The organism is Photorhabdus sp. RM71S (genome assembly GCF_042879355.1).
Taxonomy (GTDB): Bacteria; Pseudomonadota; Gammaproteobacteria; order Enterobacterales; family Enterobacteriaceae; genus Photorhabdus; species Photorhabdus kayaii.
The window spans coordinates 1-57,671 of record NZ_JBHFKV010000023.1 but is presented as its reverse complement, the minus strand read 5'-3'; the positions used below and the strand labels follow the sequence as shown (position 1 = coordinate 57,671).

The 57,671-nt window shown below is 40.3% G+C and carries 53 protein-coding genes and 6 pseudogenes (1 of these 59 running past the window's edge); 17 read left to right on the top strand and 42 right to left on the bottom strand.

Going from position 1 to position 57,671, the window contains the following annotated elements; translation table 11 throughout:
* The 21 genes from ACGF5R_RS13520 to cpxR form a co-directional block, all read right to left on the bottom strand.
* Positions 1 to 751, bottom strand: partial view of a glycosyltransferase family 2 protein gene (locus ACGF5R_RS13520; RefSeq protein ID WP_387691255.1) — the 5' portion only. 224 nt of this gene lie to the left of the window's left edge; the window shows 751 of its 975 coding nt (coding positions 1–751); it begins with the start codon at positions 749 to 751; the stop codon falls past the left edge of the window.
* Between the two features lie 3 nt (positions 752 to 754).
* The gene (locus tag ACGF5R_RS13515) at positions 755 to 1,678 is read right to left on the bottom strand and encodes an EpsG family protein (RefSeq protein WP_387691277.1); all 924 of its coding nucleotides are present in this window, start codon (positions 1,676 to 1,678) and stop codon (positions 755 to 757) included.
* A gap of 284 nt (positions 1,679 to 1,962) precedes the next feature.
* Positions 1,963 to 3,075 carry a polysaccharide pyruvyl transferase family protein gene (locus ACGF5R_RS13510; RefSeq protein ID WP_387691253.1) on the bottom strand — a complete coding sequence of 371 codons (1,113 nt, stop codon included), beginning with the start codon at positions 3,073 to 3,075 and terminating at the stop codon, positions 1,963 to 1,965.
* A complete protein-coding gene (locus ACGF5R_RS13505; protein WP_387691251.1) occupies positions 3,072 to 4,079 on the bottom strand; it encodes a nitroreductase family protein in 1,008 nt (335 codons plus the stop codon). Before ACGF5R_RS13505 ends, ACGF5R_RS13510 begins: the two co-directional genes overlap by 4 nt.
* A gap of 18 nt (positions 4,080 to 4,097) precedes the next feature.
* Positions 4,098 to 5,372, bottom strand: coding sequence for an oligosaccharide flippase family protein (locus tag ACGF5R_RS13500; protein ID WP_387691249.1), 1,275 nt, complete (start codon positions 5,370 to 5,372; stop codon positions 4,098 to 4,100).
* 703 nt (positions 5,373 to 6,075) lie between these two features.
* Positions 6,076 to 7,029, bottom strand: coding sequence for a DMT family transporter (locus tag ACGF5R_RS13495; protein ID WP_387691247.1), 954 nt, complete (start codon positions 7,027 to 7,029; stop codon positions 6,076 to 6,078).
* Between the two features lie 415 nt (positions 7,030 to 7,444).
* Entirely contained in the window at positions 7,445 to 9,322 is a 1,878-nt protein-coding gene (locus ACGF5R_RS13490) for a polysaccharide biosynthesis protein (RefSeq protein ID WP_387691246.1), read from the bottom strand.
* Between the two features lie 6 nt (positions 9,323 to 9,328).
* Positions 9,329 to 9,940, bottom strand: coding sequence for a sugar transferase (locus ACGF5R_RS13485; RefSeq protein WP_387691244.1), 612 nt, complete (start codon positions 9,938 to 9,940; stop codon positions 9,329 to 9,331).
* Complete coding sequence (locus ACGF5R_RS13480; RefSeq protein ID WP_387691242.1) at positions 9,941 to 11,098, bottom strand: DegT/DnrJ/EryC1/StrS family aminotransferase; 1,158 nt, start codon at positions 11,096 to 11,098, stop codon at positions 9,941 to 9,943. It abuts the gene before it with no gap.
* Positions 11,091 to 12,329: a glycosyltransferase family 4 protein gene (locus ACGF5R_RS13475; RefSeq protein WP_387691240.1), complete on the bottom strand. Its 1,239-nt coding sequence runs from the start codon at positions 12,327 to 12,329 to the stop codon at positions 11,091 to 11,093. Before ACGF5R_RS13475 ends, ACGF5R_RS13480 begins: the two co-directional genes overlap by 8 nt.
* Entirely contained in the window at positions 12,326 to 13,396 is a 1,071-nt protein-coding gene (gene wecB, locus ACGF5R_RS13470; RefSeq protein WP_387691238.1) for a non-hydrolyzing UDP-N-acetylglucosamine 2-epimerase, read from the bottom strand. The genes ACGF5R_RS13475 and wecB overlap by 4 nt, the downstream gene beginning before the upstream one ends.
* A 5-nt stretch (positions 13,397 to 13,401) precedes the next feature.
* Entirely contained in the window at positions 13,402 to 14,490 is a 1,089-nt protein-coding gene (locus tag ACGF5R_RS13465) for a glycosyltransferase (protein WP_387691236.1), read from the bottom strand.
* Between the two features lie 11 nt (positions 14,491 to 14,501).
* Entirely contained in the window at positions 14,502 to 15,374 is an 873-nt protein-coding gene (locus ACGF5R_RS13460; protein ID WP_387691234.1) for a hypothetical protein, read from the bottom strand.
* A 346-nt stretch (positions 15,375 to 15,720) separates the two neighbouring features.
* Positions 15,721 to 16,830, bottom strand: coding sequence for a D-glucuronyl C5-epimerase family protein (locus tag ACGF5R_RS13455; RefSeq protein WP_387691232.1), 1,110 nt, complete (start codon positions 16,828 to 16,830; stop codon positions 15,721 to 15,723).
* A 1-nt stretch (position 16,831) separates the two neighbouring features.
* Complete coding sequence (locus ACGF5R_RS13450; RefSeq protein ID WP_387691230.1) at positions 16,832 to 18,055, bottom strand: lipopolysaccharide biosynthesis protein; 1,224 nt, start codon at positions 18,053 to 18,055, stop codon at positions 16,832 to 16,834.
* A gap of 5 nt (positions 18,056 to 18,060) precedes the next feature.
* Positions 18,061 to 19,131, bottom strand: a complete 1,071-nt coding sequence (locus tag ACGF5R_RS13445; protein WP_387691228.1) for a DegT/DnrJ/EryC1/StrS family aminotransferase — start codon at positions 19,129 to 19,131, stop codon at positions 18,061 to 18,063.
* Positions 19,132 to 19,145: 14 nt separating this feature from the next.
* Positions 19,146 to 19,733, bottom strand: coding sequence for an acyltransferase (locus tag ACGF5R_RS13440; RefSeq protein WP_112877776.1), 588 nt, complete (start codon positions 19,731 to 19,733; stop codon positions 19,146 to 19,148).
* An 18-nt stretch (positions 19,734 to 19,751) separates the two neighbouring features.
* Positions 19,752 to 20,801 carry a Gfo/Idh/MocA family protein gene (locus ACGF5R_RS13435; RefSeq protein ID WP_112877775.1) on the bottom strand — a complete coding sequence of 350 codons (1,050 nt, stop codon included), beginning with the start codon at positions 20,799 to 20,801 and terminating at the stop codon, positions 19,752 to 19,754.
* Between the two features lie 14 nt (positions 20,802 to 20,815).
* Positions 20,816 to 22,126: a nucleotide sugar dehydrogenase gene (locus ACGF5R_RS13430; protein ID WP_387691226.1), complete on the bottom strand. Its 1,311-nt coding sequence runs from the start codon at positions 22,124 to 22,126 to the stop codon at positions 20,816 to 20,818.
* Between the two features lie 392 nt (positions 22,127 to 22,518).
* Entirely contained in the window at positions 22,519 to 23,889 is a 1,371-nt protein-coding gene (gene cpxA / locus ACGF5R_RS13425; RefSeq protein ID WP_387691224.1) for an envelope stress sensor histidine kinase CpxA, read from the bottom strand.
* Positions 23,886 to 24,581, bottom strand: coding sequence for an envelope stress response regulator transcription factor CpxR (cpxR, locus tag ACGF5R_RS13420; protein WP_112877772.1), 696 nt, complete (start codon positions 24,579 to 24,581; stop codon positions 23,886 to 23,888). The genes cpxA and cpxR overlap by 4 nt, the downstream gene beginning before the upstream one ends.
* 157 nt (positions 24,582 to 24,738) lie before the next feature.
* Between cpxR and cpxP the strand changes: the two genes are divergently transcribed.
* Positions 24,739 to 25,233 carry a cell-envelope stress modulator CpxP gene (gene cpxP / locus ACGF5R_RS13415; RefSeq protein ID WP_112877771.1) on the top strand — a complete coding sequence of 165 codons (495 nt, stop codon included), beginning with the start codon at positions 24,739 to 24,741 and terminating at the stop codon, positions 25,231 to 25,233.
* A 218-nt stretch (positions 25,234 to 25,451) separates the two neighbouring features.
* On the opposite strand, the pseudogene ACGF5R_RS13410 reads toward cpxP, so the two are convergent.
* The 5 genes and pseudogenes from ACGF5R_RS13410 to ACGF5R_RS13390 all read right to left on the bottom strand — a co-directional run.
* A pseudogene (locus tag ACGF5R_RS13410) lies at positions 25,452 to 26,064 on the bottom strand (tyrosine-type recombinase/integrase).
* A 299-nt stretch (positions 26,065 to 26,363) separates the two neighbouring features.
* Positions 26,364 to 26,567 (bottom strand): annotated as a pseudogene (locus ACGF5R_RS13405) (ISKra4 family transposase); the annotation flags it as partial.
* Between the two features lie 92 nt (positions 26,568 to 26,659).
* Positions 26,660 to 26,944, bottom strand: a complete 285-nt coding sequence (locus ACGF5R_RS13400; RefSeq protein WP_387691222.1) for a type II toxin-antitoxin system RelE/ParE family toxin — start codon at positions 26,942 to 26,944, stop codon at positions 26,660 to 26,662.
* Positions 26,937 to 27,179: a type II toxin-antitoxin system ParD family antitoxin gene (locus tag ACGF5R_RS13395; protein ID WP_112877769.1), complete on the bottom strand. Its 243-nt coding sequence runs from the start codon at positions 27,177 to 27,179 to the stop codon at positions 26,937 to 26,939. The genes ACGF5R_RS13400 and ACGF5R_RS13395 overlap by 8 nt, the downstream gene beginning before the upstream one ends.
* 754 nt (positions 27,180 to 27,933) lie before the next feature.
* Positions 27,934 to 28,228: pseudogene (locus ACGF5R_RS13390) on the bottom strand (transposase); the annotation flags it as partial.
* Between the two features lie 155 nt (positions 28,229 to 28,383).
* Here ACGF5R_RS13390 and ACGF5R_RS13385 point away from each other — a divergent pair.
* On the top strand, positions 28,384 to 28,662 hold the full coding sequence (locus tag ACGF5R_RS13385; protein ID WP_112878970.1) for a damage-inducible protein J: 279 nt from the start codon (positions 28,384 to 28,386) through the stop codon (positions 28,660 to 28,662).
* Position 28,663: 1 nt separating this feature from the next.
* On the top strand, positions 28,664 to 28,969 hold the full coding sequence (locus ACGF5R_RS13380; RefSeq protein ID WP_387691220.1) for a type II toxin-antitoxin system RelE/ParE family toxin: 306 nt from the start codon (positions 28,664 to 28,666) through the stop codon (positions 28,967 to 28,969).
* Positions 28,970 to 29,632: 663 nt separating this feature from the next.
* On the opposite strand, the gene ACGF5R_RS13375 is transcribed toward ACGF5R_RS13380, so the two are convergent.
* Both ACGF5R_RS13375 and ACGF5R_RS13370 read right to left on the bottom strand, forming a co-directional pair.
* Entirely contained in the window at positions 29,633 to 29,938 is a 306-nt protein-coding gene (locus ACGF5R_RS13375; protein WP_238399218.1) for a helix-turn-helix transcriptional regulator, read from the bottom strand.
* Positions 29,935 to 30,285, bottom strand: coding sequence for a type II toxin-antitoxin system RelE/ParE family toxin (locus ACGF5R_RS13370; RefSeq protein WP_112878969.1), 351 nt, complete (start codon positions 30,283 to 30,285; stop codon positions 29,935 to 29,937). Before ACGF5R_RS13370 ends, ACGF5R_RS13375 begins: the two co-directional genes overlap by 4 nt.
* A gap of 384 nt (positions 30,286 to 30,669) precedes the next feature.
* On the opposite strand from ACGF5R_RS13370, the gene ACGF5R_RS13365 reads away from it, so the two are divergent.
* The 6 genes from ACGF5R_RS13365 to ACGF5R_RS13340 all read left to right on the top strand — a co-directional run bounded on the left by ACGF5R_RS13365 (position 30,670) and on the right by ACGF5R_RS13340 (position 35,828).
* Complete coding sequence (locus ACGF5R_RS13365; protein ID WP_112878968.1) at positions 30,670 to 31,344, top strand: CDP-alcohol phosphatidyltransferase family protein; 675 nt, start codon at positions 30,670 to 30,672, stop codon at positions 31,342 to 31,344.
* Positions 31,337 to 31,978, top strand: coding sequence for a 1-acyl-sn-glycerol-3-phosphate acyltransferase (locus ACGF5R_RS13360; RefSeq protein WP_112878967.1), 642 nt, complete (start codon positions 31,337 to 31,339; stop codon positions 31,976 to 31,978). Before ACGF5R_RS13365 ends, ACGF5R_RS13360 begins: the two co-directional genes overlap by 8 nt.
* The gene (locus ACGF5R_RS13355) at positions 31,975 to 32,919 is read left to right on the top strand and encodes a phosphatidate cytidylyltransferase (RefSeq protein WP_191214902.1); all 945 of its coding nucleotides are present in this window, start codon (positions 31,975 to 31,977) and stop codon (positions 32,917 to 32,919) included. The genes ACGF5R_RS13360 and ACGF5R_RS13355 overlap by 4 nt, the downstream gene beginning before the upstream one ends.
* A 75-nt stretch (positions 32,920 to 32,994) precedes the next feature.
* Positions 32,995 to 33,246 carry a plasmid stabilization protein gene (locus ACGF5R_RS13350; protein ID WP_112878965.1) on the top strand — a complete coding sequence of 84 codons (252 nt, stop codon included), beginning with the start codon at positions 32,995 to 32,997 and terminating at the stop codon, positions 33,244 to 33,246.
* 442 nt (positions 33,247 to 33,688) lie between these two features.
* Positions 33,689 to 34,660 carry a 6-phosphofructokinase gene (pfkA, locus tag ACGF5R_RS13345; protein WP_112878964.1) on the top strand — a complete coding sequence of 324 codons (972 nt, stop codon included), beginning with the start codon at positions 33,689 to 33,691 and terminating at the stop codon, positions 34,658 to 34,660.
* Positions 34,661 to 34,832: 172 nt separating this feature from the next.
* Positions 34,833 to 35,828 (top strand): sulfate ABC transporter substrate-binding protein, encoded by a 996-nt coding sequence (locus ACGF5R_RS13340; protein WP_112878963.1) that lies wholly within the window; start codon positions 34,833 to 34,835, stop codon positions 35,826 to 35,828.
* 52 nt (positions 35,829 to 35,880) lie between these two features.
* Here the strand turns inward: ACGF5R_RS13340 and tpiA are convergent, their stop codons facing one another.
* Positions 35,881 to 36,648 (bottom strand): triose-phosphate isomerase, encoded by a 768-nt coding sequence (gene tpiA / locus ACGF5R_RS13335; protein ID WP_112878962.1) that lies wholly within the window; start codon positions 36,646 to 36,648, stop codon positions 35,881 to 35,883.
* Between the two features lie 134 nt (positions 36,649 to 36,782).
* The gene (locus tag ACGF5R_RS13330) at positions 36,783 to 37,385 is read right to left on the bottom strand and encodes a YiiQ family protein (RefSeq protein ID WP_370446074.1); all 603 of its coding nucleotides are present in this window, start codon (positions 37,383 to 37,385) and stop codon (positions 36,783 to 36,785) included.
* Positions 37,386 to 37,452: 67 nt separating this feature from the next.
* Here ACGF5R_RS13330 and ACGF5R_RS13325 point away from each other — a divergent pair, with 67 nt between their 5' ends.
* Positions 37,453 to 37,887, top strand: coding sequence for a DUF805 domain-containing protein (locus ACGF5R_RS13325; RefSeq protein ID WP_112878960.1), 435 nt, complete (start codon positions 37,453 to 37,455; stop codon positions 37,885 to 37,887).
* Positions 37,888 to 37,889: 2 nt separating this feature from the next.
* Here the strand turns inward: ACGF5R_RS13325 and fpr are convergent, their stop codons facing one another.
* Positions 37,890 to 38,636 (bottom strand): ferredoxin--NADP(+) reductase, encoded by a 747-nt coding sequence (fpr, locus tag ACGF5R_RS13320; protein WP_112878959.1) that lies wholly within the window; start codon positions 38,634 to 38,636, stop codon positions 37,890 to 37,892.
* Positions 38,637 to 38,846: 210 nt separating this feature from the next.
* Between fpr and emrD the strand changes: the two are divergent.
* Positions 38,847 to 39,107: pseudogene (gene emrD, locus ACGF5R_RS13315) on the top strand (multidrug efflux MFS transporter EmrD); the annotation flags it as partial.
* A gap of 57 nt (positions 39,108 to 39,164) precedes the next feature.
* Here emrD and glpK read toward each other — a convergent pair.
* Complete coding sequence (glpK, locus tag ACGF5R_RS13310; protein WP_112878958.1) at positions 39,165 to 40,688, bottom strand: glycerol kinase GlpK; 1,524 nt, start codon at positions 40,686 to 40,688, stop codon at positions 39,165 to 39,167.
* A gap of 30 nt (positions 40,689 to 40,718) precedes the next feature.
* Entirely contained in the window at positions 40,719 to 41,549 is an 831-nt protein-coding gene (locus tag ACGF5R_RS13305; protein WP_112878957.1) for an MIP/aquaporin family protein, read from the bottom strand.
* 304 nt (positions 41,550 to 41,853) lie between these two features.
* Here ACGF5R_RS13305 and zapB point away from each other — a divergent pair, with 304 nt between their 5' ends.
* Positions 41,854 to 42,096: a septal ring assembly protein ZapB gene (zapB, locus tag ACGF5R_RS13300; RefSeq protein WP_011148831.1), complete on the top strand. Its 243-nt coding sequence runs from the start codon at positions 41,854 to 41,856 to the stop codon at positions 42,094 to 42,096.
* A 68-nt stretch (positions 42,097 to 42,164) separates the two neighbouring features.
* Here the strand turns inward: zapB and rraA are convergent, their stop codons facing one another.
* The 7 genes from rraA to priA form a co-directional block, all read right to left on the bottom strand.
* On the bottom strand, positions 42,165 to 42,674 hold the full coding sequence (rraA, locus tag ACGF5R_RS13295) for a ribonuclease E activity regulator RraA (RefSeq protein ID WP_112878956.1): 510 nt from the start codon (positions 42,672 to 42,674) through the stop codon (positions 42,165 to 42,167).
* A 149-nt stretch (positions 42,675 to 42,823) separates the two neighbouring features.
* A complete protein-coding gene (locus tag ACGF5R_RS13290) occupies positions 42,824 to 43,741 on the bottom strand; it encodes a 1,4-dihydroxy-2-naphthoate polyprenyltransferase (RefSeq protein WP_112878955.1) in 918 nt (305 codons plus the stop codon).
* A 94-nt stretch (positions 43,742 to 43,835) separates the two neighbouring features.
* Positions 43,836 to 45,167, bottom strand: coding sequence for an HslU--HslV peptidase ATPase subunit (gene hslU, locus ACGF5R_RS13285; protein ID WP_112878954.1), 1,332 nt, complete (start codon positions 45,165 to 45,167; stop codon positions 43,836 to 43,838).
* A gap of 11 nt (positions 45,168 to 45,178) precedes the next feature.
* Positions 45,179 to 45,709: an ATP-dependent protease subunit HslV gene (gene hslV, locus ACGF5R_RS13280; RefSeq protein ID WP_112878953.1), complete on the bottom strand. Its 531-nt coding sequence runs from the start codon at positions 45,707 to 45,709 to the stop codon at positions 45,179 to 45,181.
* A gap of 248 nt (positions 45,710 to 45,957) precedes the next feature.
* On the bottom strand, positions 45,958 to 46,785 hold the full coding sequence (gene ftsN, locus ACGF5R_RS13275) for a cell division protein FtsN (protein WP_262980280.1): 828 nt from the start codon (positions 46,783 to 46,785) through the stop codon (positions 45,958 to 45,960).
* Positions 46,786 to 46,854: 69 nt separating this feature from the next.
* A complete protein-coding gene (cytR, locus tag ACGF5R_RS13270; RefSeq protein ID WP_387691217.1) occupies positions 46,855 to 47,883 on the bottom strand; it encodes a DNA-binding transcriptional regulator CytR in 1,029 nt (342 codons plus the stop codon).
* Between the two features lie 326 nt (positions 47,884 to 48,209).
* Positions 48,210 to 50,408: a primosomal protein N' gene (priA, locus tag ACGF5R_RS13265; RefSeq protein WP_112878950.1), complete on the bottom strand. Its 2,199-nt coding sequence runs from the start codon at positions 50,406 to 50,408 to the stop codon at positions 48,210 to 48,212.
* 220 nt (positions 50,409 to 50,628) lie between these two features.
* On the opposite strand from priA, the gene rpmE reads away from it, so the two are divergent.
* A complete protein-coding gene (gene rpmE / locus ACGF5R_RS13260; protein WP_112878949.1) occupies positions 50,629 to 50,844 on the top strand; it encodes a 50S ribosomal protein L31 in 216 nt (71 codons plus the stop codon).
* A 129-nt stretch (positions 50,845 to 50,973) separates the two neighbouring features.
* On the opposite strand, the gene metJ is transcribed toward rpmE, so the two are convergent.
* The gene (gene metJ, locus ACGF5R_RS13255) at positions 50,974 to 51,291 is read right to left on the bottom strand and encodes a met regulon transcriptional regulator MetJ (RefSeq protein ID WP_036780112.1); all 318 of its coding nucleotides are present in this window, start codon (positions 51,289 to 51,291) and stop codon (positions 50,974 to 50,976) included.
* 287 nt (positions 51,292 to 51,578) lie between these two features.
* Here metJ and metB point away from each other — a divergent pair, with 287 nt between their 5' ends.
* The gene (gene metB / locus ACGF5R_RS13250; protein ID WP_262980279.1) at positions 51,579 to 52,739 is read left to right on the top strand and encodes a cystathionine gamma-synthase; all 1,161 of its coding nucleotides are present in this window, start codon (positions 51,579 to 51,581) and stop codon (positions 52,737 to 52,739) included.
* A gap of 2 nt (positions 52,740 to 52,741) precedes the next feature.
* Positions 52,742 to 55,177, top strand: coding sequence for a bifunctional aspartate kinase/homoserine dehydrogenase II (locus tag ACGF5R_RS13245; protein WP_387691215.1), 2,436 nt, complete (start codon positions 52,742 to 52,744; stop codon positions 55,175 to 55,177).
* A 48-nt stretch (positions 55,178 to 55,225) separates the two neighbouring features.
* Here the strand turns inward: ACGF5R_RS13245 and ACGF5R_RS13240 are convergent.
* Positions 55,226 to 55,672: pseudogene (locus ACGF5R_RS13240) on the bottom strand (RNA-guided endonuclease InsQ/TnpB family protein); the annotation flags it as partial.
* Between the two features lie 285 nt (positions 55,673 to 55,957).
* Between ACGF5R_RS13240 and metF the strand changes: the two are divergent.
* Both metF and ACGF5R_RS13230 read left to right on the top strand, forming a co-directional pair.
* The gene (gene metF / locus ACGF5R_RS13235) at positions 55,958 to 56,842 is read left to right on the top strand and encodes a methylenetetrahydrofolate reductase (protein WP_112878974.1); all 885 of its coding nucleotides are present in this window, start codon (positions 55,958 to 55,960) and stop codon (positions 56,840 to 56,842) included.
* A gap of 101 nt (positions 56,843 to 56,943) precedes the next feature.
* Positions 56,944 to 57,308 (top strand): annotated as a pseudogene (locus tag ACGF5R_RS13230) (phage tail tape measure protein); the annotation flags it as partial.
* Positions 57,309 to 57,671: the final 363 nt, after the last annotated feature.

Here is a 57,671-nt window from a genome sequence, read left to right as displayed (position 1 = left end):
ATTCAAGATTATTGAGATAATAGATTATCATATTATGGTTATTACATCTGTTATTTATATTTTCATCGTCATTTCTTCTAGTAGTTGATGTCGGATTATTCCTATAAAAATAAAAAATATCCTTTGTACCTATACTTTTATTTGCCAGTAAACTAATTATGAAGATTTGCAATATATCTTCACAAGATTTTAGTTTGTCTTTTTTGAATTGCATAATTTTAAATGCATCCTTAAGTAAAGATTTTTCAAATAAATGACCGCATACTGGATACATTTTTATTCTGCGATTACTTTTATTACCTATAAAAATATCGTATGCTATTGCTTCATTCGACTTTATTTCTGTAGAGCCTGTAATAAATGTATGTTTCTTTTTATATGGTATTGTTTGCATGCCAAAGTTAATAATATCAGCATGATTTTTAATAGCTAACTCATATGTAAGTTTACAGGTATTTATATCAATAAAATCATCTGAATCAAGATATAATATATAATTTCCACTAGCATGTAATGTCCCATTTTTACGTGAATAAAAAGGTCCTTTATTGCATGTGTTTTTCAATATTACAATTCTATCATCTTTTTTTTTATATTGTTCTGCTATATTAATTGTGTTATCTATACTGCAATCATCAATTATTATTATTTCAATTTCTTTTAATGTTTGATTAATACAAGACTCTAAACAATCTTGTATATATTTTTCCGTATTGTAAGCAGGTATTATTATAGAGATTTTGGGAGACATATATTAACGATAAAAGAAATAAAATGGATTGAGGTCAAAAATTGGATATTTTGCCCAGTATGGATCCGTAGCTAAGCTAAAAAATACAGAAGATTTTGTAAGTATGAAATGTAATAGTCCAAGAAAGAAAATAAAATATGAAATAATGAAAAAACGAGGTTTAAATACGATATACAGGAAATAGCCTATTAAACAACAAAGTACAATATTTAACCTTGTAGATAATAGATAAAAATTTAGCAGGGATATATAACTGATAAATATAAAAACAATTATGTTCTTCCATTCTGATTCAATTGTTTTCCAGTTGAAAACTATACCTAGAAATATGATTGAAATATACATTAATTCACGATAAACAATCGAGTTAGTATGTATATGAGTATAAAACCTAGCTTTTTCCGATAATCCTCCGATTATATGATTTTCAGTTATTATATTTATGATATTATGAAAATTCATGGATAGAATAAAGAAAAAAATAAAAGTTATTAATATAAGAATTCTATTGTATTGCTTTTTCATCAAAAAGGAATATATTAATCCAATAGGTAGCGATGTAATATGAAATATTGTGGCAATAGATAAGTAAATATAAAATTTGCAGGTTTTCCTATTGGAAAGTGAAAATAGTAAAAATATAATAGATAAGCTTTGCCGTTGGGCTGTTCCAAAAACATTTATATTAGAAAAGACTAAAATAAAGGCTAAGATTATATTTTTGTCTTTATTAGAAAAAGTACGTAATCCATTATATTCAAGCCATATCAAAAATAAAATAGAACAAATAATAAAGTTAGTATTTGAAATTTCAAGTATAGAGAGGTTAGGTGTTATTATATGGATTAGTTTATATAATAATGGCCAACCAATCTCTACGCCTTCACCGTAATAAAATATATAATCTTCAATGGGAGATATACCCATTGCCATATAGTTTTTATAGTAAGACGATAGGTCTGTACTTATTTCATGGGAGAATGATCTTGATAAGTCAATATAGCGAAAGCTAATTATAGATATAGTGACTATTATTATTCTCACTAACGGAATAATATAAGTAGAGTAGAAAAATAATATCAGTATAGATGATATGAAACTAAGAAATGGGGAAAAAGGGAATAATAAAAATGGGAATAATACAGGTAATAAGACATTATTCTCCATTCTTAATATATGGTTAAATACTTTTATATTAGAATCCTGCATTATTAAATTCCTGTATCATCATTTATAGAATTTAAAAATTTTTCAGAATTTTTCCTATTTTCAGAGACTATTTTATTAACTAGGGAGTAGTTAATTTTTTCTCTTTTATTCATATTAAAATTGTTTGATATTTCTCCTGATATAATTAATCTATCTTTTAATTTTAATAAGCTAAGTAGTGATACAAAACGTTCCATACCTCTTTCGTTATTGCCAATTACTAGGAATTGTTTATTAAATATGATAGAAAAAACCATGCCATGGAAAGAATCAGTAATAATGAAGTCAGCATTATAGAAAGCAGTTAACCATTCGGGAATGGTTATAATCTCATGTTTATTGAAACCTAATAGGTGTTGTGTTGATATATTTTCCCCTAAAGATTTTTTTATATTTTTTATTATTACTTTCTTATTTTCACTTTCATCTAGAACATAAGTGAGTAGTTTTTTTACATTGTTCTTTTCTTGTCTTTTTGCGATAAATTGTTGGTAGAATTTTGGATTAATTAGTAAAGTTGGATCTAACACATGAGTAGCACTAGTATAATTGAAAATATCGTTACAAATTTTAACACCTGAACTTTCACGTACAGAAATGGCAGTAAAATCAGCCAATAAATGGGATATTTCAGATATTTTTTCCGGTGTTTCCCAGTGATTTTTGCCGAAAGAAGCAGCGTAAGCAATTTTTTTACAAGATATTGAATCTACAAAATTTAAAAAATAGGCTGCATAAAATGGATCATTAATATATGCCATCCTCCATACTTGATCACTTCCTACGATCACAACATCGAATTGATAATTTTTTGCTATTTTGATTAAACTATTATGTGTGTAGATAATCTTAGTTTTGTTAGGAATATAGTGATCAATAAAAATTTTGTGTGTTTTGTATTGTTTCGCTCTATTTCTAAATCCTCTATAATTTTGATTTGGAATTAATTCTAAAGCTTTTATTATAATTTTTTTCCATAGAGGATTATATAAATGTTTTTGTATTATGGTGACTTCATAGCCTTTTTCTGTTAGGTAATTATATAAAGCAATACATTGTAATATTCCACCATAATTATTAATTAAAGGCTGAGTTAATATTCCAATTTTCTTCATTTTTTATTATTGCTCTCTAACTTTTTAATAAAAGATTTATAGTTTTTACGTTTTGATGAACATACAATATTATCTTTATCAGGATAACCTATAGCGAGATATGAAATGATTGTGTGCTCAGGGGAAATATTTAGTCTTTTACGTAATAAACGATCGTTTTTTGGTAATTGGCTCCAGTTCAGGACACAAGATGCAATTCCTATTGAATGAAATGTATATATTAAAGACATTGCAAACATACCTCCATCTATCCATGGTTGATATCTCTCATGTGGGCCATAAAAAGCTTTTAAATCTGTAGTAATTATCATCAAATTAGGAATTTTATGTCCAAAGTGGCTATTACCATTTTGTAATTCTAAGGCTAAATCTCTAACTTTAGGGTCGTTAGTATGATAGACGTGCCAATGCTGCCTATTACAAACAGATGGTGTTTTAGTTGCGAGTTTTATGGCATATTCAATTTTTTCATCAGATACAGTTTTTGTTCTGAATTCTCTTAGTGTGTAACGGGAAAAGAAAAAATCTTCTGGATTTTCTAAACGTCCTTTATGGAAATCGGCTAATGATAAATGCTTGATTCCATGCTCGTCATCAGATGTAAAATCTAATTGTTCTAGGAATGCTTTGATTTCTTTGGAACGAGCAATATTGATATTTTCAGGAAGAGATATGAATTTTTCTAGAATTTGTTTGGATGCTTTATCATGATAATCAATATCTCTCGTTTTTTGTGCTATTTTTAAGTTAGTTACTAGAATTTCAGCATTACGCCAGCCATGTCCAAGTTCGCGTTGTTTATAACTCATACTTTTCTCTAAGCCATGATAAATTAACATACTGAAATAATTTCTTTGGCTGGTTTCATACATATTTTGTTTCCAACCACCATACTTCAAGAATCTATGAAAATCGTAAATAGATCCTGTTATCAGATTATGCCTATCTTTAAAAAATCTGTATGAAGGCCTCAATAGTGATTTTATTTTGTTTTTAACAGACATTAAATATTTCCTTTATTTTTAGTCATAGGAAAATATATTTTTTATTTTAATAAAATATATAATTAATAAGAAACTATTACAGATTATATTGGTAATTATAGCCCCTGTAATTCCTAAGTGTGGAATTAATATGAGATTTAAAATAAGGCTCAATAGTGCAGATAGTCCCATATATTTAACTTTATGTATCATATTGTTTTGAGTTAGTAATATAGAACCCGCACTGCTAGCTATGTATACAATAGGTATATTTATAGAAAGAAATTGTGTGATTTTTACCGCACTGTAATATTCTATGCCAAAAAATAGTGGGATAAGGTGAGGAGTAAGAAACCAGATAGTTAGCATAACTATTATTCCTAGTCCTCCCATAATATAATTGCCTTTTATAAATGATTGATAAAAAAGGTGCTTATCATGATAAGCCCATCGATGTAACTTTGGTAATAAGAATTTCTGGTATATAACATTTGGTAGTATCATTGCTGCAGAAATAAAAACAAATGCAATATTATAATATCCTGCAGCATCGGGACTGATTAAATATTTTACTAATACAATACTTAATTGAAAATAAATCAAATAGAATAAACCAGAAAATCCGTATGGAGCAGCACCTTTCATAATCGTTTTAACGGATATGTTAAATTCTCTTTCTTTTTTTGTTTTTTTGTGTCCTTGAAGATTAAAATTTCCTTTTTTGAATTGATTTACCTTTATGCCACCAATAGTTCCAATGATTAATGCAACACTTACATAAACAGTGGCTATTATTGGTAAGTTAAAAGGAATATTCATAATATAATTAATAATAAATAGGAAAATGAATCTTAATAATGGCTGGAGTAATTGCCAGATGGCTAGTTGATTATATTTTTCCTCAAGCTGCAGTATTGCACTAGTGAGTTCTATTGCTAATTGTCCAAATATGATAAAGGACATAATCATAGCAGTTAATTTGAGTGATATTGATCTTTCTATTAGGGCTCCCCAGAAAATTAAGAAAACTAATATACTTAGTGTGCTTATATTTATGAATTTTAATGATAAAGGAACCCATGACATACCTTGCCAACCATGTTGACCAAAAATCTTTAGCCAATATTGAGAAATTCCAAAACCACAAAGAGGAGCTATAGTAGTTATTAGGAAAAATATAGCGGAATAATTGCCTAAAGCTGTTGGTGTTAAATTACGAGCTAAAATAACCTGACATAGAAATCCTAATATTGCTCCTAATAGTGAGCCAAATGAGAGTATAAATAGATTGAATAGACTTTTGCTATATTTCATAAATAATAAAGTATTTTAATCATTTGATTATATGAATGCCCTAGCGTCAATTTGTTCAGCCTAACTCCTTTAAAATGTTTTTGTAAAAAAATCCAAAGCTACCGCACTAGGTTTTTGGCTCCCAGAGTGCCTGTAATATTCGGAAATCTTATCTATTGCACTGATTTTCCAATACTTTTGTCTGTCTTAACAAAAAGTAATGGGGGATAAGATTTTGTAACTAGTTGTGGGGAGATTAGACTGTAAACTTATCTGGGTCAAGCTTAACAGCCAACTTGTTTAACTAATTGGTAGAATATAGTTAGCTGGAATCTGTATTACTGCTCATGGAATGGCGGTTAGATTTTACCAACAACGTACTATGACGCCTTGCTTTTCAACAGGTTTCCTTCTATTCCATTCGCTTCGGGATGTGGCAGTATTTCTGTGATGTCCGTTCGGTAGTAAAGCTTAATTGTGACATCATGCTTATTTAGCATTGTGGTTGGTGAGATTTACACTATTACCATCCTTCAACCCAAAATCTTTGAAGGTATAGGTAAATCCAGCGGTGATTGTTGTTTAAAAGTGAGGGAAGGAGAGAGTGGTTGGTGTAGGTTCGAGAATACTTGGCAATATATTATTGATGACCAACAGAGCTTTAGTAGTTCTCTTTAACTATAGCATTAAAACGAACCTAAACTTACTTCGAATAGAATCACATTCATTTAAGCGTTAAGATCAGTTTCTTGATGTTAAGTGGATTTACAGCAGTCAGGAATGAACCAGCGGAGACGCCTACACATAGGAGCAATAGCTTGATAGAGATGGGTTCATCTACCAGCAAATAAGCAAAGATGACCGCCCAGATAGCGTAAGTGATGTTTAAACTCATAGCACGGATGGGTTGAAGCATGCTGATTGCTTTGTAATAGAAGAGGTACGATAGTGTAGCGACCAGAGAAGTGAAGAATAATAAGGAGTATAATTCTATATTTGAGAAGATATGTGCAGCACCAGGAAAAGAGTGAATGAATAATACGATGATGATTAAGTAACCCACCGAGGATGATAATTGTCTTATAAAATAAGCGATATCAGCAGGTATATCTTTATTCATGCCATAAGAGCTGATAACAACTTCAGAACTCCAGCCTAGTGCGCATATGAAAGCGAAGAGAAAGCCTATCCAGCCAGATATTGTCTGAGTGGATGCTGAGTAACCTAGTATCATAGTAGATACAACGGCTAATATTAATCCCAATATTCCGATAAGGTGAATACGATCTTTAAGTAGAAAAAAAGAAATGAGTGCGCCAATAGCAGGATAAGTGGCTGAAATGGTTGCTGTGTAGCTAATACCAATGTATTGAATAGCTAAGATATAACAAGACATGCCCATTGGGCCGCCAAATATAGCCGCTAGTATGATTATTCCATTTTTCTTGTTTTTGGGGATAAGACGTATCGATTGGTATTTTCCTTTAACTATAAGATATATAAACATATATCCGCATGAAATCATATCATTCAGGAAAGCGAGTACAATGGGAATGAAAAAGTAAGAGGAAAGAGCAGTGTTTTTTAATAATAATGCGAAAAGTACGCCGCTTAGCCCCCAGAAAACACCAGAGGATAATCCATAGGCATTAGCTGTTACTTTACGGCTTGTGAACATAGCTATTTGGGTACTTTTTCATAAATTTATAGGCTCATATTAAGAGGCTAGCTTCATAATTTCCAGATGTTTAATCATTCTCCTTTGTTGAAGGAAGAAATGAAGGAAGTATAATGCATATGATATATACCCGTCATCTTTCAAGTTGCCTCTTTGTTGGCTGCACTCGCTCACCCCGGTCACATCGTTATCTATGCTCCCGGGGATTCACTCCCTTGCCGTCGCGATGCATCTTGAAATCCATTGGGTATATCTAATAATGAGGTTTTTGTTAGCTTGTTATTTTAATTTTCGAATTATATGATTTTTAATTGCTCATGTGTTAAAAATTTCATGGGCTTATTATTTGTCCAGCAGGCTAATGTCGGCGATATGATTTTCAGCCAGTTTCATGACATGAATGTATTTATAGATATTATTTTAAAAGGTCGTAAATATAATCTTTAGGATGAAAGTCAATAGGAGCATTGATAAGGATCTTCCTAATATTTTCGAAATCATAATTTTCACAAGATGTTTTTAAGTCATTTAATAGTGGATTTAATTTATCCCAGGTCAGAAAAATTTCATTGGCGGTCATGATTCTCGGGTGGTTGGTGCCAGAGACATTATCACCAATTAATAACTCTTCATAAAGTTTTTCACCGGGTCTTAATCCGGTAATTTTGATTTCGATATCGCCATGAGGATTAGTTTCATCTTTCACTGTCAGTCCGGAAAGGTGGATCATTTTCCGGGCGAGATCATAAATTTTTACTGATTCTCCCATGTCCAGAACAAAAACATCGCCATTATTGCCTAGTGCTCCTGCCTGGATAACTAATTGGGCGGCTTCTGGGATCGTCATGAAGTAACGGGTAATTTCTTTGTGGGTGAGGGTGATTGGCCCACCACTTTTTATCTGTTTTTCGAACAGGGGAACAACGGAACCGGATGAGCCAAGGACGTTGCCAAAGCGAACCATTGAGAATTTTGTATGGCTGTTCTCTTTAGCGAATGCTTGTAATATCAGTTCTGCAAATCTTTTTGTTGCGCCCATTGTGTTTGTCGGGCGGACGGCTTTGTCGGTAGAGATTAATACAAATTTGTCAACTTTTTGGTTAATTGCTGCTTTAGCAAGTGAGAGGGTACCAAAAATGTTGTTATTAATGCCCTCTATGGTATTCATTTCTACCAGAGGAACATGTTTATATGCCGCAGCATGGTATATGGTATTAATGTTAAATTTATTGATTATCCTATTTATTTTGTCTGAATTTTTTATATCACCTAAAATTGCAGTAATGGTTATATTTAGATCTCTGTCTGAATTTATCTTTTGTAACTCTTTTTCTATTGAGTAAAGGCAATACTCGGTTAATTCAAATAAGACTAGTTGAGAGGGGGACTGAGTAATGATTTGTCTGCATAACTCTGATCCGATGGAACCACCGGCACCGGTAATAAGAACGTTTTTGTTTTTGATGTTTTTACTGAGTAAACTTTGTAATGGGTTTACTTGTTCTCTTCCTAGTAGGTCGTTAATGGAAACGCGTTTCAGTGAGTTTATTTGAGCTTTTCCTTCAACCAGATCATTGAAACTTGGAATGGTGAGGATTTCACAATGTTCTTTTTGAAGTCTTTCAAGTATTTTTTTTCTATTAGATATTGATGCACTGGGTATGGCTAATAGTATTTTCTTTATATGATATTTTTCTACTAAGATTGTTATTTTTTCTGGAGCGAAGACATAAACCCCATGAATTGATAAATTATGTAATTTAGTATTGTCATCAATAAAAGCAATCGGGTTGAATTCTCTATGTTCTCTTAATATGGGTAAGAGTTGCCGACCAGATTCTCCTGCTCCATATATAATAACAGGCGCGCCTTTATATTTTAGTAAGTTACGTAGCGTTCTATAGACAAATCTTGTGCCGCAGAGTGAGATAACTAAAAATGAAAAATAGATAATTGGTACCGTTCTGGGTAAAAATGCTTGCTGGTATAAGGAAATTGCAGTCAATAGTAGAGTAGATAGAAATGAACCAATAATGGCCCATTTCAATATACTCATATTAACATATTTTAATATCGATCGATAAAAGCCAATTCTTAAGAAAATAAATAACGTGAGAGGTATGGCGAATATAATGGTTAACCAATGTTGTAAGCTATAGATGGGCACTTCTCTATCAAGGCGTAGCCACATACTTAGCCAGTATGAAATAATGATGATAAATATGTCTACAATCAGAAGAATGATAGTCTTGATTAATCTGTCTTGGTTAAAAAACATTTTTTTGTTTATCATTGTTAATTACCTAAAAACTACTTTGTAAATGGTTTTAAAGATAATCTTCAGGTCATAGAAAAATGACTTTTTATCTATATATTCTAAGTAGTATTTGGCTTTTATCGGCATAATAATGTCGATATAGGCTTGATGAGGATCTTTATATTGACTCAATATCTGATTTTCATCGATCATTTCTATGGAAGCCAAATCTGTTATGCCGGGTTTTAGCGATAATATTTTGTTTCTGACATCATCTGGATATTTGTCCATAAATTGTGGTACTTCGGGTCTTGGGCCGACTAAGCTCATTTTGCCGCGAACAACATCAATGAGTTGCGCTAATTCATCAATTTTATATTTGCGTATGAATTTTCCAGAGTTGGTAATACGGTGATCATTACCTATAGTAAGTTGTCCTTTTTGCTCTGATCCAGTGGTCATGCTCCTAAATTTGTGAATATAAAAATCTTGATTATATTGGCCTACTCGTTTTTGTCGGAAAAAAATAGGCCCTTTCGAATCCATTTTTATCCAGATGGCAATAGTTATTAAGATAGGAAATAATAGAATGAGTCCAATAAGAGAAGAAATAAAATCAAATAGCCTTTTTATAGCTAAATAATATGTCATCATTTATGCCAAGATCTCTTTAATTGTGTTGATAACGTAGATTTGGTCTTCTTTTGTCATCTTGGTATATAAAGGAATGGATACAATTCTTTTAAAATTTTCTTCTGCGACTGGGAAGTTATTTTCATCAAGAGAGTAGGTATTTTTCCATATGGGTTGTTTATGCAGTGGGATAAAGTGGACAGAGCAGCCGATATTTTTTTCTGCCATTTTTATGATAAAGTCATCTCTTGATATTTTGGCTTCATTATTTAACCTGATGGTGTATAGATGCCAGGCGTGTTGGCTATTAGGTTCTTTAGGTTTGGTGGGTAAGATAATGGGCAGATCTTTTAGTTCGTCATCATAGAATTTAGCCATCTCCTCTCTTTTCTTGTGAAAAGTGTCTATTTTTTGTAATTGATGGATGCCGATAGATGCACAAATATCTGGCATATTATATTTATAGCCCGGCTCAATGACTTCATAATACCAGGCAGGTATTTTAGATTGATATCTATCAAAGGCGTCTTTGCTAATGCCGTGGAGGCGCATTATTTTTGCTCTTTTTATGATATCTGGATGTCTGGAGACTAGCATGCCACCTTCCGCTGTCGTCATGGTTTTATTGGCGTAAAAGCTGAATACAGTGACATCGGTATTTAGGGTGCCAATTTTCTTTCCTTTATATAAAGTCGGAAATGAATGAGCTGCATCTTCAATGACTCGCAGATTAAATTTTTTAGCGATAGTAATGATGGCATCCATATCACAGGATAAACCGGCAAAGTGCACAGGTATAATCGCTTTAGTTTTGGTAGTTATTGCTTTTTCTATTGCTGTTGGATCAATATTCAGGCTGTCAGGTAAGGAATCAACAAAAATGGGATGAGCCCCCAGATAACGGACAACTTCTGCGGTTGCCGTAAAGGTATAGGTAGGAACAATGACTTCATCACCCGGCTGAATACCAATGGCTTCCAACGCTAAATGCAATCCCGCCGTGGCTGAGTTTACCGCAATGGCTTCAACATCAGACTCTAAATATTGGGCAAAATCTTGTTCAAATCTTCTGGTTTTAGGTCCGGTGGTTATCCAGCCCGTTTTAAGTGAGTCAATGACTTCATCAATTTCAGATTGTCCAATTTCAGGTAATGCAAAAGGAAGGAATTTATTATTCATGATTGATGATTGCCTTTATGAAATTGTCTGCTAATACGGAATAAGCGTGATTTTCTAAAGCGTAAATTTTGCCTCGTTGCCCCATTTGGTTTAATTCGTCAGTTGATAACTCACTAAGCCTTAATAAGGCTTGAGCAATATCTTCTGGCTCGCCTGATTTAACTGTAATACCGCAATTCACGTCAGAAACGGGATCATTACCGGCGTCAATTGCACATAAAATAGGTTTGCCCGCCATCATGTAATCAATAAGTTTATTCGGGCTGATGCCAAATCTGAATAATGATTGCTTTTGTAACCCTATATAGGCAATGTCAATTTTATTGAGTAGTGTTGGGATTTGAGTTTTGGGGATAGGATCAAAGAATATAATGTTATTTATGCCCAGTAATTTAGATTCCTCAATTAAATTATCCTTTTCAAGTCCCGTGCCGACTAATAAGAATGTCATCGGTTTATCATGAAGAAGTGAAGCGGTTTTGAGCAGTTTTTCTAGCGCATTTGGGCGTCCGTGGGCGCCGCTATAGCATACAATTTTATGCCCTTTATTTTTCTCTGTTACAATAAGTTTTTCTAGTGAACTGTTTAACGGAGTAGGTTGATTTATCCAATCCTCTACAACCACGCCATTAGGGATAATATGTAATTTATTGAGATCTAATCCATGTGCTTTCGTATGTTCTTGTACATTTGGGAGCATGGAAATAACTATATCCGCATATTTATAAGCCGCGTTTTCAGCAAGTTGGCATAATTGAATAAATGGATGTTTAGGTGACATTCCACCTAATTCTATGGGCGAAAGAGGCCATAAATCATGCAGTTCAAAGACCAGTTTTGCATTAGCTTTTTTGGCGAGACGTTTTGCAATCCATATATCCATAGGATATGTACTTGAAGCAATGACAATATCAGGTCGATATTTTTTGATTAAATTATGGCTATCAAGCCAAATTTGTCGTAAAAAAGAGAAAATATTTTTGACTCTGGATAATCCGTTTCCGTTGTAGTTTGGGGTTGGATACCAGACATATTCTAATCCATTAATATTTTCGGTGGTTTTTTTATTATCTATTAGTTTGGGTTGTTTTGTCCGAACATGAGAATAAGAGGCTGCGAGTAGGGTAATATTATGTCCCGATTTAACCCATTCTTGCCCTAAATGATATGGACGAAACTCCATACCCAGGTCCGGCGAACCGGCATAGTGGTTTATATAGACGATATTCATAGTAATTTTTCTAATTCGTCAGCAATGCGTGTTGCAGCGATACCACCACCATACATGGATTGAATTGAGTCCATATCGATTCCAATCATGTCATGAACGGCTTGGGTTATTTTTTTATTTTCAGCCTCCGAGAGTTTGTTTACGCCTGCTGCAATTAATTCTACCCATTCAGTTTGATCCCTCACGGTGACACAAGGTTTCTTGAAGAAGAAAGCCTCTTTTTGGAGTCCACCGCTATCGGTAATAATCAGGGAGGTGTTTTTAAGTAGCCAGATCATCTCTAAATATCCCACTGGCTCAATTAAATGAACATCTAACTGTAAGCCGTATTGTGCTAACACTTTTTTAGTCCTTGGATGAATCGGCATAACAACAGTATCAATTCTTCTATGTATGTCGTTTAAGGCGTTCACTATTTCAGTTAGACGTTCCTGATTATCGGTATTTTCAGCACGATGGAGCGTGGTTAATATAAAGTTCTGTATCGTATCCAGCCCATCAGGTTTTTTCGCCATTTGGCTAAAATATAAAGCGGCATCTTCCATCACATCACCGACTTTTTTGATATTAACGGGCTTTGAGCCGAAGCCTTCTTTTTGTAGGTTATTGACGGCGGTGTCTGTTGGACAGAAGAGAATTGAGCTGACATTATCGGTTAATATTCTATTGATCTCTTCGGGCATCTGCATATTGAAACTACGTAAACCGGCTTCAACATGGATAATGGGAATATCTAATTTAGATGCGGCTAATGCGCCCGCTAAAGTCGAGTTTGTATCACCATATACCATAACGGCATTAGGTTTTTCTGTGATAAGGACTTTTTCAATTTCAATGAGCATCCTCCCGGTCATTTCACCGTGCGAGCCGCCATGAATATTGAGTGTGTAATCCGGTTTGGGAATGGCTAATTCATTAAAAAATATATCAGACATATTAGTATCAAAATGTTGACCGGTATGAATGATAATCTCTTTAAATTTATTATGATTTTTTAAAGCGCGAGACACTGGGCTGGCTTTAATGAATTGTGGTCTGGCGCCTAATACGGTAATAATTTTTTTCATATCGATTAACGTCCAATTTGTTGGTAAAAGTTGTTAAGTTTATTTTGTTCAATATCCCAATTGTATTTTTCATTGACTGCGATAAGCCCATTACTACCCATTTCTTCTGCTATATCAGGGTTATTTGATAAGTAGTCTATCGCATTCGCTATTTCTTTAGGGTTTAATGGATCGACACAAATACCACAATGGTTTTTTACAACAATCTCTTTCCATAATGGGAAATTTGAAGCGATAACAGGGATGCCCGCACTCATATATTCGAATATTTTATTGGGTTGGGCATCAATATGATTGGGGAGTGGATGATATAGAACGATACCCGCAATAGATTTAGATAATAGTTCTTTGGTTTCTATGCGATTTAAAAATCCCAGTGCATCTATTTTGTGCCAATTTTTCATGCTTTTTATTTTATTCTCTAGATTGTTATCCGAAAAATTGCCCGCGAGTTTCATTTTTGTATTCGTCGTGAGGTGAGAGAGGGATTCAACCATCTCGGCTATACCTCTAATGTCGGAAATGCCGCCGACATAGCAGACTTGTTTTTCTTTTTCGTGCCAGTTGGCATGTTTATTATGCAACTCGCCTAATATGGGATAGTTATTAATGTCTATGGTGTTGTTATTGAGTTTTAAGAATTTATCTCTTATTGACGGTGTAGCCGTAATAATGCCGTCAAATTTAGGCGTCGAATACTTCTCGTAGAGAGCGAATAATTTTGAGATAATAATCTTAGTAAATTTATTTAAATAGGGCTTGCCAAAAATTTGTTTAGGGACATCCTCATGGGAATCAAAAATAACTATTTTACCTTTCTTTTTCAGTTTTAGTCCGATAGGGATGAGCTCTGGATCATGGAAATGATATAAGTCAGAATCTAATTCTAATGCTTTTTTATAAACTTTATTGGTTGTTTTAAAGATTCTATTTAATCGACCAGGTAATATACCGACATCAATGATAGCAATGTTATTCTTGATTTCATTACCTTTACCATCTGCGACAATAAGGGAGACCTCATGTTCTTTTTGTAAGGCAGAACATTCTTTTAGGAAAATACGGGTGTCGAAACGTGGATGTACCGAGGTCATGTGTGTGATTTTCATAAGGGTATTTTGTTAGTTTTCGTTGGGAATAAAAATAATAATATGCTTAATGCCAGCAGCCCATAGGTCAGTAGCAGTGCTGTAATCGCTGAGTTTGATATTGTGTATACGAAGGGTAAATAGAGTGTTGTTGAAAATTCAAATGGAACTTTTTTTGAACTCAGGTTCATTGCAAAGAGCAATATATTAAATATAAAAAAGTTTATGATTAAACCCAGTGTGCCGTATCTGGCTATACCGTCGCCAATAAAGCCAGTATTCGCTGAACCTGAGGTGCCATAATAGATTTGAGAAACTATTTGAGGCGCTTCTGTCGTAAATTCACTGTTGTTGTTGTAGATATAATCATAAAAGTAATAGGTATTTAATGTCGGTGTGAAGAATACTCTGCGTAGCCAATGTATCAGTGGATCATAAAAATCGAAAATAAAATATAATATCCCGGCAGCAAGGAATAAATAGAGAATGATATTTATCACCGAGTTACTTATCGATCTTGTTCCTTTTATATAGAAGAATAGAATGATAACGGCGAGATTCATGAATGCTATGCTTTTTAATCCTGAGGAGCTGTAGATTAAATAGGAAATCATAATGCTTATTGTAATGAGGACATATTTAATCGGACCTCTGATATAGAGTGAAGCTAATAATAGCAATGGTGAGATAACATATCCCCCATTGGTGATGATGTACATAGTGAGTAGCGGCGTGTTGTCTTTAAAGTGCTGTCTCACGGAATAAACTTTAAATATATTAGGAGGTATTAAATTTAATCCAGGATTACTCATGACGAATAAGAGTACAATAATACCACATCCTATTATCAGTATTTTATATAAATCCCACGGGATTTTTAGTTTCGGCATGGTTATTCTATCTATTATCCGAAAGAATAATATAGATGAGAAAAATAATATGTTTATTGTGCATACGAAAATGATTGAATAGACAGAAGCTGAATTAATCAGTGGGAATATAATTGATACCGGTATAATGTAAGTGATATAGATTAACCATAAAAAAACCATCACGGGATTTTTTTGATTGTTGAGTAAAATGAGTGGTAAAAATGATATCCAACAGAAAAAAATACTTAAGTAACCTTGTGGGGTAATATTATAGCCTCTTACCTCATGGAATGTATCTAATATAAGCACTGAATTCAGGTAGATAATAACCTGATAGATAAATATTTTCAGGATTATTTTAATATTATTTTGCATTTTTTCTGATAAAAAAGTAAATGGATGATAATACTAAGATAGACAGAAAATACATAGTGATGAATTGATAGTATGCCCAACTTGTAGGGCCATGTTTTATGTAATAGTACCCGCTATTAACGGCGGAGTTATTCCAATTATTATATAAATCTATTATTTTTTTATTTTTAAAATTTTGATTTCTATCTATTAGATCTTTTAAAAGAAGGGTATGTATTTTATGATATTTAATGTTGCTTGGATTGCCAATTAAATCATAGCTGGACCATTCGTTTTTTATGTTGAACTTAAATATATTATGACTGATTGATTGATATAATTTATCGGATATTTTGGTATTTTCATCTATATTTAGATAATTTTCAAAAGATTCAATACCATAAGTAGAGTAGACCATACCGTTTAATACAAAAGCTAATTGGTCTGAATTGGCTTGAGGATCAACATACTCTTCAATCCAGGGCATATTATCTAATGTTGTTAAACTTCCGCCTTTATGGATAGGCGCGAGTGATGATTGATATAGTAATTTCGAAGTCAGCAAATATTTATCATCACCAAAATAGTCATAAGCTCTTAATAAGAGAATAATGGCATAGGCATCGGTTAGCCCAGACCACCAAGGGGCATAGAGTTTATTATTTTTGTAGCCTTTATATGACCAATCAAAATCATATAAGTAATGACTTTCACCATGAAATAATTTTATATTATTAAATAACCAATCGGCTGAAAATTTAAAATTAGTAATTAATTCATTTTGATTGAATTGAGGTGGCGGTACATTCCATCCCGGTAAGGATGAATCGGTTCGCCATAATATATTGGTGTTATCTTTATTATTTAAGCCTAAAGAAGAGTATATCAGACCATAGTGGACAACATAAAATGGGGATAAGAATGGCTCTGGAATATGAGGTGAGTGAGATAAAGGAAAACCATTGCTATTAAATTCGCGTTGAGTGAATTTCCCTTTCATGACTAGGTTTCTCACATTGCCATTGAATTCGTCTAGCTCATAAGCATATTTATTGAATGTATAGCTGACAATCATCACGATAATGATATAGGGAATTATTTTTATTATGATTTTCTTCATGTTAACCTTCTTTATGCATGAAAGATAATTTTAAAATATAAGCCGTACTTGTCATATAAAGAACAAAACTTGTGAGTGAAAATAATAACAGGGTAAGGTAAATATCGCCTAATAGATATCCAGTAAGGAGGGCGATTAATCTTAATATAATCGATATTGTTTGAATAAATAAATTGCTTTTCTGATGTTCATAGATGGATAAATATATCGATAACGATGAATATATTATTTGTCCGCATAAGTGCGGTATTAAACATAATAGATATTTACCTGATTCAAGCCATTCTTCACCGAAAATAAAGCTTATGATCGGTATGCCCGTGAAGTATGTCACTATAGCGAATAAAATAGCAATGAGCGTTAGACAATAAAATGTCTTTTTTATCTTTAAGAAAGGTGATATAAGTGTGTCTTTTAAGTATCCTTGTAATATAGACGAAACGGTTTGGGTTAATAGTGTAATTGGAGCGCCTGATATTCTGGATGCAATTAAATAAAATCCTGCCGATTTTAGCCCATAGGTGGACATGATAAATAATTGGGGCAGCTCATTACTAAACGTGTTAATTGAAGCTGCAGGAAAATCATAAACTGGAAATCGATAATATTTCTTAGCCAGTAGTCTTATTTTTCTAAGTTCATGTTTGCTGATAATTAAACGATATTTGGATCTTTTACTTAAAAATAGGACACCTAATGATTGACCTAATATTTGGCCTAAGATGAGACTGCTTGCGCCTAAATGGGCAATGCCGCCAATGATTTGGGTGCTAATCATGGCAACTGTTTGCGTTATTTTAGTGATAGAGAGTGCATAGTATTGTTTTTCTCTTATACTATTGAAACTCACTGCCCGATAAAACCCATAAGTGATAATACCTAGTGGGATATAGTATATATAGTTTCCTATAATTATTTTTTCTGGTGTTTTAGATATTGCAAAAACAGTGATAACTATTAGGCTAATGGTTATTGGAATAATGCAAGATAATGTGACTAATGAATTAATTTCACGATTTTTTTCTGATGAACTTATTGAAAATTCATAACGAAGACAAGCACCAACGGCAAAAACACTTAAAAGCGATGAAAAGGAAGCATAAATACCTAATTCTTCCGGTGAAAATAGTCTTGTTAATACTGGCGTTGATAGTAATAATAATATCTGGCTGAATAATGATGAGAGTAATAAGCCAGATATATTCCTCAATAATTTATAATTCATGGATTTTAAATTGAACTGGCAATTTTATTAATTAAATCTACGGATAAATAAGGATGCATCGGCAAACTAATCACTTCTTGTGCAATTTCGTCACCAACAGGCAGAACACTATGGCTGGCCACCGCCGGTTGTTTATTGAGTGGAATAGGGTAATGCACGGCGGTTGGAATGCCTTGTTCTTTTAATTTGTGTTGTAATTCATCGCGGTTTTTAACCCGGATAGTATATTGGGCATAGGCGGAGAGATTATGTGGCTCAATATATGGCGTGGTCAGGATGCCGATGTTATTCAATGCCTGATGATAGTTTTCTGCCACCGTCTGACGTAATGCCATTTCTTCCTCAAATATCTCCAGTTTGGGCAGCAGAATAGCTGCTTGCAGAGTATCTAAACGGCTGTTCACCCCGACTCTGACATGATGATATCGTCGGTCTTGCCCATGACGGGCTATTTGACGAATAATTTTCGCCAGCTCTTCATCATGGGTGAAAATAGCGCCGCCATCGCCGTAACAACCCAACGGTTTGCTGGGGAAGAAACTGGTACATGAAATAGTCGTTAAGTTACAGGAGCGTTTGCCTTTATAAGTCGCGCCAAAACTTTGGGCCGCGTCTTCTATGACGGTCAGGTTATGTTTTGTTGCGATGGCATTAATTTCGTCAAAATCGGCACATTGGCCGAATAAGGAAACCGGAATAATCGCTTTGGTTTTCGGGGTAATTGCGGCTTCGAGTTGCGCAGGATCTAAATTATACGTGGTGGGCTTGACGTCAACATAAACCGGCACTCCGCCCAGTAGCGCAACGGTTTCAGCGGTGGCAATGTAGGTAAAGCCGGGGGTAATCACTTCGTCGCCGGGTTTAATGCCAATCGCCATTAAGGCAATTTGCAAGGCGTCGGTGCCATTGGCGCAGGTAATACAATATGGCGCTCCGGTGTAGGCAATCAGCTTTGCTTCTAATTCGTCGACTTCGGGCCCTAAAATATATTTTCCGTGTGTTAATACTTTCTGGATATTCGCGTCAATTTTATTTTTAATTTTAAGTTGCTGTGCTGCCAGATCGGTAAATTGCATGCCTTTATCCTTGCTTATTTAATTCGCACGACAATATGGTTATTGAGTTGATAAACATGATGAGTATGAGGGCAGGCGGTAGTGGCTTGCCCGTGCAGCGGTAAATCGAGTTGTTCACCAAATTCACTCATCCAGCCAATTTGTTTGGCCGGCACACCTACCATCAGGGCATAATCGGGAACATCTTTATTTACTACCGCGCCGGCGCCAATAAAGGCATAAGCGCCAATGGTAGTGCCGCAAATAATGGTACAGTTGGCGCCTAAGGTGGCGCCTTTTTTTACCCGCGTATTTCGATATTCACTTTTTCTTTCAATTAATGAACGGGGGTTATAGACATTGGTGAACACCATGCTGGGGCCACAAAATACCCCATCTTCCAGATGAACATTGTCATAAACCGAGACATTATTTTGTATTTTGCAGTGATTGCCGATGGTGACTTTATTGCCAATAAAGACATTTTGTCCTAAAGAACAACCTTCGCCGATTTGCGCGCCAGAACAGATATGGGTGAAATGCCAGATACGGCTGTTTTTCCCGATTTGCGCTCCTTCATCAACAATGGCACTGGAATGTATCATTACGTGTTCTGCTGACATGAAACCGGTTCCATTGATTTAATAGGTTAAAGGTAAAGAGATGGTTTTATTATCTCTGGCGGATAAATAGGCGGCGATAAGCAGTTCTAAGGATTTTAAGCCTTCCCGGCCATCGGTTATCGGTTTGGCGTCGCCTTTCATCACCTCAATGACATTTTTATAATAAAGCGGGTGACCAAAGCCATAAACGGAAGTGGTTTCGTAATTGGCGGCTTTGACTTGTTGGTCATACTCTTTTTCGTCAGCGAAATGCCATTCCTGGATTTCATTGACGGCTAAACCCCCCACTCTGACCGTGCCTTTTTCCCCTAAGAGGGTGATTGAACCTTCGAGATTTTGCGGATAAGTGCACATGGTAACGGCCATCGAGCCTAATGTGCCATCCCGCCAGCGGATATTGAGTACCCCGGTATCTTCCGTTTCGATATCTAAGTGGGTCGAGGTCATGGCCTGAACATCTTTGACCGGGCCGATTAGCCATTCAATTAAATCCACATAGTGGCTCGCCTGATTCATGAAGGCGCCGCCATCAAATTCCCAGGTGCCCCGCCAGGCGGCCTGGTCATAATAGGCCTGGGGACGGGTCCAGAAAACATTGAGGTGGACCAGGTGGATTTTGCCAAACCGTTTTTCGCTGACTGCCCGTTTCAGTAATTGCAAGGTGGCATTTAAGCGGTTTTGTTTGACGACAAAGAGGTGTTTTCCGGCTTTATCCGCGGCCTTAACCATGTTTTCCCCATCAGCTAATCGGGTGGCCATCGGCTTTTCGGTGACGACGTGAAAGCCTTTATCAAAACAGGTTATCGCCTGTGCTGGGTGAAGGCCGGATGGGGTGGTCAGGATAATGATATCCGCTGTGATGTTATCTAACATCGTATTTAAGTCGCTGAAACCCGGGACGCCGGTTTTTTCTACTGCTGTGTTTAATGCGTCTTGATCGTTATCACAGACGGCGACTAATTCGGCCGCTTCTTGATGTATTTCCAGAGAATTGAAATGATTTTTAGCGATCCGTCCACAACCGACTAAAGCAAATCTTATCTTTCTGTCGTTGATCGTGCTCAGCATAATCTTATCCTAAGTTAAGCTTTGATAATGTTTGTGTGATTGGGGGAGTATTTACCACGAGTATCGACGACTAATTTGGCGTGATTGATAATTAATTCATAATCAAATTTATCGTGATCGGTGGCTAAAATAACGCAGTCGAAGGTTTTGAGACTATTTTCCGTGATGGGCTGACTGATTAAATTAAAATGATGTTCACGCATTTTCGGAAAGACCGGGACATGCGGATCGGCATATTCAATATTGGCCCCTAATTCGCTTAATTTTTCCATAATATGTACTGAGGGGCTTTCTCTCATATCATCCACATTCTTTTTATAAGCGATGCCGAGGATTAATATGTGGCTGCCATTAATGGATTTATTCGCTTTATTCAGCGCTAATACGGTTTTGGTGACCACATAATCGGGCATGGAGGAATTGACTTCACCGGAGAGTTCAATAAAGCGGGTATTAATACCATATTCTCGGGCTTTCCAGGTTAAATAGAAGGGATCAATTGGAATACAGTGCCCGCCTAATCCGGGGCCGGGATAATAGGGAACAAAGCCGAAAGGTTTGGTTGCTGCGGCTCTAATCACTTCGTGGATATCAATGCCCATTTTATCGGCAACGAGTTTCATTTCGTTGACTAAGCCGATATTGACTGCCCGATGGATATTCTCCAGAAGTTTTGTCATCTCGGCGGCTTTGGTTGAACTGACGGGAACCACCTGGTCAATGGCGTGTTGATACACGGCGATACCGGCTTTTAAGCAGTTTTCAGTATGACCGCCGATGACTTTAGGAATGGTGCGGGTTTCGAAATCAGGGTTACCCGGGTCTTCGCGTTCCGGTGAATAGACCAAAAAGATGTCTTCACCGACGGTTAACCCGCTCTCTTCAACTCTGGGTAATAATTCTTCTTCGGTGGTGCCCGGATAAGTAGTACTTTCTAAAGAGAGGACTTGCCCGGCTCTTAAATACGGTTTTACCCTATCGGTGGTGTTAATCACGAAACTAATATCGGGTTCACGGTATTTATTTAACGGCGTTGGGACGCAAAGAATAATGGCATCGCATTGAGCGATGTTGGTGAAATCTGTGGTGGCTTCAAAACCGGTATTTATCGCGTGACTGATTTTGGCGGAGGGAATATGTTCAATGTAACTTTGGCCTTGATTGAGTTTATCTGTTTTTTCTTTATCAATATCGAAACCAATCACTTTAAAGCCGATATCGTTATATCGGAGCATTAACGGTAAGCCAACATAACCCAGGCCAACAATGGCAATGGTGGCGGTTTTATTATCAAATTTCTCGGTGAGAATGTTGAGTGAGGACATATTTTGCCTTTTAAGTAAAAATAAAACTTATGAAAATAAATTACATTTTGTTTTTAATAGGGTGCTATCTATTGCCATAAGTTTTATTTGGCAGGTGAAACTTTAACAAGCTTTTTAAATAGATTGTGTAAGATATATTACTGAAATAATAAATAAGGTAATAATAAAGCTACCGCACTAGGTTATTGGCTCCCAGAACTCCATAGAACGTTATAATTTTATCTACTGTTTTGATTTTTCAATGCTTTTGTCTGCTGTAATAGAAAAGCAATGAAATATAAGGTTTTTTAATGAATAACAGGGGAGGTTAAACCGTCAGACTCATTGGGTCAAGTATAAATAAAATTTATTTATTTAATAAATTTGTATAATAAGCTTAGCGGAAATCTGTATTACCGGCCATGAAGTGGTAGCCAAATAACCAAGCGTAAGCCGCCGAGTGGGCTGTCCTCAGCACGAACCCAACCGCGGTGCTGGTTAATTGCGGTTTCAACAATGGCTAAGCCAAGGCCAGTGCCACCGGATTCTCGATCACGGGCTTCGTCTGTACGGTAGAAAGGGCGGAATATGTGTTCACGGTCTTCCGGGTTGACGCCTGGGCCGTCATCATCAACGGTAATGGTGATCCCTTGACTATCGGTGTGAAATACGACCGCAATATGGTGGTGGGAGTAGCGTAAGGCATTACGCACGATATTTTCAAAAGCACTGCTAAGTGCTAATGGGTTGCAGTAAATTGCCCAGGAACTCGGTGGTAAGGTTACTTCAAGGGTTTTATCCATCTGTTCAGCTTCGAAGCGGGCATTGTCAAGAATATCGTTCCATAAATCTGTCATTTTGATGTTTTCTCTCAACAGTTCATTTTTATGCTGACTGCGGGAGAGTACTAACAGATCGTTAATCATGCTGTCTAGCCGTTGGGCTTCTGTCTCTATTCTTTCCAGTTCTTTATTTTCACCATGACGGCGGCGAAGTAATGCTGTCGCAAGTTGTAAACGGGTGAGAGGCGTGCGTAGTTCATGGGAGATATCGGAAATTAACCGTTGTTGTGCGGTGACCATTCTTTCCAATACACTGATCATCTGGTTGAAGCTGTTACCGGCGGCCAGAAATTCTTGTGGGCCGGCTTCCAGTTCTGGATGCTGGCGTAAATTACCTTTAGCAACATCGTCTGCGGCATTTTTTAATTTACGGGCAGGCTTAGCCAAACTCCATGCCAGCCATAATAGGAGTGGCGCACTGATTAACATGGTGGCAGTTAATAATAATAGCGGCCGGTCAAACATCAGATTAATAAAATCCGATTGTGGGCTATTCGCTGGACGAACTAAATAAAGTTGATAATGATCTTCTCCATCTCTAATGGAAAAGGGCCCTAGCATTTCAGAGCGGCCATATTTTTTCTTTTTAGGATGATCAGCGTTATCTGATTGTCCAATAAAGTTACGGACAACTTGCATTTCACTTCTTTGTGCGCCAATAACGCGCCCTTCGCTGGTGACCAGTATTAGGCGCTGACTTGGGGGGGCCCATTTTTCAATCGCGCGAAATAAACGGCGCCACCAAAGTAAATCGTTAGCGGGATCTTGAGCTAATTCAGCTTCGATATGTTGTTCCAGCATGACTCCCTGCCGGTATTCATTTTCCAGCAGAGAGGTCAGTTGTCTGGAATCCAGTTTCGGCACCATTAATACCAACATTAGGACTAACGCCAGAGTAAACCAAAAAATTGCGAAGATGCGTGCCGTCAAACTGTTTATCATGTCGCAGAAACCATTAAATATCCTCGGCCACGTAAGGTCTTAAACCAGGGGAGTCCATCTTCCCGCTCAGGCAATTTACGGCGTAGGTTAGAGATATGCATATCAATTGCGCGGTCAAATGGCGTGAGTCGCTTACCTAATACTTCTTGGCTCAAGTGTTCACGGGAGACAACTTGACCTAAATGTTGAGCTAATAGATAGAGTAAAGTAAATTCGGTACCGGTTAAATCGAGAATTTGATTAGCAAAGTTGGCTTCCTGTCGGCCAGGGTTCAATTGTAGGTTATCGACCTGAAGCGTGGGTGGGCCATTGTCTGTTTGCTGTTGTTCACTCCAGTTTGAGCGGCGAAGAATAGCACGTATACGTGCCACTAGCTCACGATCATTAAATGGTTTGGCAAGATAGTCATCTGCCCCTAATTCTAGTCCCAGAACACGATCCAAATCACTTCCTCGCGCTGTCAGCATGATGACTGGAGTTTGATGGTGTAGACGAAGCTCCTTTAATGTCGTAATGCCATTTTTACGCGGCATCATAATATCGAGTAGTAATAAGTCGATAGAATCGTCAAGGAATTTTAATGCCTGCTCTCCGTCATGAGCGACAACAACGTTAAATCCTTCCATTTCAAGTAATTCTTTTAATAGTGATGTCAGTTCACGGTCATCATCAACTAATAGGATTTTATGCATCGATTACTTCCTCCAAGAGCAAAAATACGATAACAAACTTTGCTATTCCACGACTTTACGTTCTTTTACAAGCCTCTGACGCTAGTTTGCAGCCGCGTAGGTATAGTTGTCCACATTGGACCTAATAGCATCGTTCGGGGAAACGAGGAATTGTTTAATGCGTAACATAGCAGCGTTAGTTTTAGCGTCAATATTTGTTCTTAGCTCGACTGCATCTTTAGCTGGAACAGCAAGTACAATGCACGCTGCTACGGTACCTGGTCATTGTGCACCTTGTGAGTATAAAAATGTAGGAAGTTATCATTATCGTAATAATAACGATATTGGTGATAACGACCATATGTTTAGCGGTATCACTTTAACTGAGCAACAGCGTCAACAGATGCGTGATTTGGTAGGGCAGAAACATCAACCGCACTCATCGATGTCAATGAGTCCCACAGAGCGAGAAGAGATGCGTAAGCTGGTCACTGCGAAGGATTTTGATGGAGTGGCTGTAAAGGCTCTGATTGAAAGGATGATCAGATGTAATGTGGAACACCAGGTTGAAATGGCACGAATCCATCACCAGATGTACCAACTGTTGACGCCTGAGCAACAAGCACAATTGGAACAACATTATCGGCAGCGTATGTCTCAGTTACCGAACTGATTTGTAGTACCCATAGAAGCAAAGTAGTAGCAAACGAGAATTTTTCCTTGCCATAGACACCATCCCTGTCTTTTCCCCCGCCTTTTGGCGGGATTTTTTTATCTGGCTAAGATTAATTCACTTTAAAATCAATCAGATAAAATTTTTGTAAGCAACTGTAAGTAGCGTGGAAATTTTTAAGTGTGGGCACTTTTGAGTGCTACGGTTGCTTGTTACTGCTAAATTTCCATGCCGCTATTCAGTGGGTTTAACGTGATTGCAAATTGCAAATAGTCGGGTGCTAGATGAGCATACGCCATAGTTTGTTGTATATTGGCATGACCGAGTATTTGTTGCAGTGCAACAATGTTTCCACCTTTCATCACAAAATGACTTGCGAATGTGTGGCGTAGAACGTGTGTTGCTACCGCTAAAAACTTCAAGTTTTTGCAATGTCGTTATCATTCCTGATAGACGATACATATCCCGATTTATCGTTGACGCTTTGATCCCATCAGCCAGACGATTACTGCGGTGTTCCAATAAAACATGCTTGTTGAGACGGTTTATAGATGGATCATTTAACTGCCTGATTGTCTTCATCAGTTGTCGTTTTTCTATAGTGCTGTTCTCTGCGGTTTGTCCGTGATATAGCCACCATAAGTTCAGTAAATCACTAAGGTCTTGTCTATCAGTTCTTGTACTGAGTTTTTGAGCATTTGCCATTGAATGACGTTCGAAGGCAATAGCTTCTGTCTTCTTGTTGAATGTTCTCCTGATGCGATTTCCTTGTCGCCCAAGAGGTCTAATGTCCACCATATAACGACCATCATCGAGCTTCTTAATTGGCATAGTGAAGCCCTCCGATGCAACAAATTGATTGACTGTCGATCCAGTCGATTAATTCCTCATGTAGTGTTAGCCAGTTTTCCGGTCTGAGTGGTGTGACGTTTTGATGTCTGCACCATCAGGGGAGAGCGTTGGGCTAATTTGCCCTGATTCTGGGGCAATCTTTCCCGTTATTAGCCAGAGTGTGTATTTTTCAAATTTGGGGTGATTGGTAATTTGTAGGACGGCACTTATTGCTGCAACAGTTTCTGTAAAATAGTTACCCTTTCTTCACTTAATTTTATACTTGGATATCAATGCGCAAATTTGGCTTTTAAATCACCATTTAATACCTTTGTTCGAGTCTGTAGTAAATAATGTGTGCCCCGTTGGCGCCATTGCATTTGCTGTTTTTTCACCATGTGCTTAGATATGACTTCATTGATCGTGGATTCAACGAACGTAGAAGAAATAGGTTCTCCATATCGGTACATTTCCCCATAATTTAGGGTCATTACCAGATTATTGATAAAGTCCAGCAGATTTTTGATGTTGTATCAGTGATGGCAGCTCGCAGGACGAGACAGCTACGCCACAGCACAACGTAGCACCCGCCCGCTCAAAGAAGATGACGGGGGTGATTCATCTGTTGATGAAGGATACGCGCAATCAGAATATCGGTATCCCGGATAGTATAGAAAACCGTGTGGCGGTGAAACTCAACCCACATTACACCTGGGACAGATAGGTATTCCCTCCCTATATGTGGCATCTCTGCTAGCGTGTCAAAAAATGCTTCCAGTGCCTCCGTATAATGGTCAGCCTGAGCTTCACCGAGCTGCAAAAGTGTATAATCATAAATCCCAGCAAAATCTTCAGCAGCCTGATCCGTGAGCTTATACATTATGTCTGCGTTTCCGTTGTTCCGCTATATCCCGTAGAGTCAGCGAGCTTTCCCCACTTTCCAAGCCAGCAATAACCGCCTTGCGTACAATCTCATCGTAAGCTTCTTGTTGCTCCAGCAAACGCAGCGCCGAACGTATAACTTCACTGGCATTTCCATAACGGCCACTTTCAATCATGTGCTGTACGAACCCGTCAAGCTGTTCGCCCATACTGACAGTAGTAATTTTTCTCATATCTCACCAATGTATTAATAGTTAATACATCATGTATACAGCAGATCAGGCCGCATTACCAACGTTCTGCTTAGTCCGTCCTACCAACCCGATCAGCAATGCCAATAAATTTTGCAGACAATGGTTGCGTTAACTAATTGCCATTTGAGGAGATTTGGCAATAGCTTTTTGCAATGGATAAATCACGAATGGGATTGCACAAATGAATGTTTTTGTTCTTATGGTTGATGTAGAGAAAAGTTGGCAGTTATTGCAGCTACCCGGCAACTACCTATATTTATGATAATTAAAGATTTAATTGCTATATATTTTATTTAATATAGTTGATTTATGTAAAGATGGCTTGTATATAAATTTTTTGGCAAGGTGAAGTGACATGAATATCAGTTACTAAAAACGAATATTTTTGGTGCTTAAGCACGTTATTTTAGCTATGAACAATTTCAGCCATATTTGACGTGTGAAGATGTTGAAAAGATACAACGTGCAATAATCAAAATCATCGGCACATCAAAGTCTTATCGGTAAATCTGAAAGTTGGCTTTTGGATTCTATCAACTAGAGTATGATTATTCCCCATGAGGGCTTTGTTAGAAATTTCTCCCGCAAAGGGCTTATAACCCTTCATACATATATGAGGGGTTTCAAACTGCTGACAAACCTCGTTGAAAATAAAGGGGTTTCTTTCATTATGAATCATAATGTCTCCATTTTCCTCATTAACCCGGTCTAATCCCCCGTTAGGGCGTTATTTTCACTTCTCCTGCAATAAAATGCTTGTTCTCCAGAAATAAAAGCAACAAAGCATTGCGATCAGCAATGTTATCTTCTTGATATTTTGGGCTGTTGCTGCCAAAAAACACTGTATTTGCACTTTCTGCAACCCACGAAAACGGGTATAACGGTGTCTGTGATGTTGTTTCGTATCCGCGAAACTGCGCTCTATCACCTCCTTTCGTCGTTTGTAGATCTTTATTCCCCCATAGGGTTAATCGGTTTTCTCTGGCCTGCTCTTTACTGGCCTCCCAGATATGGCGGGTTATCATTTTTCAGATTATTGGCAAAGTGCCGGATAAAAAACCAACACTTTGTCAATAATCTGATTGTTTTCTTTGAAAACAACATTGTTGTTATAGGTTATTGTGCTAATGTGACAACACAAATGACAACATTCTTTGAGGCAATAGTGAACGAAGGAGGGTGAATGGAGACGATTCATTTTCGTATTGATGAAGAAACCAAGCGTTTAGCCATGCAAGCTGCCAAACGCCATCAGACAGACTTAACAAAGTTAATGAGACAAAAAGCCGAAGAGTTGGCGAATGAAGAACGTGAGTATCAAAAAAATACCCATGCTCACTGGTTAGAAGCGGAAATTGAGAAAGCAATTGACCGATGTGAAAATGGCTTGGCTCATTTCATCGATGATTCTGAAAGTCATCATCGGATGGCTCTACTGCGTAATAAGCTGAGCAGGGGATAAAGTGATACGTATTTCATGGGAAGAAATCGCCCAAACTGACCGGGAGCAAATTTATTTCTACTTCTTTGAACAGGCTGGGCTGTTATTGGCTGATAAAGTTGATACAAAATTTTCGGAAATGGCTGAACTTCTGAAAGTTAGCCCATATGCAGGCATAAAGGCTCGTAACAGCCCAGATAAACGTTATAGAAAACTCGTTGTCCCTCATTTTCCTTTCATCATGCTCTACCGTTACGATGAGGATATAGAAAATATAAAAATTCTCAGAATATTGCACACCTCCAGAAGAATAACCGGGCTTTTTTAAGTAAAAAACTTTGAGGTGAATCTCAAAAATATTCCAGCCAGATAACTGGGAGCATTTCTTTGTCTGACAGTAAACTGAGTTATAAAAAAGCCCCTCGGCATGCGAAGGGCTTTTTTTGTATATCGATGTGGTCACGGTGTGGATATTTTTGTTTTTAAATCCTTTTATTACAATGTGTTATGTTTGGAAAACAAACACCATCCCTGTCTTTTCCCCCGCCTTTTGGCGGGATTTTTTTATCTGGCTAAGATTAATTCACTTTAAAATCAATCAGATAAAATTTTTGTAAGCAACTGTAAGTAGCGTGGAAATTTTTAAGTGTGGACACTTTTGAGTGCTACGGTTGCTTGTTACTGCTAAATTTCCATGCCGCCATTCAGTGGGTTTAACGTGATTGCAAATAGTCGGGTGCTAGATGAGCATACGCCATACAGGGGCCGTAACCCAAAATCTCAAAAAATTTTGCAGACAATGGTTGTTTAACTAATTGCCATTTGAGGAGATTTGGCAATAGCTTTTTGCAATGGATAAGCCACTGATCTATACGGTCAGAAAAATGGGATAGCACCAAACGAACGTTCAGTGCCTTATATACTAGAATAATATCCTGCCCGTTATAAAAAAAACTTAACTGAGCAGCATTACCTATGTTGAGGCGGCTTTTTACGATGCAATAGTAAGTTTGATTTCCTTTACTCCGCAAACGCTAGCATATTTTAAAATTCTCTCAATGCTTGCCCTATCTGCGTTTTTTTCAAGCCTTGAAATTGTTGGAGGCTTAACTCCCATTCTTTCCGCTACCTGTGCACTTGTTAACCCCGCCTGTTCTCTCCATGATCTCATTTCCTCTTGCAATTGAATATGTAGGTCTAAAGCCTGTTTTGTTTCTTCAAATGCCTTGATAAATGCAGGGTTTCCCTCTCTTTTCTTGGCTTCCAATTTTTCGCGGAAAGTCATTATTTTACTCATTTTAGATCCCCTCTTTCATGCATTTTAATCATGTCTTTTTTTCTATTTATAGCTGTTTGTTTGTCTCTTACATCTGTTTTTTGTGACTTTTTAATAAAGAAACTAAGCATGTAAATAGTGTTTTGTTCTTCCCCGTAGCACCATGTAGCTCGTGTTATGTTGTCTACGTCACTTGTCCTTAATTCGAAAATTTTGTTTCTTTTTTCAAGTAGCTTGCAGTGTGGTTCTCGTAAATCATGCTGTTTATCAGATAATGTATCTATTAACGCATAAAACTTACCTTGTAGTTCTTCTGATAATCCATCTACTTCAGAGTTTGCGGATGGATGGAAAAAAATTTCTATCATGGTTAATCTCCCATTCCACAGTAAATATTAGCCTGTAGAGTAATATAGAGCAAAAGGTAATTTTGTATTTAATGTAACTTAAAGGTAGCTGTAAGATCGGGAGATTAATGTACTTGTAGTAGTGATAGTTAATTTTTATTAAGATTTTTTATGATGTTCTGAATTGATAAGCCCCAATTGAACTGCACCCAAAAAGTTGAATATTTCTTTAAATAAATCCTTTTATTACATAGTATTGAGTTGTAAAAATGAACGCTATCTTCGTTTTCCCTCTTCCCACCGGCAGGTTTTTTTATTGTTGTTATTCTAACCAATCCTGTTTATCTTATTTCATTTAACTTAAGTAGATTTGATTGTTCATTTGTGCTCAAAAAGGGAAAAGGTATGTCTGGTAACGAGGTAAAAGATCGGCGTCCGATCAAGACACGCAATGCAGTGTGGGCCAGTAAGATGGCTAAATGGTTGCAATGTAAAGGGGCGACACCAAATGGCATATCTGTTGCCAGCGTTGTTTTTGCTGTATTAGCTGGCGTGTGTTTTGCCGTGTGTTTTTTAGTCGAGTCTTTTTGGTTGACTTCAGTTTTATTGATTATTGGTGCCTTGCTTATTCAAGGCCGACTAATGTGTAATTTATTGGATGGCATGGTTGCTGTTGAAGGGGGATTGAAGACGGCTGCCGGTACTGTTTTTAATGATCTTCCTGATCGTATTGCTGATTCTTTTATTCTGATTGGGGTGGGGTATGGTTTAACACTTTTTCCATTTGCGGTTTCTCTTGGCTGTATTACTGCATTATTAGCTGTTTTGACCGCTTATATTCGCTTATTAGGTGGGACTTGCGGTTTACCTCAGCGTTTCCTCGGTCCGATGGCGAAACAGCATCGGATGGCGTTAATTACTGTTAGTTCAATTGTTGCCGCTTTTTTACCTCAGTTATGGAGCCAGTATCTTTTATTGGCGGTATTAGTCGTTATCACGTTGGGTTGTCTCTGGACATGTGTTCGGCGAACCAGAGTCATATTGAATGAATTACAAGAGAAGGATGCTTGTAATGAATAAACCACAAGCAGGGACACTGGTAAGTAAAGGTATGGGTTCGTTTCTGTCTGGGCTTTGCCGTTTGTTAACAGGAGTGAGAATTCGTTGGATTGGGTGTAAGCCATCGGTAGTTTCCCGAATTTATTATGCTAATCATAGCAGTCATCTGGATGGATTAGTTATCTGGGCTGGATTTCCTCGGGTGTTACGTTCACGGGTGCATCCAGTTGCTGCGCGTGATTATTGGAGTAAAACTTATCTGCGCAGATATTTTATTAATAAAGTTTTTCGGGCTGTGCTTATTGATCGTAAAGGAGAGGATTGTTTAAAGGGAAATACCCTGACACCCATGGAGGATGTATTAAAACGAGGGGAATCTTTAATTTTGTTCCCGGAGGGAACGCGAGGGAGTGGGGAACAAATCAATAAGTTTAAAGGGGGGCTATATTATTTAGCGAAGAAATATCCTGATATTGAGCTTATTCCAGTTTATCTGGAAAATTTAAATAGGGTTTTGCCAAAAGGCTCGGCACTTGTTGTTCCTGTTATTTGCTCGGCAACATTTGGGCAACCTTTGGAAAAGTTAGGTGCAAAAGAGGAAAAAGCTGACTTTTTGCAGAGAGCTCGTCAGGCATTGGAGGCGTTAATATTATGACTATGCTTAATAATAAACTACTCCTGTTGTTGGGTGGTATGTTCGTGCCGTTAATTATTGCCAGTATTGTTGGTGCAATACTTTCCTCCAAATATTCAAGGGATAACAGTAATGCGACAATCGATAATCTGAATGCCCGTATCCGTGGCTGGTGGGGGATGTGTATTATTTGTGTGTTGTCGGTGATTATTGGGCCAATCGGTTCAGTGTTATTATTTGCGAGTATGTCATTTTTCGCTTTACGGGAATTTTTCACTTTGACACCAACACGACGAAGTGACCATGAGGCCATGTTCTGGTGTTTCTTTATTTTCATGCCATTGCAATACGTTGCCGTTGGTATTGAGTGGTATGGTGTGTTTTCTATTTTCATTCCTGTTTATGTTTTCCTGTTTTTACCTGCTCGTATTGCATTGGCTGGAGATACAACGAACTTTCTGGAACGGACAGCCAAAATACAGTGGGGTATGTTAGTTGCTGTATTTTGTATTAGCCATGCCCCCGCTTTATTGATGTTAGATATTCCAGGTTATGAAGGGGAGAATGTCGAATTATTGTTGTTTTTAATGATTGTGGTGCAGATGTCAGATGTCTTGCAATATGTGTTTGGTAAATTATTTGGCAAACATCCTATTGTGCCTAAATTGAGTCCAAATAAAACAGTTGAAGGTTTTGTTGGTGGCATTTTGGTTTCAGTGTTATTAGGAATGTCACTTTATTGGGTGACGCCATTTTCTCCGTGGGAGGCAGGTTTGATGTCATTAGCGATTACGCTGATGGGCTTTATTGGTGGCTTGTGTATGTCGGCGATAAAACGTGATAGTGGCATTAAAGATTTCGGTGAAATGATTGAAGGTCATGGTGGCATGTTAGATAGGATCGATTCGTTATGTTTTGCCGCCCCAGTCTTTTTCCATCTGACACGTTATTTTTATACATAAAGATTAAATAAAAGATCATTTAAAGGTGCTCTTAAATGATCTAGTGTTGAATTATATAATTGCATGAGGTGGTGTATGGCATATCAAATCTTAACAAACACAGCGGCGAGTATTACCGATCTGAAACGTAACCCTATGGGAACATATTTACAGGGAGAAGGTGAGGCTACCGTAATCCTAAACCGAAATGAACCAGTGTTTTATTGTGTGCCGCCTGAATTATTCGCTTACTATCAGGAATTGGCAGAGGATGCTGCATTGAACAAAGTTGCCGATAATCGTTTAAAAGATGCTGAATTTGTTAGTGTGAGCCTTGATGACCTATAGTCTGAAATTTGAAAAGCGAGCTTTAAAGGAGTGGAAGAAGTTAGGTTATCCAGAGGTGAACGACAATGAGATTATCTTGCTCGTCATTGCTATTGGTAAACGGGCCGGAGATTTGGTTTATAAATTGTCGCTCAAGACAGTTGTCCAGTGCGAGCGGGGATATAAGGATAGGATTTCTCGGAGGTTGGTTGATGACCTTAAGAGCTATAGGAGCATAATTAAATGGCTTTTTAGCCAACTTGATCTCAAAAAAGGGACTTATTGTTAATGCAGACTTGGTTTTTTACCGTATTATATGAAAAGTTGAATCAATTCAGCTTGATTGTTTCAGTACGCTGGGTGGTAGCAGGTTAAAAAGGCAGATTTCTCAGGCAAAGTGATCGCATACGGAGTCCGCCGTTAGCGGGTTTGCAATTATTACATCTACAAGTCAGAGGTCGTCATGAGCAATGAGATCAAAAGAATCGGTGTCTTAACGAGTGGCGGTGATGCGCCGGGTATGAATGCAGCTATTCGTGGTGTGGTCCGTGCGGGATTAGCCGAAGGGTTGGAAGTTTTCGGTATTTATGATGGCTATCTTGGCTTGTATGAAAACCGCATGAAGAAACTTGACCGTTTTAGTGTATCCGACATGATTAACCGTGGTGGTACTTTTCTAGGTTCAGCTCGTTTCCCAGAGTTCAGGGATGAGAAGGTTCGTACTGTCGCTATTGAGAACATGAGAAAAAACGGTCTTGATGCTCTGGTTGTTATCGGCGGTGACGGTTCCTATCTTGGCGCGAAAAAACTGACAGAAGCGGGTTTCCCCTGCATTGGTCTGCCGGGCACGATTGATAATGATGTGGCGGGTACCGACTATACCATCGGCTATTTCACGGCGCTGGAAACGGTGGTTGAAGCGATTGACCGTCTGCGTGATACCTCGACTTCCCACAAACGTATTTCCATTGTTGAAGTCATGGGACGTTATTGTGGTGATCTCACTTTGTCAGCCGCTATTGCAGGTGGTTGTGAGTTTATTGTTCTACCGGAAGTCTCATTTAGTTGTGATGAGCTCGTAGCTGAAATTAAAGCGGGTATCGATAAAGGTAAACGCCACGCCATCGTTGCAATTACCGAACATGTTTGTGATGTTTATGAACTTGCGAGACATATCGAAAAAGAGACGCATCATGAAACCCGTGCCACAGTCTTAGGCCATGTTCAGCGTGGTGGTTCCCCGGTTGCCTATGATCGTATTCTGGCTTCCCGTATGGGGGCATATTCCATTCAATTACTGTTGGAAGGTTATGGTGGTCGTTGTGTTGGTATTCAGAACGAGAAACTTGTTCATCATGACATCATTGATGCAGTGCAAAATATGAAACGTGTGTTTAAACAGGATTGGTTGGAAACCGCGAAAAAGTTGTATTGAGCACGTTAATCCCGGCAAATCTAAATCCGTTGCAGCCTCGTTGGAGGCTGTAATGTCTCCTTAGTATATTCCTATCGCATATAAATAAATGCTTTTAATTATTTCTGAGTGATAACGCTTTCTGTCAGCCTTGAATTTCATAACAGTTAAAACAGCTTGTGGAGAGATTCAAATGAAAGTCAGATGGCGTGTGGCATTGGCGTTACTATTGATTACCAGTAGCAGCGTATGGGCAAAAGATCTTCAGCTTCTTAATGTTTCCTATGATCCAACCCGCGAGTTATATCAGCAATATAATCAGGCTTTTAGTAATTATTGGCAGCAGAAGACTGGGGATAAAGTGATAATCCGGCAATCTCATGGTGGTTCGGGTAAACAGGCAACTTCTGTTATCAATGGCCTTGAGGCGGATGTGGTGACACTGGCTTTGGCCTATGATGTGGATGCCATTGCGGAACGTGGCCGGATAGCGAAAGCATGGATTAAGCGTTTGCCAGAGAATTCTGCCCCCTATACTTCAACCATTGTTTTTTTAGTGCGGAAAGGTAATCCAAAGCAAATTAAAGACTGGTCAGATTTAGTTCGTCCAGGAGTATCTGTTGTGACACCTAATCCAAAAACATCGGGCGGTGCACGCTGGAATTATTTGGCTGCATGGGGTTATGGGTTGATTCATAACAATCAGGAACAGGACAAAGCGAAAGCGTTTGTTAAAGCCCTTTACCGGAATGTTGAAGTGCTCGATTCTGGCGCAAGAGGAGCGACCAGTACTTTTGTCGAGCGTGGAATCGGTGATGTATTAATTGCCTGGGAGAATGAGGCATTATTAGCGATTAATGCGCTTGATAAAGATAAATTCGAAATTGTGACACCTAGTCTTTCAATTCTGGCTGAGCCGACGGTTTCTGTTGTTGATAAGGTTGTTGATAAACGTCATAGCCGTGAGTTAGCAACAGAATATCTGCAATACCTTTACTCGCCAGTTGGGCAGGAGATAGCGGCTAAAAACTATTATCGACCACGTGATAAAGCGGTTGCTGATAAGTACCGCTCCTCTTTTCCTGCGTTGGAATTATTTACTGTCGATAAGATATTCGGCGGTTGGGGTGAAGCTCAAAAAGTGCATTTTGCGACTGGCGGTGTGTTTGATGAGATTATTCAGCGATAGAAATGAGTAACCGCCGTAGGTGTACGGCGGTCAGTTATCGTTGAAATATGAATTAGGCTTTTTTCGCAGTGGCTGCGGCTTTTACGATAACAGCGAAAGCATTAGCTTTTAGAGATGCACCGCCAACTAATGCACCGTCAATGTCTGGCTGAGCGAATAGTTCAGCGGCATTATCTGCGTTTACAGAGCCGCCGTACTGGATAATGACCTGTTTTGCGATTGCTGCATCTCTCTGCGCAATATGATCACGAATGAATTTGTGCACAGCCTGAGCTTGTGCTGGTGTTGCTGATTTGCCTGTACCAATCGCCCAAACAGGTTCGTAAGCAATGACCGCATCTTGAAATGCTTCTGCGCCCAATGTGTTCAGAACCGCATCAATTTGCCTTGCACATACGCTTTCAGTTTGGCCGGCTTCATTTTCCTGTTCAGTTTCGCCGATGCACAAAACAGGGATTAGACCTTGTTGTTTAAGAATGGAAAATTTTTTCGCAATGAATTCATCACTTTCTTGGTGGTAAGTACGGCGTTCAGAGTGGCCGATAATAATGTATTCTGCGCCAATGTCTTTCAACATTGTGGCGGAAGTTTCACCGGTAAATGCACCAGACAGGTTAACGTCAACGTCCTGTGCACCTAGAGCAATGCGGCTGCCAGCCAGTGCTTGTTTAGCCTGAGAGAGATAAAGCGCTGGTGGCGCGATAGCGACGTCACAGCCGGTAACACTGCTTAATTCTTGACGCAGGCCAGTGATGAGTTCGTTAACCATATGGGTGCTGCCATTCAATTTCCAGTTACCCATAACTAATGGATGTCGCATGTTTTTTCCTCCAACCAGAGAATGTTTAAGTAGTGAGTTGAATGAAATTCATTCTTAAGATCGATTCGGTAGATCGGCGCTCCACAGTATAGTGATCATTGCCAACAATAGCTTTTTTTTATTGCTAAATTTGATTAGTTATCGGGTTCAAATAACCATAGCTTAATCGGTTCAATAGCGAAAGTAAGCGTTTTTTCACTACTATTTACCACAATATAGCGAATAGCGCCGATGTTGTGGCTGTAAAATGGCGATTTTTTGCTGTTTATGAGTAAGTTATCAATATTCTCTTTGCTTTGTTCCTGTGAAAGCGTTGGGTTAAAGTGGCGCATTAGGGCGGTCATGTACTGCTCTGCCAACATTTGGTTTTGCTGAGTTTCAGCGGTATTTTCTGATGGTAGTAATGTCAGTTGCAGGCTTTTGATTTTTTCGCTTCCTCGCTCAAGTACGGCGGAAGAATAGAGTTTTTCATTGATTTTGCTGGCAGCTCGTGTCAGTGGAGGATAAATGTTTTTACTTATGATTACCCGATACTCGCGTAGTGGCAATGTCGGGTTGCGGCGATTATATTTTTCGCGAAATCGCGGGATAGTTTCATCGAAAGAGGGGGCATTCGGCAGAAGATAGGTCGCTTGTACTGTGGGTTCTGTGGTTGTAGATTTATCAGCATTGGCTACCAATGGCAAACCGACGCTGTTTGCCGCTAATATTATGGCTAGAAATTTATTAACGTCCATTTTCATGTTGCCGCTCGCTTAGGTTAAACTGCGCAGAGAAACAGAATACACGATTGGAAAAGAATAGATGACATTACAACAATGGGGTTTTTCATTCAAAGGACGAATTGGGCGTTGTGAATTCTGGATTGGCATTGGTGTTTGCTTGGCTTTGATGTTTGTTATCTTGACTATTCAGGGAATGAATTCTTTGACCATGCACTATGCTGTTTTTGCACTTGTCTTAGTGATGTATCCCGTAGCGGCAATGATGGTTAAGCGTCTGCATGATCGAAATAAGCGAGGAGGCTGGTCGCTGCTTTTATTACTGGCAGGGCTGTTGATTGCTGTTGACTGGGGTGGCATGGCACCGTTCTGGCAATGGGGGATTGGCCGTTTTATCCCCACATTGATCATTGTAATGATGGTGCTTGATTGCGGTGTATTCCGTGGTACGGATGGGCCAAACCGGTTTGGTGAGGCGACAGAGAAAGTGGATTTTATTTCTGTCAAAGATGATTGAAATTACCAATATTGCTCACTGGTGATATGCCCCGGTTTGCGGCGTAAGTGTTTTATCATTCCGCGCTGCTCTTTTAGTAGTTGCTGGGTATCTTTCACCATCTGAGGGTTACCGCATAACATAATATGGCTGTTGTCACTGCTCATCGTAAGTCCGACAGCGGACTCAAGTTCGCCGTTCTCGATCAATGGCGGGATACGGCCAGTCAATGAGCCGGGGTTTTGTTCACGACTGACGATAGTCTGAATTCGTAACTTGCCATTGAGACGTTCAACTAATTGCTGCATTAAGGGCAGATAGCTTAAATCTTGTGTTAGTCTGACCGCATGCACCAATACGATGTTCTTGAATCTATCCAGATGATCGCCTTGCTGGAGGATTGACAGATAAGGGCCAATGGCAGTCCCTGTTGAAAGCATCCATAATGTTTCACAATCAGGTATTTCATCAAGAATAAAAAAGCCTGCGGCTTGTTCTGTTACTAAGAGATCATCACCCGGTTGCAGAGCTGCTAACCGTGGGCTGAGTTTGCCTTCTGGAACCGTCACTAAGTAGAATTCAAGATTATTATCTATCGGGGCATTAACATAAGAGTAGGCCCGTTGCACCCGTTCATCATCTATTTCCATCGCCAGTTTTGCAAACTGACCCGCAGTAAATTCTTCAACCGGTGCATGTATCCTGATGCTGAATAAGGTATTCGTCCAGTGAATAACTTGTGTAACTTTTCCTGTAACCCAGTTTGCCATTGGAACTTATCTCCTATCCCGAAAGAAATCTCCGAACAGTTTGTTTTTACGTCGCTATTTTAGTCCTATAGAGATAAATACCATTATCGATTCTGTGTCATAGAAAAATTAACTATTATTTTATTAATGCTGGGTTTATATGTGCATATTTGTTGCCATATGTGGCGTAATTGACTGCAATTTTTTCTGAAAATAAAATTGCGCACTGCTTTTTTCTTTGGTGCAGGAATGTTGTTTCCACTAGCAATAACAGGGGTAATGGAGCCATTTCCTTATCTGGCTGGTGCAGCGGGAGCGCTGGTCGGTGGTTTGCAGAATGTTGGCTCTGGCTTAGTAACCTGGTTATCTGCAATGCTGCCGCAAAATAATCAATTCAGTGTAGGCATGCTGATATTCTTTACGTCAGTTTTGATCTTGCTTTGTTGGTTACCATTGGCACATAGGATGCAACGCCAGGGACATGTCGTTTAATCATATAGTAAAGAAAGGGTGGTAATTTCACCCTTTCTTTATATTAATTAGAATGCGTTAGCCTTTATCTTCCCAATCCTGCGCACGGGCAACTGCTTTTTTCCAGCCATTGTATTTGTAATTACGTTCAGTGGTTTCAATGCTTGGACGGAATTCTTTTTCAATGGTGGCTTTACTTTTCACTTCATCCAGGTCTTTCCAGTAGCCAACTGCCAATCCTGCGAGGAATGCTGCACCCAATGCAGTGCTTTCACGTACCACAGGGCGTTCTACACGGGTGCCAAGAATATCTGATTGGAATTGCATCAGGAAGTTATTGGCAACGGCTCCACCATCTACCCGTAGTGCTTGCAGCCGGGTGCCTGCATCAGCTTGCATAGCGTCCAGTACATCACGGGTCTGATAGGCGATAGATTCCAGCGTCGCACGAATGATGTGATTACTGTTGGTGCCGCGGGTTAGGCCGAAAATTGACCCTCGGGCATAGGGATCCCAATAGGGGGCACCAAGGCCGGTAAAAGCAGGGACCACATACACGCCGTTACTATTTTTAACTTTAGTGGCAAAATATTCGGAGTCAGCCGCATCTGCAATAAGTTTCAGTTCATCACGCAACCACTGAATAGAGGCACCACCAACGAAAACCGCACCTTCAAGTGCATAGTTCACTTCGCCGCGAGGACCACAGGCAATGGTTGTCAGTAGGCCGTGATTGGAGCGTACGGCATCTGTACCCGTGTTCATCAGTAGGAAACAGCCTGTCCCGTAGGTGTTTTTCGCCATACCCGGTTGGACACAAAGTTGACCATATAGAGCAGCTTGCTGATCACCTGCGATACCTGAGATAGGGATCCGGGTGCCGCCTTTACCGCCGATGTTGGTCTGACCATAAATCTCAGAAGATGAATGAACGCTAGGCAGTAGGGATCGCGGGATTTGTAACTCATCAAGAATATGCTGATCCCACTCCAGATTGTGAATATTGAACAGCATTGTTCGGGAGGCGTTTGTGAAATCGGTAACGTGGACACGGCCTTGAGTCATTTTCCATACCAGCCAAGTATCCACAGTACCGAATAGGAGCTCACCCTTTTCAGCTCGTTCACGGGCGCCTGCGACGTTATCTAAGATCCATTTTACTTTGGTGCCGGAGAAATAAGGGTCTACTACCAGCCCTGTATTCTGGCGAATATATTCTTCTAATCCCTCTTTTTGTTTGAGTTTAGTACACGCGTCTGCGGTACGGCGACATTGCCAAACGATGGCATTGTAAATAGGTTTACCGGTTTCTTTTTCCCAAATAATCGTTGTTTCACGTTGGTTGGTAATCCCAATACCGGCAATCTGATCAGAACTAATATCCGCTTTCGCCAATACTTCTACTAAAGTTGAGCTTTGGGTTGCCCAGATTTCCATTGGATCGTGTTCTACCCAACCCGGTTTAGGATAAATTTGCGTAAACTCTCTTTGGGAAATTGAGATAATATTGGCGTCGTGATCAAGAATTATTGCTCGGGAACTGGTGGTTCCCTGATCAAGAGCGACAATATACTTTTTCTCAATCATATTTTCTGTTGTCATGATAATAACCTGTTCTGGTAATGCTCTACTTTAGGCTTTCTTATTCTTCTGGTCTTCAGTCTTATGAACATCAGATGGTAAATTGCGACCAATAAGTTTGCGGTAGCCAAATGCTCCCACAATACCGCCGATAATAGGGGCGGTCAGAGTAACCAGACAGTAAGGGATTTCACGCCCACCCGTCAGGGCAATATCTCCCCAACCAGCCAGATAAGCAACTAATTTGGGGCCAAAGTCACGGGCCGGGTTCAGCGCGAAACCGGTTAATGGGCCAAATGCACCGCCGATAACGGCAATCACAATACCAATCAGTAACGGGGCCAGAGGACCGCGGGGAATACCGTTGCCGTCGTCAGTCAGCGACAGAATCAAACAGAGCAGAATGGCGGCAATGATAACTTCTATCATAAAAGCCTGAGAAATGGACAGTGGCGCCATTGGGTAAGTAGAGAATACACCTGCTGTAAACAGGCTTTCAGGCGTACCACGAATGATATTGTGTACCTGTTCGTAATCAAGGAATACGCTGTAGTACATCATGTAAATGAGAACGGCAGCGATGAAGCCACCAATCATTTGGGCAATAATGAAAGGGATAACCTTTTTGCCATCAAAACGGGCAAACAACCATAAGGCAATCGTCACTGCTGGGTTAAGGTGAGCACCGGAAACACCTGCGGTGAGATAAACAGCCAACGCAACGCTCATACCCCAAATAATACTGATTTCCCATAAGCCTAATTGTGCGCCGGCAATACGTGCAGCGGCAACACAGCCTACTCCAAGGAAAACCAATAGTGCGGTACCAAGAAACTCAGAGATACATTGTCCGGTTAATGTCGTGCTAGTGGTTTGGCTCATATGTTCTATCCTACAAAGAAGATTTTAGAGGCGTAATTATTATTGTCACCTTTCAGAAATTGAAAAGGAGATTATGTAAATTTATCGTTAATGAGCGGAAACGAGAAATAGCGAAATTAAAATGTGTGTGTTGTGTCAACAAAATGAGCGAATCCGCATTTATCCGCTATTTTGCTAAAAATTAAAGTGTGAGACATTTTGAGCTTTTTATTTGGTAGTTATTTTTCATGTGTTGGGGATGTTGCTAGACAGGGGAGCTTTGGCTACATACAATCAGACAATTGCTTATAAGGGGGAACCGAGAATGTCATTTGAAGTGTTTGAAAAGCTGGAAGCCAAGGTTCAGCAGGCGATTGATACTATTACCCTGCTACAAATGGAAATTGAAGAATTAAAAGAAAAAAATCGATCTTTGTCTCAGGAGATCCAGAATGCAACCAGCGGCCGTGAGTCTCTGGCTCATGAAAATGAGCAATTAAAACAAGAGCAACAAGTATGGCAAGAACGTTTGCGTGCCTTGTTAGGCAAAATGGAAGATGTTCAGTAATTAAAATTTCCAACAGACAAGAGAAGGGCGATCTGAAAAATCGCCCTTAGTTTTATCATACGTTATCATCAGATGATCTCATCTTCTTCGTTATCATCAAGTCCCAGTGGTTCTTCAGACAAAATGATACCGGTGTTATCGGCATACAAATAATCGCCAGAGAAGAAGGTGACACCACCAAAATTCACCCGGATATCGCTTGCGCCGGTCCCTTCATCACGACAGCCAGCAGGAATAGCGGCTATAGCTTGAATGCCGAGGTCGAACTCTGCTAACTGGTCAACCTGACGTACAGCACCGTAAACAACAATGCCCTCCCATCCATTTTGCACAGCGAGTTGTGCCAACTCAGCGTTAATTAATGCTTGGCGTACAGAACCACCACCATCTACCAGTAAAATGCGTCCATGACCGTTGTCTTCAAGCAGGTCGTACAGTAACCCGTTGTCTTCAAAGCATTTAACCGTGATGATTTGACCACCAAATGAAGTACGCCCGCCAAAATTGGAGAACATAGGCTCTACCACATTTACTTCTTCTTGATAGATGTCACAAAGCTCGGAAGTATCATATTTCATAGGATTTACGTCTGGTTAAGGTATGGAACAGTAAGTATATCCCTTTCAGGCCGATGTTAGCAAAATCATCAATTATTAAATTGATATTGTTAACAGGTATCCAGAATGATTAAGTTACAACATCTTCGGAAAAACAGCACAAATATTGTCTAATTAAAAATAAGACCAACTGAAAATAGAATATTAGTCAATAATGCCGCCTTAACCATCTGTCCCAACATTGGTCGCATTCCCTCCGGTGTGGGTTCATTAAGTACATACCACATATGTTTGAACAACCAAGGCAGAGCGAGCAGGAACAACCAGCTTGACCAGCCAGACGGGTTTTGTATGGTGAATAATACCAAGCAGAGTATTGCTGTGATTATTAAACATCCATGATAATGACGGGCTTTTTTAGGGCCGAGACGGACGGCCAGGGTGTTTTTGCCATGCCGTTTGTCATCTTCAATATCACGCAAGTTATTGATATTTAAAACAGCAGCAGAGAGAAGACCACAGGCTGTCGCCGGGAGTATGACAACCGAGTCAAAAAAACCTGCTTGAAGATAATAAGTACCGGCAACACTTAACCAGCCAAAGAAAATCAGTACTGAAATATCGCCAAGTCCCATATAGCCATAAGGCTTTGTACCGACTGTATAGGTAATTGCGGCAATAATTGCTAGCAAGCCAAGTGCTAAAAAACCGAATATATCGCTAGGTTCTTCACAGGCAACGGCAATCAAGGCGCTACCAGACAGACAAGTTAGCAGGACAATAATCTTCAGCGCTTTTTTCATCTGTGAGATGGTAATAATGCCTTTTTGCATACCCCGTAGTGGCCCGATACGCTTTTCAGTATCACTGCCTTTGATAACATCACCGTAATCATTGGCGAGATTGGACAGAATTTGCAGTATGGCAGCTGTTAATAGCGCTAGTAAGGCGACTGGTAGCTTGAAATGCCCTGTCCAAGCAGCAAGGGCTGAGCCAGTAATAATGGCGGCAAGGGCGAGTGGTAGCGTTTTAGGGCGCAAACTTTCCAGCCATGCTTGAGTTTGACTGATGGAAGTTGATGAGTTCATTTCTGAGTTCACTTACTCCTGTAAATTTATAATGAATCATGGGAGGCTTGCCTCCCATGATTCATTATAGCGGATCAGAAATCGTATATACCGATTATAGGATAAAGCGGCTCAGATCTTCATCTGCAACCAATTCATCTAGATGTTTTTTAACATAGTCGGCATCAATATCAACTGACTGGCCACGGCGTTCGCTGGCTTCGAAGGAGATATCTTCTATCAGCCGCTCAAGCACAGTATGTAGGCGACGGGCCCCGATATTTTCGGTCGATTCATTTACCTGCCATGCGGATTCTGCAATTTTGCTAATGCCATCATCCGTGAAACTGATGATCATACCTTCCGTTTCCATCAGTGCTTTGTACTGCTCCGTCAGGGATGCACTCGGTTCAGTCAGAATACGCTCAAAATCTTTTGTAGTTAGTGCCTGTAACTCCACTCGGATCGGCAGGCGCCCTTGTAATTCAGGGATAAGATCGGAAGGACTGGCAACCTGGAATGCACCTGAGGCGATAAACAGGATGTGGTCTGTTTTTACCATGCCGTGTTTAGTGGATACTGTACAACCTTCCACCAATGGCAACAGGTCACGCTGAACACCTTCACGGGAAACATCAGGGCCTGAGGTCTGACCTCGTTTGCAGATTTTGTCGATTTCATCAATGAAGACAATACCGTGTTGTTCAACGGAATCAATAGCCTGTTGTTTCAATTCTTCCGGGTTAACTAGTTTAGAGGCTTCTTCTTCGATCAGTAGCTTGAAAGCATCCTTGATTTTTAGCTTACGAGATTTGTGTTTCTGACCGGCAAGGTTCTGGAACATAGATTGCAACTGATTTGTCATCTCTTCCATACCCGGAGGCGCCATGATCTCGACGCCCACAGGTGTGGTAGCAACATCAATCTCGATTTCTTTATCATCAAGTTGACCTTCACGTAGTTTCTTACGGAATGCTTGGCGTGCGGCTGATGGCTCGACTTGCGTCTCCGTTTGTCCCCAGTTATTTTTGGCTGGTGGGATCAGGGCATCCAGAATACGCTCTTCTGCCAATTCTTCTGCCCGATAACGGTTTTTTTCGATGGATTGCAGGCGGACCATTTTAACCGCGGCATCGGTCAGATCACGGATGATAGAGTCGACTTCTTTACCAACATAGCCAACTTCGGTGAATTTTGTCGCTTCGACTTTGATAAACGGCGCATTTGCCAGTTTTGCCAGGCGACGGGCGATTTCGGTTTTACCTACCCCAGTCGGACCAATCATCAGGATATTTTTAGGTGTTACTTCGTAGCGCAGCGTTTCATCTAGCTGCATACGACGCCAGCGGTTACGGAGTGCGATAGCTACAGCGCGTTTCGCTTTGTCCTGACCAATAATGTGTTTGTCAAGTTCGCTGACAATTTCGCGTGGAGTCATTTCAGACATACTATCTACCCTTACGCTTTTGAAGGAAGTTCTTCGAAGTTGTGATTATGGTTGGTATAAATGCAGATATCACCGGCAATGGTTAACGCTTTCTCTGCAATTTGTCTGGCGCTGAGATCGGTATTATCCAGCATTGCTCGTGCAGCAGATTGGGCGTATGGGCCACCGGAACCAATGGCAATTAGGTCATTTTCTGGCTGAATGACATCGCCGTTACCTGTAATGATCAGGGAGGTATTTTCATCTGCGACTGCCAGCAGAGCTTCCAGTTTGCGTAGCATGCGATCAGTGCGCCAGTCTTTAGCAAGCTCAACCGCTGCTTTGGTCAGATGCCCTTGGTGCATTTCAAGTTTACGTTCAAACAGTTCAAACAGAGTAAAAGCGTCTGCTGTACCGCCGGCAAAACCCGCGATTACTTTGTCATTATAGAGGCGGCGAACTTTACGGACATTGCCTTTCATGACGGTATTACCCATCGTTGCCTGTCCATCACCACCGATTACGACTTGGCCATTACGGCGAACACTTACGATTGTAGTCACGAGTAAGCCCTTGGTTACAAAAATAGATAAATGTGACGCACGGTACTTTCGACAGTGTATATACCCGTTATCTTTCAAGTTGCCTCTTTGTTGGCTGCACTCGCTCACCCCGGTCACATAGTTAGCTATGCTCCCGGGGATTCGCTCCCTTGCCGTCTCGATGCATCTTGAAATCCATAGGGTATACGGCTATCGAAAATACCGTGTGCACGGTGTTGGCAGTATAGATGGGGGAGAATTATCATTTTTCAACCCCCAGTAACACGGAGAATGCAACCTGATACGCCAGCGCCTTTCAGACGTTCCCGCATTTTTTCTGCGGTGTTTTTACTGTAGGGACCAAGAACAACACGATGCCAGCCGTCTCCCGTTGTGATCTGGCTTTCAATACCCGCAAATGCCAGATTGGCACGTACTGATTCAGCTTGGTCCATATTGCGGAATGAACCACATTGTAAAATCATACGCTGGGCCTTTTCTACGGGCTTAGGTTTACTGGTTTCAGCCGGTGGTAGAGTTTGTGGCTGAACTGGCTGAGTCTGCATTGGTTGTTGTGGTAACGTTTGTCGAGGCTGTAGTTGTGGTCTTGTTTCCAGCAGCTGTTGTGTTTCCGCTGATGGCTTGATGATCACTTGTGAACGCGGCACTTGAACGCCATTGTATGGCACTTCTGGCAGCGAAGTCGCCGGTTGGCGCATATCCGCTTGCATTTGTTCAAGTAACTGCCGTTGCTCTGCGGTCAGCTGAGTTTGTGAATTGATTTGCCCCCCGGATGAGGGATCACGTGGTGTCTCGATGCCAACGGGGCGATTTTCCAATTCTTTGATATAGCGCCAACGTTCTTCTGGTTTTGGTGGTAATCCATTGTTTTGTTGAGAATGTTTTGGCAGTATTTCTGGTTCGCTTTTCTGTTTATTGTGGGTAATAAAGTAAAGGCCACCAATAAAGATAACGACTAAGGCTACCGCGATGGCCAGCGTTGCTTTTGGCAGCCCCTGGGCTTGGTGTTTTTTCTTATCGGTATTTTTACGGCGGGTGTTTGAACGCCCGCGACTCACATAATCTCGTTGTGCCACTGTCTAATTCGCTGAGTAATTTAAGTAAAAGAAAATAAACGATATGTTACTTAACCTGCGGTTATTTGCCTAGCTTTTAGGCGAACAGGTGCTTTGCCGAATAATTAATTCCGATTCCAGTAACTGAGAACCGCCTGAAGTTGTGTGACCCTGGATTTGATCTAGCAACAGTAACATTGCCTTGCGGCCAATTTGATAACTGGGCTGTCCAACGGTTGTCAACGGCGGATCGCTGTACATGGCGAGACTTAAGTTATCAAACCCAATGATTGATAAATCTTCCGGTATTTTTAAGCCCATTCTTTTAGCCTGCCACATCACGCCAATCGCCATAACATCGCTGTGGCAGAAGATGGCTGTAGGGGGATCCAGCAGAGAGAGCAACTGTTCAGTCAGCTTTGCGCCGCTTTCATGGGTAAAGTGACCTTGGACAATATAATCTTCACGAATTGTCCCACCAGAGCGACGCAATGCTTGGATATATCCCTGAAGGCGATAGCGGCAAATCGGTATATTTTCCGGACCGGAGAGGCAGGCAATGCGTTTATGTCCCAATGTTTGTAGATAATGAGTCGCATTGAATGCGGCGGTCAGGTTATCAATATGAATAGTCGGCAGTTCTAGCTCTGGTGCAAATTCGTTTGCCATTACCATTGGTGGTAGGTTTTTTTGTTCTTCTTTGCTGGCATCAAACGGGATATTCGAACCCAGTAGCAACAGACCATCAATTTGTTTGGTGACAATCAGGTTGAGAAACGCGTGTTCCTGTTTTTGCTGATGTTGGCAATCACCGATTAAAACCAGATAGCCATGTTGTTCCGCTGTCTCTTCAATGCCGCAAATCACGTCAGTGAAAAAGGGATCGCTGATATTTGGCACTATCACTAAAATAGTTTTTGACTCACCGCGTTTAAGATTACGGGATAAATTATTTGGGTAATAGCCCACAGCCAGTACAGCTTGTTCCACTTTTTGTCGGGTCTGGGAAGAAACCTTTTCTGGATTCATGAGTGTTCTCGATACTGTTGCGGTAGAAACGCCAGCCACTTCAGCGACATCTTTCATTGTTGCGGAGGTGCCATTCTTTTTCTGCTCCAAAACTCACTCCTCATTTCCTGACTGATTAGTTAAATGATTGTCATTTTCTGGTTGCCGGGAAACCGTCAGTGACTTTAAGGAAAGTAACGACATGCGGTTTAAGGTTATGACAATGTTATTAAGGGATCATTCTAAACAGTTTGGCAAATTCATTTATTCCTTAGTTTGTAAAAAAGTGTGATATAAATCATTTATTCGATATGGCTCGCAAATTAGTGAGTAATTTTTCATTGGTTACGGATTGTTGGGTGTGATTTTTTAAATAGTAAATAAGAGTATGTTTAATCTGCTCAGGTTATGTGTTTTAAAATAGAGGCGATTAATTACTAACTGTCAGTTGGATCAACATCGATATTCCATTTCACTTTTCGGGTTTGCGGTAAAGCTGTTATCTGTGGATAAACCAGTGCCATGATTTTTTGTAAAACAGTTCTGGATGGATGTTGAATTAATAGTTGCCAACGATAACGACCACTTCTTTTTGACTGTAATGCAGGAACCGGGCCCATGATCCATAAGTTATCATCCCGCAAAGGGTGGTGTTCAAAAAGCAGGCGCAGTTGTTGTAAAAAAGCAGGTGCTTGCTGATTATCGTGATCTTCTGACCGTAAGATAATATGGCTGGTAAATGGTGGTAAAAACACACTTTTGCGTTCATCCATAGCTTGAATAGCGAAAGCATCGTAGCCTTTATTGAGCAAAATTTGCAGTAATGGATGGTCAGGATGATGAGTCTGAAGAACCACTTCTCCTCGTTTACCAGCCCGACCAGCCCGACCAGAAACCTGTGTATAAAGTTGTGCGAAACGTTCTGCTGCCCGAAAATCTGCTGAAAATAAGGCACCATCAACATCGAGTAACGCGACCAGTGTGACATCAGGAAAATGGTGACCTTTTGCCAGCATTTGGGTGCCAATCAGTATACGGGCATTTCCGGCGTGAATGTCAGCCAGTTGTTGTTCCAGTGTTCCTTTGCGGCTAGTGGTATCCCTGTCAATGCGGGTAACAGGTACATTAGGGAATAGGGCTGAAATACCGTCTTCAAGCTGTTCTGTGCCAAGGCCAACAGGTTGAAGATGAGTAGAACCGCATTGCGGGCACTGACGGGGAACGGGGCGCTGGCTGTCACAATGATGGCAACGTAACTGACGATGGTATTGATGCAGCGTGTAATAATGGTCACAGCGTTGGCATTCTGCAATCCAGCCACATTCATGGCAGAGTAGGGCAGGTGAGTAACCGCGGCGGTTAAGGAAAAGTATGACCTGATTATTGGCTTGTAGATGTTCTTCAATACGCTTTATTAGTGGTTGAGATAACCCGATTTTGAGTGGTAAGCCTTTTAAGTCCAACAGATGCTGAGTCGCTGGCTGAGCATAACCTGCCCGTTTGGACAATGTTAGCGGGCGGTATTTGCCTTGTTGCACATTGTAAAGTGTTTCCAGTGCTGGGGTCGCAGAGCCCATGATTACCGGGATATTCTCTTTTTTTGCTCTGAATACCGCTAAATCACGGGCATGGTAACGCCAGCCCTCCTGTTGCTTATAAGAGCTGTCATGTTCTTCATCAATAATGATGATGCCAAGGCAGGCGAAAGGGGTAAATAGGGCTGAGCGTGTACCGATGACAATGGCGTTTTCACCTTGTCGCGCTCGTAGCCATACAGCAAGACGTTCACTGTCATTCAGGGCTGAATGAAGAACATCAACCGGTGCGTTGAAACGTTCACGGAAGCGACGGATGGTCTGTGGTGTCAGGCCAATTTCCGGTACAAGTATCAGCGCTTGTTTACCTTGCTCCAGAATATTTTCCAACACACTGAGATAAACTTCTGTTTTACCTGATCCGGTGATGCCCGCCAGTAACCAGGGAGAGAATTGCTGGTCTTCTGCACGGATAGCACCAACTGCTGTGGCTTGTTCGGTATTCAATTTCAGGCGTTCGCCGGTGATTTGGAAGTGATTTCGCCAGTTCTCAGATTCAGGTTGCACAGGGTATAAATCGATAAGTGACTTCTTTTTGAGCGATTGGAAAGCGCTTTCGCTCAGTTCCAGTTCTGTAATCTGATGGCGATATATTGCTTTACGGCGTAGGGTTGCCAGTACTTGCTGCTGTTTTGGCGAGCGTTTCAGTTGTGCTAGCGGTAATTCAGCGCCTGTTGGCGTGACTTGCCATTGCCATAGTGGAGTTGATTCTGCGGGTTTTCCCTGACGAAGCAGCACCGGCAATGCATGGAACAGGACTTCACCGATGGGGTAATGGTAATAACTGGATGCCCAGAGCAATAATTGCCAAAGGTTTTCTGGAAATAAGGAGTGAGTATCGAGAATAGATTCTATGGTTTTCAGTTGTTCTGCTGGAATATCACTGTTGTCAACTATCCCGGTAACGATACCAATCGCTTTACGTTTGCCAAAAGGGACTGTTACCCGCATTCCTGCAACGGGTAATTGACTCTCTGCGGGTAGCAGATAGTCAAAAGAGCGGGTAAGAGGGACAGGCAGAGCAACCTGAACAACAACCATAAAATTATTCCGTAAAATCAATGGGTAAGTTAAAATGTAATCAAAAATTGATTATAGAGTACCATAGGTGTTGAGTGGATTTCATTGCGAGATAGGCAGATATTCTGTATGATCCGCCACCTTTGGTACGGAAGATACCAAACTCATTTTATCAACACGACGTGTGGTGTCTGGCGGCAACAGGGCTGGATAGCGACACGGCCTTAACAGAGGTTATCCCATGAAAAAAGGTATTCATCCTAAATATGAAGAAATTACTGCAACCTGCTCTTGCGGTAATGTAATACAAGTTAGATCTACCGCTGGTCACGCTCTGAACCTGGACGTATGCGGCCAATGCCACCCATTCTATACGGGTAAACAACGTGATGTTGCTACTGGTGGTCGTGTTGATCGCTTTAAGAAACGTTTCAATGTTCCAGGTGTCAGCAAATAATTGCAGAATTGAGCCTGTCCATGATGACAGGCCGACTGGTACTAACGCCCGGTGTTTTGCATCGGGCGTTTTGCATTTTAGCCAAAATAAAAAATCCCTGAATTTTTACAGGAGTTTTTTTCGCTACTATCAATATTCCCAGGTATCAGGATCAATACCTAATTCCCGCATGATTTTTTTGGCTGCCTCTGGGATTTCATCATTACGCTCTTTACGTAAATCAGCATCATCGGGTAGCGGCTGTCCAGTAAATGCATGCAGGAATGCTTCACACAGCAATTCACTATTAGTTGCATGACGCAGGTTATTGACCTGGCGACGAGTGCGTTCATCAGTGAGGATTCTCAACACTTTCAAAGGAATCGAGACTGTGATTTTCTTCACTTGTTCGCTTTTTTTGCCATGTTCAGCATAAGGGCTGACATATTCACCGTTCCACTCAGCCATGGGGTACCTTAAATAGTCGTAAAATCATAAAATTAAGCCAGATAACAGCACCAGCTTTCGTTGTGACATATTGCCATTTTATCGTGATTTCCTTATCAATTATACAGTTATAGTATATGCGATAAACTAATGGCTACTGATAAATAAAGCAGCATTAGTTATGATGAATAATTATCCCATTGTCTAATCTAACCGTAAAGAGGTTTAGATGTCTAGATGTATTGACGTCTACTGTGGCAGCGGATATTCTTCCCTGACTTAATTTATGACAGATAGTGGTAGCTGATATGACACGCAAGCCGGCAACAATAGCAGTTCGCAATGGGCTGAATAATGATGAACAGTATGGTTGTGTTGTTCCGCCTATATATCTTTCCAGCACATATAACTTTACTGATTTTAATCAGCCAAGGACACATGATTATTCTCGCAGGAGTAATCCGAGCCGCGATATGGTGCAACAGGCATTAGCTGAGCTGGAGGGGGGAGCGGGTGCTATTATGACCAGCAGTGGAATGTCAGCCATTCACCTGTTATGCACGGTTTTCCTTCAACCTGGCGATCTGTTGGTTGCGCCTCATGACTGTTACGGTGGCAGTTACCGTTTATTTGACAGCCAGACTAAACGCGGTGCTTATGAAGTGGCTTTTGTCGATCAGAGTGATGAACAGGCATTAAAGCAAGTCTTGTCCAAAAAACCAAAGTTGGTATTGATTGAAACGCCCAGTAATCCTTTATTGCGTATTGTCGATATTGCTCATATATGCCAGCTTTCCCATGAGGTAGGTGCGACAGTCATTGTTGATAACACTTTCCTGAGCCCTGTACTACAGAAGCCTTTGGAGTTGGGGGCAGATCTGGTTGTGCATTCCTGTACTAAATATCTTAATGGACATTCTGATGTGATTGCCGGAGCCATTATTGCAAAGGATGAAGAGGTTGCAACGGAGCTCGCTTGGTGGGCGAATAATATTGGTGTGACCGGTGCGGCGTTTGATAGCTACCTGCTGTTGCGCGGCATGCGCACTTTATCGCCACGGGTCTTGCTACAGCAAAAGAATGCATTGGAGATCGTCAATTATCTTCAACAGCAACCGTTAGTGAAAAAACTTTTTTATCCTGCTTTGAAAGATCATCCTGGGCATGAAATTGCTTGTAAGCAACAATTTGGTTTTGGCGCAATGATAAGCTTTGAGTTAGATGGTAGTGAACAGGCGATACGCCGTTTTCTGTCTGAGTTAAAGTTATTTACTTTGGCGGAATCACTGGGCGGTGTGGAAACCTTAATTTCTCATACGGCTACCATGACTCACGCTGGCATGTCAGCACAGGCAAGGGCGGAAGCGGGGATTACGGATTCACTATTGCGTGTTTCTGTGGGTATTGAAGATAGTCAGGATTTAATCGCTGATTTGGAAAATGCATTTCAGGCAGTAGTAAAGGAGTGACCATGAGTGCACTGGTAGTTGCAAGGGCGGAAAATGACCGCCAATTACATAAGTTTGGTGGAAGTAGTCTCGCGGATGTGAAATGTTATCAACGGGTAGCCAAGATTATGGCTAATTACAGCCAACCCGGTGATTTAATGGTGGTATCCGCGGCAGGCAGCACGACTAACCAGTTAATTAATTGGCTTAAACTTAGCCAGAGCGACCGTATTTCTGCCCATCAGGTACAGCAGGTTCTGCGCCGTTATCAGCAGGATCTGATTAGAGGTTTGCTACCTGAAACTGTTGCTGAAGAGTTGGTGAAGCGTTTTATTGCCGATCTTGAAAAGCTAAGTGCATTACTGGATAAACCCGTTAGTGATGTGACTTATGCAGAAGTGGTGGGGCACGGAGAGATCTGGTCCGCGCGTTTGATGTCGGCTGTGCTTGAAGTTCAGGGTATTCCTAGCGCTTGGGTGGATGCTCGCCAGTTTTTACGCGCGGAACGGGCGGCTCAGCCGCAAATTGATGTTACCCTTTCCCAACCATTGCTAAATCAGTTGCTAACACAAAACCTAAATAAACGACTGGTGGTGACCGGTTTTATCTCCAGTAATCATGATGGAGAAACGGTGTTATTGGGGCGAAATGGCAGTGACTACTCCGCAACTCAGGTTGGGGCTTTGGCAGGGGCGAGGCGGGTAACCATCTGGAGTGATGTTGCTGGTGTCTACAGTGCTGATCCGAGAAAAGTCAAAGATGCCTGTTTGTTACCACTATTACGCTTGGATGAAGCCAGCGAACTTGCTCGTCTTGCCGCACCCGTGTTGCATGCTCGTACCTTACAGCCTGTTTCCTTCAGTGATATTGATTTGCTATTACGTTGCAGCTACCAGCCGGAGCAAGGATCAACGCGTATTGAAAGGGTTTTGGCTTCTGGGACTGGCGCAAAAATTGTTACTAGTCATGATGATGTTTGCCTAATTGAGTTGCATGTGGCCGCTCATCATGATTTTAAACAGATATACAAAGATATTGATCTGTTGTTAAAGCGAGAACAAATTCGCCCATTGGCGACAGGTATCCATCTAGACTGTAATTTGATTCAGCTCTGTTACACTTCCGAAGTGGTGAATAGTGCATTGTGTGTGCTGGAAGATGCTACGCTTCCGGGGAAACTTTCCCTTAGAGAAGGTTTGGCGCTGGTGGCACTGGTTGGAGCTGGTGTATGCAAGAACCCATTACATTGCCACCGTTTTTATCAGCAACTTAAAGATCAGCCGGTAGAATTTATCTGGCATGCTGAGGATGGCATCAGCCTTGTCGCTGTGTTGCGGACTAATCAGACTGAACATGTGATTCAGGGGTTGCATCAGAGTTTGTTCCGGGCTGAAAAACGGATTGGTCTGATTTTGTTTGGTAAAGGAAATATTGGCTCTCGTTGGTTGGAGTTATTCGCTCGTGAGCAGAAAAACATTTCGGCTCGCAGTGATTTTGAATTTGTTCTGGCCGGTGTGGCGGATAGTCGCCGGAGTTTACTCGACTATCAAGGGATTGATGCTAGTCGAGCATTAGCTTTTTTTGATGACGAAGCGACAGAATATGATGTTGATGAATTATTTCTGTGGATGCGAGCGCATCCTTATGACGATTTGGTGATCCTAGATGTGACGGCGAGTGAAGAACTAGCTCGATGTTACAGTGATTTTGCCAGTTATGGTTTCCATGTTATCAGTGCCAATAAAATTGCCGGTGCTTCCAGTAGCAGTGATTATCGTTTCATTCGTGATGCATTTACTAAAACAGGTCGCCATTGGTTTTACAATGCAACAGTTGGCGCTGGCTTACCTATCAATCATACCGTGAGGGACTTACGGGAGAGTGGTGATACCATTTTGTCCATTAGTGGCATTTTCTCCGGCACATTATCTTGGCTGTTTCTGCAATTTGATGGTTCAGTACCGTTTAGTGATTTAGTTGAACAGGCGTGGCAACAGGGATTGACAGAACCTGATCCGCGTATTGATTTGTCTGGTCAGGATGTGATGCGTAAATTGATTATCCTTGCCCGTGAAGCAGGGTATGAGATTGAGCCAGAGCAAGTGCGTGTTGAGTCACTGGTGCCGAAAGAAGCAGAATCAGGCTCTATTGAACAATTCTTTGATAATAGCGGTGCTATCAATGCGCAGATGGTGCAGCGATTAGCTGCGGCGCAGGAAATGGGCATGGTGCTGCGTTATGTTGCCCGTTTTAATGCGAATGGTAAGGCAAAGGTGGGTGTTGAGGCGGTACGTCCTGATCACCCATTGGCGTCTTTGCTACCGTGCGACAACGTGTTTGCGATTGAGAGCCGTTGGTATCGTGATAATCCGTTAGTGATCCGTGGGCCGGGGGCAGGTCGGGACGTGACCGCCGGAGCGATTCAGTCTGATCTTAACCGTTTGTCACAACTGCTTTAAGCTTTGTGACTGCTCCCCGCCGTAAAAAACGGCGAGGCTTCCCACTTCTCAGGCCGCAACCGTCGATGCAACGGATTTACGCTGGCCTCTGTGGGCAGAAACGGCGAGTCCCGCCGCCTGTAATGCTGTTATGCCCTTGCGCTGGATGTTGATCGCCGCATTGATATCGCGGTCATGTTCAACTCGACAGAAAGGGCATTGCCAGATCCGCTTACGCAGCGGCATTTCCGACACTTTGTGACCACAGCAATGACAGGTTTTCGAGCTGGCGAACCACTGATCTAGTTTGACCAGATAGACCCCCGCCGCTGCGGCTTTGTATTCCAGTTTCATGAGGAAGCCATGCCAGCCCGCATCCCCGATAGCGCGGGCATGGGCTATCCGCTCATGGACTGCGGCCAGACGTAATCGGGCCTTGCTGCGGTTAGCTCTGCCCTTTTGTTTGCGGGACAGCGATTTCTGCTTTCGACGCAGGTTACGGGTGGCGTTGACAATTTCGGGATCTTCACCGCGCTCAAAGCCCTTTGGGCTTTTCGCCTGATATCCCCGCACTGAGCAAGGGTTTACGGCGGTTTTTGCTAAAGATTCCTCGATGAATTTTTTTCCGATTCAGGGTGAATATTCCTCACCGATTTAACTCAACTTTGTTGTTGACTAAAAAATGCCGATCCCTCATCTTATTTGGACGTCTAAACGTATAGGTGTTTAGATGTTCAAATAAAAGTAACTGGCAAATTATTAAGATGGGAAATTATTCCGCTTGTTAACGAGGTGCAGGATATGAGTTTTTTTCACGCAAATCAGCGCGAGGCGCTGAATCAGAATCTGGCTGAACTGGAAGGACAGATCCGTGTTTCATTTGAATTCTTTCCACCGCGTACAGCCGAGATGGAAAAAACCCTGTGGAAATCCATTAATCGCCTGAGCACCCTCAAGCCTAAATTTGTTTCTGTTACTTATGGCGCTAACTCTGGCGAGCGTGATCGTACCCATAGCATAATCAAGGGAATAAAAGAAAAAACCGGCCTTGAAGCGGCTCCGCACCTTACTTGTATTGATGCCAGCCGCGATGAATTGTGCGAAATTGCCCGTGATTATTGGAAAAATGGTATTCGCCATATTGTGGCTTTGCGGGGTGATTTACCGGAAAACAGTGAAAAACCCAAAATGTATGGAGTTGATCTGGTTGAATTACTTAAGAAAGAGGCTGATTTTGATATTTCCGTTGCGGCTTACCCTGAGGTGCATCCTGAGGCAAAAAGTTCTCAGGCTGACTTGATTAGCCTGAAACGAAAAATTGATGCGGGGGCGAACCGTGCTATTACTCAATTCTTCTTTGATGTGGAAAGTTACCTACGTTTTCGTGACCGCTGTGTGACTGCCGGGATTGATGTGGAAATCGTACCGGGAATTTTGCCGGTATCCAATTTCCGTCAGCTTAAACGTTTTGCTGTAATGACTAATGTGCGTATTCCAAGTTGGATGACCAGAATGTTTGATGGGCTGGATGATGATCCTGAAAGCGCAAATTTAGTTGGTGCTTCTATCGCAATGGATATGGTGAAGATTTTAAGCCGCGAAGGTGTGAAGGATTTTCATTTTTATACCTTAAACCGCGCAGAACTGAGTTATGCAATTTGTCATACTTTGGGTGTTCGTCCTTAATCATTGGCTCTTATTAAGAAATGTTGCTTAGTAAGAGCATATTTTTTTCGCAGTATTGTTATAAAGAGTGAATTCTTATTATCGGCGGATTCGACTAATAAATGCAATTGGAGAGCGATTACCCGGACAGCATCGTTGGTGATAACAAGATTCGTCGTATCAAGCAAATCAGTGTTGCATTGCCTGCATTGGTTGGGCCTTATTAGGATATTCAGGCTATGCTCAGCTATGGTGGTGGTATTAAATTACCGATAGCTGTTCAGAATTGGCTGTATCTCATGGCACCAATGATAGTAGTCAGTTTCAACTGGATTTCAATGACGGCAAATATCTGCCATTTGAAGATATTACCTTTGATGATGACGATAGATTGAATCTTCAATTCCTGAATGCCACCGACAAGCAAAAAGCAATATTGCAAACCACGAATGATATTATTTTGCACATTCGTTACACCATCCGTTAATTAATTTCATTATTATATACCCGTTATCTTTCAAGTTGCCTCTTTGTTGGTTGCACTCACTCACCCCAGTCACATAGTTATCTATGCTCCCGGGGATTCTCTCCCTTGCCGTTGCGATGCATCTTGAAATCCATAGGGTATAGAATATCGGATCTCCTTTGGGGGAACCGGGACAAAAGCAATTTGTGAGATATTTATAGAAGGTAAATTTTAAAATTAACTTGATGTTTTATATATTATTTAATATAATATTTTACTTATTTACTTATTTACTTATTTACTTATTTACTTATTTACTTATTTACTTATTTACTTATTTACTTATTTACTTATTTACTTATTTACTTATTTACTTATTTACTT

What these genes read in the sequence shown, in the direction of transcription:
- ACGF5R_RS13515 (WP_387691277.1), bottom strand. Translation starts at nt 1,678, where the DNA reads ATGGGTATATCTCCCATTGAAGATTATATATTTTATTACGGTGAAGGC.
- ACGF5R_RS13510 (WP_387691253.1), bottom strand. Translation starts at nt 3,075, where the DNA reads ATGAAGAAAATTGGAATATTAACTCAGCCTTTAATTAATAATTATGGT.
- ACGF5R_RS13505 (WP_387691251.1), bottom strand. Translation starts at nt 4,079, where the DNA reads ATGTCTGTTAAAAACAAAATAAAATCACTATTGAGGCCTTCATACAGA.
- ACGF5R_RS13500 (WP_387691249.1), bottom strand. Translation starts at nt 5,372, where the DNA reads ATGAAATATAGCAAAAGTCTATTCAATCTATTTATACTCTCATTTGGC.
- ACGF5R_RS13495 (WP_387691247.1), bottom strand. Translation starts at nt 7,029, where the DNA reads ATGTTCACAAGCCGTAAAGTAACAGCTAATGCCTATGGATTATCCTCT.
- ACGF5R_RS13490 (WP_387691246.1), bottom strand. Translation starts at nt 9,322, where the DNA reads ATGATAAACAAAAAAATGTTTTTTAACCAAGACAGATTAATCAAGACT.
- ACGF5R_RS13485 (WP_387691244.1), bottom strand. Translation starts at nt 9,940, where the DNA reads ATGATGACATATTATTTAGCTATAAAAAGGCTATTTGATTTTATTTCT.
- ACGF5R_RS13480 (WP_387691242.1), bottom strand. Translation starts at nt 11,098, where the DNA reads ATGAATAATAAATTCCTTCCTTTTGCATTACCTGAAATTGGACAATCT.
- ACGF5R_RS13475 (WP_387691240.1), bottom strand. Translation starts at nt 12,329, where the DNA reads ATGAATATCGTCTATATAAACCACTATGCCGGTTCGCCGGACCTGGGT.
- wecB (WP_387691238.1), bottom strand. Translation starts at nt 13,396, where the DNA reads ATGAAAAAAATTATTACCGTATTAGGCGCCAGACCACAATTCATTAAA.
- ACGF5R_RS13465 (WP_387691236.1), bottom strand. Translation starts at nt 14,490, where the DNA reads ATGACCTCGGTACATCCACGTTTCGACACCCGTATTTTCCTAAAAGAA.
- ACGF5R_RS13460 (WP_387691234.1), bottom strand. Translation starts at nt 15,374, where the DNA reads ATGCCGAAACTAAAAATCCCGTGGGATTTATATAAAATACTGATAATA.
- ACGF5R_RS13455 (WP_387691232.1), bottom strand. Translation starts at nt 16,830, where the DNA reads ATGAAGAAAATCATAATAAAAATAATTCCCTATATCATTATCGTGATG.
- ACGF5R_RS13450 (WP_387691230.1), bottom strand. Translation starts at nt 18,055, where the DNA reads ATGAATTATAAATTATTGAGGAATATATCTGGCTTATTACTCTCATCA.
- ACGF5R_RS13445 (WP_387691228.1), bottom strand. Translation starts at nt 19,131, where the DNA reads ATGCAATTTACCGATCTGGCAGCACAGCAACTTAAAATTAAAAATAAA.
- ACGF5R_RS13440 (WP_112877776.1), bottom strand. Translation starts at nt 19,733, where the DNA reads ATGTCAGCAGAACACGTAATGATACATTCCAGTGCCATTGTTGATGAA.
- ACGF5R_RS13435 (WP_112877775.1), bottom strand. Translation starts at nt 20,801, where the DNA reads ATGCTGAGCACGATCAACGACAGAAAGATAAGATTTGCTTTAGTCGGT.
- ACGF5R_RS13430 (WP_387691226.1), bottom strand. Translation starts at nt 22,126, where the DNA reads ATGTCCTCACTCAACATTCTCACCGAGAAATTTGATAATAAAACCGCC.
- cpxA (WP_387691224.1), bottom strand. Translation starts at nt 23,889, where the DNA reads ATGATAAACAGTTTGACGGCACGCATCTTCGCAATTTTTTGGTTTACT.
- cpxR (WP_112877772.1), bottom strand. Translation starts at nt 24,581, where the DNA reads ATGCATAAAATCCTATTAGTTGATGATGACCGTGAACTGACATCACTA.
- cpxP (WP_112877771.1), top strand. Translation starts at nt 24,739, where the DNA reads ATGCGTAACATAGCAGCGTTAGTTTTAGCGTCAATATTTGTTCTTAGC.
- ACGF5R_RS13400 (WP_387691222.1), bottom strand. Translation starts at nt 26,944, where the DNA reads ATGTATAAGCTCACGGATCAGGCTGCTGAAGATTTTGCTGGGATTTAT.
- ACGF5R_RS13395 (WP_112877769.1), bottom strand. Translation starts at nt 27,179, where the DNA reads ATGAGAAAAATTACTACTGTCAGTATGGGCGAACAGCTTGACGGGTTC.
- ACGF5R_RS13385 (WP_112878970.1), top strand. Translation starts at nt 28,384, where the DNA reads ATGGAGACGATTCATTTTCGTATTGATGAAGAAACCAAGCGTTTAGCC.
- ACGF5R_RS13375 (WP_238399218.1), bottom strand. Translation starts at nt 29,938, where the DNA reads ATGAGTAAAATAATGACTTTCCGCGAAAAATTGGAAGCCAAGAAAAGA.
- ACGF5R_RS13370 (WP_112878969.1), bottom strand. Translation starts at nt 30,285, where the DNA reads ATGATAGAAATTTTTTTCCATCCATCCGCAAACTCTGAAGTAGATGGA.
- ACGF5R_RS13365 (WP_112878968.1), top strand. Translation starts at nt 30,670, where the DNA reads ATGTCTGGTAACGAGGTAAAAGATCGGCGTCCGATCAAGACACGCAAT.
- ACGF5R_RS13360 (WP_112878967.1), top strand. Translation starts at nt 31,337, where the DNA reads ATGAATAAACCACAAGCAGGGACACTGGTAAGTAAAGGTATGGGTTCG.
- ACGF5R_RS13355 (WP_191214902.1), top strand. Translation starts at nt 31,975, where the DNA reads ATGACTATGCTTAATAATAAACTACTCCTGTTGTTGGGTGGTATGTTC.
- ACGF5R_RS13350 (WP_112878965.1), top strand. Translation starts at nt 32,995, where the DNA reads ATGGCATATCAAATCTTAACAAACACAGCGGCGAGTATTACCGATCTG.
- pfkA (WP_112878964.1), top strand. Translation starts at nt 33,689, where the DNA reads ATGAGCAATGAGATCAAAAGAATCGGTGTCTTAACGAGTGGCGGTGAT.
- ACGF5R_RS13340 (WP_112878963.1), top strand. Translation starts at nt 34,833, where the DNA reads ATGAAAGTCAGATGGCGTGTGGCATTGGCGTTACTATTGATTACCAGT.
- tpiA (WP_112878962.1), bottom strand. Translation starts at nt 36,648, where the DNA reads ATGCGACATCCATTAGTTATGGGTAACTGGAAATTGAATGGCAGCACC.
- ACGF5R_RS13330 (WP_370446074.1), bottom strand. Translation starts at nt 37,385, where the DNA reads ATGGACGTTAATAAATTTCTAGCCATAATATTAGCGGCAAACAGCGTC.
- ACGF5R_RS13325 (WP_112878960.1), top strand. Translation starts at nt 37,453, where the DNA reads ATGACATTACAACAATGGGGTTTTTCATTCAAAGGACGAATTGGGCGT.
- fpr (WP_112878959.1), bottom strand. Translation starts at nt 38,636, where the DNA reads ATGGCAAACTGGGTTACAGGAAAAGTTACACAAGTTATTCACTGGACG.
- glpK (WP_112878958.1), bottom strand. Translation starts at nt 40,688, where the DNA reads ATGACAACAGAAAATATGATTGAGAAAAAGTATATTGTCGCTCTTGAT.
- ACGF5R_RS13305 (WP_112878957.1), bottom strand. Translation starts at nt 41,549, where the DNA reads ATGAGCCAAACCACTAGCACGACATTAACCGGACAATGTATCTCTGAG.
- zapB (WP_011148831.1), top strand. Translation starts at nt 41,854, where the DNA reads ATGTCATTTGAAGTGTTTGAAAAGCTGGAAGCCAAGGTTCAGCAGGCG.
- rraA (WP_112878956.1), bottom strand. Translation starts at nt 42,674, where the DNA reads ATGAAATATGATACTTCCGAGCTTTGTGACATCTATCAAGAAGAAGTA.
- ACGF5R_RS13290 (WP_112878955.1), bottom strand. Translation starts at nt 43,741, where the DNA reads ATGAACTCATCAACTTCCATCAGTCAAACTCAAGCATGGCTGGAAAGT.
- hslU (WP_112878954.1), bottom strand. Translation starts at nt 45,167, where the DNA reads ATGTCTGAAATGACTCCACGCGAAATTGTCAGCGAACTTGACAAACAC.
- priA (WP_112878950.1), bottom strand. Translation starts at nt 50,408, where the DNA reads ATGGTTGTTGTTCAGGTTGCTCTGCCTGTCCCTCTTACCCGCTCTTTT.
- rpmE (WP_112878949.1), top strand. Translation starts at nt 50,629, where the DNA reads ATGAAAAAAGGTATTCATCCTAAATATGAAGAAATTACTGCAACCTGC.
- metJ (WP_036780112.1), bottom strand. Translation starts at nt 51,291, where the DNA reads ATGGCTGAGTGGAACGGTGAATATGTCAGCCCTTATGCTGAACATGGC.
- metB (WP_262980279.1), top strand. Translation starts at nt 51,579, where the DNA reads ATGACACGCAAGCCGGCAACAATAGCAGTTCGCAATGGGCTGAATAAT.
- ACGF5R_RS13245 (WP_387691215.1), top strand. Translation starts at nt 52,742, where the DNA reads ATGAGTGCACTGGTAGTTGCAAGGGCGGAAAATGACCGCCAATTACAT.
- metF (WP_112878974.1), top strand. Translation starts at nt 55,958, where the DNA reads ATGAGTTTTTTTCACGCAAATCAGCGCGAGGCGCTGAATCAGAATCTG.